The sequence below is a fragment of the Nocardiopsis tropica genome (genome assembly GCF_042660575.1).
GTDB classification, from domain to species: Bacteria; Actinomycetota; Actinomycetes; order Streptosporangiales; family Streptosporangiaceae; genus Nocardiopsis; species Nocardiopsis tropica.
In genome coordinates, this window is sequence record NZ_JBHSUF010000018.1 from 1 (window position 1) to 52,088 (window position 52,088).

Sequence of the window (52,088 nt, forward strand, 5' to 3'; positions counted from 1 at the left end):
TCGAGGAGGTGTTGTTGTCGGTGATGTACGAGGTGCCTTCGCGTGAGGATGTGGGGCAGGTGATCATCAGTCGGGAGACGGTGATCGACAACGTGAATCCCACGATCGTGCCGCGCATCCGCACCGAGCAGAACAGGCGGCGCCGCGACCGCTCGGCCTGACCCCGGCGGTCCCCGCTCCGTGGGGCGGACGGCGGGAGCGTGTCCCGGGGGACACGCGGCCTCCGTGCCGCCCCGAGCGCGCCCCCCGGTGTGAGACTTGCGGGGGAGGTGGGCGCATGGTCGACGGGTCCCCGATCGGTGAGGGCGAGCTCCTGTTCGAGGAGCTGGTCAGGTCCGTGCACGGCTGCGGGCCGATCGAGGTCCTGGAGGCGGCCGAGCGCTACGGCCAGGCCATCGGCCTCACGGCGGTCACCGTCCACGTGGTCGACATCCAGCAGAACCTCCTCTTCCCCCTCACCGGCGGACCCCCGCTCGGCGTCGACTCCACCGAGGCGGGGGAGGCCTACCGCTCCGACACGCTGCGGCTGGACGAGGGGGGCGACGGCGAACTGAGCCTGTGGCTCCCCCTGCGCGACGGCGCCGACCGCATGGGCGTCCTGCACGTCAGGACGGAGTCCCTGGACGAGCCCACCCTGCGCCGCTGCCAGACGCTGGCCTCCCTCCTGGCCCTGGTGGTCACCTCCAAACGCGCCTACAGCGACACCTACGTCCGCCACACCCGCACGCGGCCGGTGCAGCTGCGCACCGAGATGCTGCGCGCCTTCCTGCCGCCGCGCACGCTCGGCACCACGCGGGGGGTGTCCACCGCCGTCCTCGAACCCGCCTACGAGCTCGGCGGCGACGCCTTCGACCACTCGATCACGAAGGACACCCTGCACGCCGTCATCCTCGACGCGATGGGCCACGACCTGGCCTCCGGCCTGACCGCGTCGGTGGCCATGGCCGGGGCCCGCAGCGCCAGGCGCAACGGGGCCGACCTCGCCGAGCTCACCGCGAGTGTGGAGAAGGCCCTGCTCCAGTGGCTTCCCGAACGCTTCTGCACGGGTGTCTTCGCCACCCTGGAGCTGGCCGACGGGATGTTCTCCTGGGCCAACTGCGCCCACCCCACGCCCCTGCTCATCCGGGACCGCCGCCTGGTGCCCGGGGCCCTGGACCGGGAACCGGAGGTGCCCCTCGGCCTCGGCGGCGTCCTGGGCGGGGCCGAGGCGCGCACCGTCCACCGCGTCCGGCTCGAACCCGGAGACCAGGTGCTGCTCTACACCGACGGCGTGACCGAGGCCCACGACAGCGAGGGGCGGATGTTCGGCCTCGAGCAGTTCGCGGACTTCGTCATCCGTGCGGCCTCCGCCGACGAGCCCGCCCCCGAGACCCTGCGGCGCCTCATCCACGCCATCCACGAGCACCAGCGCGGCAGCTTCACCGACGACGCCACCATCATGCTGCTGGAATGGCACCCGGACGGCCGCGGGGCGCCGCGCTCCCGAGGGTGCTGAGGAACCGCCCCGTGGGCCCGGCCGCGCCGCCGCGCCGGGGGCGGCGCGCCGCGGCCGTCGTCACCACAGGGCCAGCACCCTGCTCGGCCCGCCGGAGGCGTCCAGCCCCGGCATCACCCCGATGCTGAGCAGGGCTCCGGTCGGCGGCAGCCGGTCCAGTCCCGTCAGCGACTCCAGCCCCCACCGGTCGGCGCGGCCGAGCACCTCGTGCGCGGCGAAGTCCGTGGAGCGACCCGGGTCGGTGCTCAGCGTGTCGACCCCCACCCCGGCGACCCGCCTCCGGGCGACCAGGAACTCGCACGCCTCCGCGCCGAAGCCGGGGAAGTGCCACGAGCCGTCGGCCGCCACCCCGCGCACCGCCTCGTCCCCCCGTGCCCAGCGGGCGCTCCACCCCGAGTTCATCAGCACCGCCGCCCCGGCCGGGATCTCCCCGTGCGCCCGCTCGAACGCCAGCACGTCGTCCACCGTGACCGTGGTGTCCGGATCCTCCGCGGCGCGGGCCCTGACGTCGATGACGGCGGCGGGCGCGACCAGCTCCTCCGGCCGGATGTCGGGGACCAGGCGGCCGCCGCCGATCACGTGCCCGGGGGCGTCCAGGTGCGTCCCCGTGTGCTCACCGAACGTCCACTGCTGCACGTAGAGGCCGAACTCCCCCTCGGGGGCGGCCTCGGAGACCGTCTCCCGCACGGGTTTCACGTCGTCCCACCCGGCCATCGTCGGCGAGATCACGTGGCTCAGGTCGGCCACCCGGTGGAAGGCCCGGGGCCACGGAAGGGGGCCGGGCGGCGGGGGCGGGGGGCCGGCCGGGGCGGAGTCGGACAGGCCGTTCCGCGCGCGGACGGTCTCACCGGTTCCGTGGAGGCACATGGGGTCCCTTTCGTGTCGTGTCCTCTGCCGTATGCCCGGGCGGGGACCGGGACAACCTGTGCGCGGCCCCCTGTGGACGGGCTCCGACACGCTACCGGGCGCGGCGGTCGGCGGGCGGCGGAACCGCGCGGAGCCCCGCGCGGGCCCCGCGTCAGCTGCCGTCCTCGGCGGCGACGGTGTCGAACACCAGGTCGCCCCAGCTCTCCGGGGCGGTGCCGATGGCGCCGATCTCGGCCATGAACGAGCCGATCCTCTCCAGGCCCTGCGGCGCGGTCGTGTACTCGATGCCGTCCCGGCCCAGGTGCTCCAGGTACTCCTCCGCCGTGACCGCCCCGTTCTCGGCCTCGGACAGGATGCGGGCGGCCGCCTCGGGGTCCCCGGTGATCAGCTCGTTGGCGCGTTCCACGCAGGCGTGCAGGGCCTCGACGACGTCGGGGTTCTCCTCCGCGTAGTCCTCCATGGCGGTGACCACGTTGAAGCCGTGCGGACCGCCGAGGACCTCGTAGCTGTCGAGGAGCACCCGCGCGCCCTCGGCCTCGGCCTGGTACTGGAACGGCGGAGCGGTGACCGCCGCCGCGATCTGTCCGCTGAGCAGGGCCTGGAGTGCGTCGGGGTGGGGCATGGCCACCAGGTTGCCGGTGAACCGGTCCGGGTCTCCGAACTCCTCCCGGGCGGCGTGCGCCAGCACGATCGACTGGATCGAGCCCGGTTGGGGCGAGGAGATGCGGTCGGCGCCGGTGATGTCGGACAGGCTCCGGATGCGGTCGTCCGTGGTGACCATCCACAGCGGCATGTTGTTCAGGCCGGTGACGACCTTCCACGGGACGCCGCTGTCGCGTGCCTGGAGGAAGGGCGCCAGGCCGCCGGTGCCCGCCTGGAGGCTGCCCGCGAGCATGCCGTCCCGGCTCGCCGAGCCCCCGCTCAGCACCTGCCACTCGACGGTGCGGTCGGGCAGCGCCTCCGCCAGCCACCCCCTGGCCTCGACGACGGTCAGCGACGCGTAGCTGAGCCCGTATCCGGTGGCGATCGCCACCGTGCCGGACCCGTCCGAGGCCCCGGAGCCGTCGGAGCACCCCGCGGCGCCCACGACGGCGGCGCCCGCGAGCAGGCCGAGGCCGCCGCGGAGCACGTCGCGGCGTCCGGGGGACCGTGGTGTACGGATGGCGGTCACAGGGCGGCTCCCTCTTTCATGCCCCAGCGGACGACGGTCCGCCGCTCCAGCAGTGTGAACAGCAGGTCCAGCGCGATCCCGATCAGCGCGATGGTCACCAGGCCCGCGAAGACGTCCGGGATGTCCAGGTGGAAGCGGGCCTCGTTGATGAAGAACCCGAGCCCTCCCTGCGCGCCCGCGACCCCGAAGACCAGCTCGGCGGCGATGACGGTGCGCCAGCCGAACGCCCAGCCCGTCCTGACCCCGGCGACGGTGTGCGGCAGGGCCGCGGGCAGGTGCACGTCCCGGATCAGCCGCCACGAGCGCAGGCCGAGGCTGCGGCCGACCATGAGCGTGGTGGCCGGGACGGTGCGGAAGCCCATGCCGATGTTGACCGCCATCGGCCACAGGACGGCGTTGGCCACCACGAACACCAGGGCGGTCTCGTCGAGGCCGAACCACAGCATGGCCAGGGGCAGGATCGCCACCGACGGCAGGGGGTTGACCATCGCGGTGAGCAGCGTCAGCAGGTCGTCGCCGAAGCGCGTGGCGACCGCGAGGGCGGTGAGCACGACGGCCAGCGCCGTGCCGATGAGCATCCCCAGGCCGAGGATCCGCAGGGTGGTGAGGGTGGGTCCCACCAGGGCGCCGCCGCCCCACCCCTCCGCGAACGCGGCGGCCACGTCCCAGGGCCCCGCGAAGACGAGCGGACTGACGCCGGCGGCGACCACGTACAGCTGCCACACCCCGAGCAGCGCCACCAGGAGGACGCTCCTGCGCAGGCCGACGGGAAGCCGCGACCAGGGGCCGTCCGACCGCCGGCCCCCTGCGCCGGCGTCGGCGGGCGGCGCGGTCTCAGTCGAGGACGGCACGGCCGGCCTCCTCCCTGTCGTCGGAGAGCAGCGCGCGCAGGCGGCGGCGCGCCGCGGTGAACCCCTCGGTGTCCGGGCTGTCCAGGCCGGCGACGTCGAGGGTCTCCACGACGGACGAGGGGCGCCCGCCCAGCACCACCACCCGGTCGCCGAGCAGCACGGCCTCGTCGATGCTGTGGGTGACGAAGAGGATGCTCACGCGGGTGCGCCGGGCCAGTCCGGCCAGCTCCGCCTGGAGGCGGCCGCGCGTCTGGGCGTCGAGGGCGCCGAAGGGTTCGTCCATCAGCAGCATGCGGGGTTCCAGGGCGAACGCGCGGGCGATCGCGACGCGCTGCTTCATGCCCCCCGAGAGCTGGTGGGGGTGGCGGTCCAGGGCGTGTCCGAGCCCCATCAGCTCCAGCTGGGCCGTGGCCCGTGCGCGCGCCTCGTCGCGCGGCGTGCCGGTCGCGCGCAGCGCGTAGGCGACGTTGCCGAGGACGGTGCGCCAGGGGAAGAGCTGGTCCAGTTCCTGGAAGACCACGGCCCGGTCCGGGGCGGGGCCCTCCACCTCCGCGCCGTGGAAGGAGATCCGCCCGGCGGAGGGGGCGAGGAAGCCGGCGACGGCCTTGAGGACGGTGGACTTCCCGCAGCCGGAACGGCCGATCAGCATCACGGTCTCGCCGTGGCCGACGGTGAGGTCGGCGCCGGCGACCGCCGGTACGCGGCCGCCCGGGCCCGGGTACCCGATCGCGACCCCGTCGACGGACAGGAGCGGTTCTGCGCCCATCGGGACTCCTCTCTCGTTGCGCGGTGTCGTGGCCGGCGGGTGCGCGGCGCCATCTTCCGACTAAAGCAGTAGGAAATATAGACTATTTGGGCGGGTCCGGCCACCGCGTCGAGGCACGGGGGCTGTAGGGGCGGCGGTGGATCAGGGCCTGTGCAGGTCAGGCGTGGTGTCCGGGCGGCCCGGGGCGGTCGGCGCCGGCTCGGTCGCGGACGGTGTCAGTGCCGCGCCGGGACGGCGCGGAGGTTCCGGACGGGGCGCACCATGAGCAGCACCAGGCCCACCACGAGGGTGGCCGCCCCGCCGACGAGCAGGAGGGGCCGCGCCCCGAAGAGCTCCGCGGCCGGTCCCGCCAGGGCCTGCCCCACGGGCATCATCGCCAGGGAGCCCGCCATCTCGTAGGAGTGGATCCGGCCGAGGACCGGCCGGGGGGTGTGGGTCTGCACGCTGGTGCTCCACATGACGCCCCAGAAGCCCATCATCGCGCCGCTGACCGCCGCACCCAGGGCCAGCGCGGACGCCGGGAGGCCCAGCCCGACGCTGACGGAGAACGCTCCGGCGCCGAACAGCGCGAGCGTGCCCGCCCGGAGGGGGAACCGCGGCCGCACCCGCATCGCCACCAGGCCGCCCAGGGCCGTGCCGCCGCCCAGGGCGGAACTGACGAGTCCGAACGCCTGGGCGCCGTGGCCGGTGATGATCTCACTCGCGGTCAGGGGGACCTGAGGTCCCCACATGCTCACCATCAGCACCATCCACAACAGGATCACCGACCACATCCAGGTGCGGCTGCGGAACTCGCGCCACCCCTCCGCCAGGTCGGCGGCGTAACCGGGCCCCTGGCCCCGCCGTCTGACCGTCCCGGGCAGTCGGACGAGCCCCAGCAGGACCGCCCCCACCGCGTAGGCGCCCGCGTGGACGGCCAGGACGCCGGCGGCGGAGAACAGGGCCACCAGCAGCCCGGCCACGGCCGGGCCCAGCAGCATGGCGAGGGCCTCGGCGGTGCGGATGACCGCGTTCGCCCCGTGCACGTCCCCGGACACCCGCGGGATCACCGAGCCCACGCCCGGCTGGAACGCGCCTGCGGCGATCCCGTTCACGGCGCCGATCACGCAGATCTGCCACAGCACCACGTGCCCGGTCAGGAAGAGGACCGCCACCGTGCCCTGGGTCGCCACGCGCACCAGGTCGGCCGCGATCATCAGCCGGCGCGCCCCCCAGCGGTCGGACAGCACTCCGCCGAAGACCACGAAGGCCACGAAGCACGCGGAGAAGGACGCCATCGCGAGGCCGATCCCGCCGGCCCCGTGTCCGTGCGCGATCAGCCCGGCCGACAGGGCGACGGGCAGCATCCCGTCGCCGAGCTTGGCCACGACGCGGGCGGAGAAGAACAGGGAGAAGTTCCGCGACCACAGCTTCCGTCCGCCGCCCGCCCGCCACGCGCCTTCGACCTGCTCCGACAGTGCGCCGCGCCCCATATTTCCCGCTTTCCTTCGATCGGACACGGTTCGTCCGAGCGGTTCGCCACCCTACCGGTCCAGACCAGTTGGCGGGGATCTTGCGGGAATCGGGAAGAGGATCGAGGAAAACTGTCCCGACCCGGGGCACTCCAGTAACTTGGCTCACACGCGGCCGCGGAGGAGAGGACCCCTATGCCCCTGGAGCAGAGCGCCGACTGGTGGAAGTCCAGCGTCGTCTACCAGATCTATCCGAGCAGCTTCCACGACAGCGACGGCGACGGGGTCGGCGACCTGCCCGGCGTCATCGCCAGGCTCGACTACCTGAAACTCCTGGGCGTCGACGTCGTGTGGCTCTCACCCGTCTACCCCTCGCCGTGGGACGACAACGGGTACGACATCAGCGACTACCGGGACATCCACCCCCGGTTCGGCACCCTGGAGGACTGGGACCGGCTGCGCGACGGGCTGCACGAGCGCGGGATGCGCCTGGTGATGGACCTGGTTGTCAACCACACCAGCGACGAGCACCCGTGGTTCACCGCCTCCCGCGCGGGGGACCCCGACAAGCGCGACTTCTACTTCTGGAGGCCCAGGCGCGACGGCGGGCCGCCCAACAACTGGGGCTCGGTGTTCTCCGGCCCCGCCTGGACCCAGGACGAGGCCACCGGCGAGTACTACCTGCACCTGTTCACCCGGCGCCAGCCCGATCTGAACTGGGAGAACCCACGGGTGCGCGAGGCCGTCCACGACGTGGCGCGCTGGTGGCTGGACCGGGGCGCCGACGGGTTCCGCATGGACGTGATCAACTTCGTCTCCAAGACGCGGCAGATGCCCGACGGCCCGGTCTCGGGGGAGCACGGGCACGGGTCCTTCGCCGAGTACGCCGTGAACGGCCCCCGCCTGCACGAGTTCCTGCACGAGATGCACCGGGAGGTCTTCGCGGGCAGGGACGTGCTCACCGTCGGCGAGATGCCCGGGGTGGACGTGGCGCAGGCCCGCGTGCACACCGACCCCGCCAACCGCGAGCTCGACATGGTGTTCCAGTTCGAGCACGTGGAACTCGACCACGGGCCCGGCGGCAAGTTCGACCCGCGACCCCTGGACCTGCGCGATCTCAAGCGCTCCCTCAACCGCTGGCAGGAGGGCCTGGGCGGGACCGGCTGGAACAGCCTGTACTGGAACAACCACGACCAGCCCCGGGCGGTATCGCGCTTCGGGGACGAGCGGTACCGGGTCGAGTCGGCGACCGCCCTGGCCACGACCCTGCACATGATGAAGGGGACGCCGTACGTCTACCAGGGCGAGGAGCTGGGGATGACCAACGCCCACCTCGCCGACATCGGCGACTACCGGGACGTGGAGACCCTCAACTACCACCGCGCCGCGGTGGAGGGCGGCAGGGTGGACGCGGACGCCGCCATGGCGGGCATCGCCCGGATGAGCCGGGACAACGCGCGCACGCCCATGCAGTGGGACGCCTCGCCCAACGCCGGGTTCACCACCGGTACGCCGTGGATCGGGGTCAACCCCAACCACGTCGAGATCAACGCGGAGGCGGCCGTCGCCGACCGGGGCTCGGTGTTCCACTACTACCGGCGCCTGATCGCGCTGCGCAAGGAGCACCCGGTGATCGTGCACGGCCGGTTCGAGCCCCTGGCGGAGGAGGACCCCGCGGTGTACGCCTACACCCGGACCCTGGACGACCGGGTGCTGACGGTACTGGTGAACTGGGGCGCCGACACGGCTCCGCTGGACCTGGACCCCAAGGTCGCCGGGCGCGATCCCGAACGGCTGATCGGCAACTACCCCGAGGAGGACGGGCTGTTCGCGCCCCTGCGTCCCTGGGAGGCCCGCGTCCACCTGGGGAGGTCCTGACCCTCCCGCCCGCCGGCCCGGGGTCCGGACCCCGGGCCGGGGCGTGCTCCTGCGACGCCTGACCTGGGGCGGAGTCCGTCCGGCGGGTTCAGAATTTTTGAAATCCTTGGGAAGTGAGGTTAGACTAACCTTTGTTCTGTCGGGGTTCTCCCGTTTCGTCCTCCGTGTTTCCCCTCGGGGCCGATAGCCCCTGCGCGGAACGGGCCCGCCGGGTACGACGCGGCCACCCTCATGACGAAGAAAGCAGTGTGAGCATGGCCTCCACCTTCCACCGCGCCAGCGGCATCGGACTCACCGCCCTCCTCGCCCTCGGCCTCACGGCCTGCGGCGGCGCCGAGGAGGACACCGGCGGGAGCGGCGGCGAGAGCGGCGGCACGGCGGGCGGCGCGTTCCCGGTCAGCATCGAGAGCGCCCTCGGCACCGCCGAGATCCCCGAGCGGCCCGAGCGCGTCGTCACCCTCGGGCAGGGCTCGGCGGAGACCGCCATCGCCCTGGGCGTCGTCCCGGTCGGCGTCGAGAGCTACGAGTGGGGCAGCGACGACACCGGGTACCTCCCCTGGATCCACGAGGCCGTCACCGGGTCCGGCGAGGAGCTGCCCGAGCAGTTCGCCGGCGCCGACGACATCGACTTCGAGGCGATCATCGAGCTGGCCCCCGACGTCATCCTCGCCCCCTGGTCCGGCGTCACCCAGGAGCAGTACGACATCCTGAGCGACATCGCCCCCACGGTCGCCTACCCCGAGCTCCCCTGGAGCACCGACTGGGACCAGCAGATCGAGATCATCGGCGAGGCGCTGGGGCAGCCCGAGGAGGCGCAGGGCCTCATCGGGGACATCGAGACCCAGTTCGAGGAGGCGGCCGCGGCCAACGAGCAGTTCGCCGACCTCACCTTCTCCTACGTCTACACCGACGGCCCCGGCACGCTCGGCGTCTTCCTCCCCGACGAGCAGCGCGTCGCCATGGTGCGCGGCCTGGGCCTGACCGTCGACCCCGTCGTCGAGACCTTCCCCGAGACCGAGGGCACCGACTCCGCCATCATCGGCCTGGAGAACGCCGACCAGCTCGCCGACAGCGACCTGCTCTTCACGTTCTACACCGACGACGAGACGCGCGCCGAGATCGAGGCGCAGGACCTCTACGCGGCGATCCCCGCCGTCGAGAGCGGAGCCGTGGTCGCCGCCGAGGACACCTCCTTCGTCACCGCGTCCTCGATCATCAACCCGCTCACCGTCCCCTGGGTCATCGAGCGCTACGTGCCCATGATCGAAGAGGCCGCGGCCAACGCCGACAGCTGATCCCACCGACAGGGCGAACGTGAAGACACTCACGGCTCCGTCCCGCCCGGGCCCCGCCCGCGCCGTGCTCATGCTCGGCGCGGGCGCCGCGGCCCTCGCCGGGGCGGTCCTCCTCAGCCTCGTCATGGGCAGCAAGCCCACCTCCCCCACGGAGGTGTGGCAGGTGCTGACGGGCGGGGCGGACCCCTTCACCACCACCGTGGTGGAGAGCCGCTACCCCCGTACCCTCCTCGGCATCGTCGCCGGGGCGGCCCTCGCCCTGGCGGGCACCCTCATGCAGGGCATCACACGCAACCCCCTCGCCGACCCGGGCCTCCTGGGCGTCAACGCGGGCGCCGCCGCCGCGGTGGTCACCGCCACCGCGCTGCTCGGCCCCACCTCCGTCGCCGGCACGGTCTGGTGGGCGCTGCCCGGCGCCCTCGCCGCCGGACTGGCCGCCTACACCGTGGGCAGCCGGGGCGGCGACGGCGGGCTGGTGCGCCTCGTCCTGGCCGGAGCGGTGGTCTCCGCCGTGCTCAACGCCTACGTCCAGGCGGTGGCGCTGAGCATGCCCGAGACCTTCGACAGCTACCGCTACTGGGTCGTCGGCTCCCTGGGCGGACGCGGCTACGACGTCGTCCTGTCCGTGCTGCCCGTCATCGGCGTCGGCGTCCTGCTGGCGTTCCTCGTCGCGGGCGGCCTCAACGCCCTGGCCCTGGGGGAGGAGGCGGCGATCGCCACCGGGGCGAACACCGTGTGGATCCGCTCGGCGGGGCTGGTCGCGGGCGCCGTGCTCGCCGCGGGGGCCACCGCGGCGGCGGGCCCCATCGCCTTCGTCGGCCTCGCCGTCCCCCACGTGGTGCGGGCCCTGGTCGGCGTGGACTTCCGCGTCCAGGTGCCCTTCGCCCTGCTGGTCGGACCCACCCTGCTGCTGGCCGCCGACGTCGTCGGCCGCACGATCGTCCGCCCCACGGAGCTGATGGTCGGCGTGGTCACCGCGTTCGTCGGCGCCCCCGTCCTGCTGTACGCGGTCAGGAAGATGCGGAGCGCCTCATGACCCGGTCCACCACCCGGACGCGGCGGCCGCGGCCGCCGCGCGGGGCCGCCCCGCCCGTGCTCGCGCTCGGGCCGGTCGCCCTGCCCGTCCACCCGCGCTCCGTGCTGTGCGCGGTCCTCCTCCTGGTGCTCGTGGCCGCCGCCGCGGCGGCCACCCTCGCCATGGGCAGGCTCGGCATCCCCCTCACCCGCCTGCCCGCCGTGGTCACGGGCGCGGGCGAGGCCACCGAGGCGTTCGTCCTCGGACGGCTGCGCGGCCCCCGCCTGGCCGTCGCCGTGGGCACCGGGGCCGCGCTCGGCCTGGCCGGCGCGCTCTTCCAGTCCGTCACCCGCAACCCGCTGGGCAGCCCGGACGTCATCGGCCTCGGGGCGGGGGCCGGGGCGGGGGCCGCCTTCGCCGCCCTCGTCCTGCCCGGCGTCGTCCCCGTGCCGATGGGCGCCCTCGCGGGAGCGGCCCTGGCCATGGCCGTGGTGGCCGCGGCCACCGGAACCGGGCTGCGCCACCCGGGGCGCCTCATCGTCGCCGGGATCGGCGTGGCCGCGATGGCCCAGGCGTTCACGCACTTCGTGGTGTCCGTGATGGCCCGCGACCAGGCCGGTGTCCTCTCCGCCTACGTCAACGGCAGCCTGGGCGCCAGGGCGTGGGAGCACGCCTGGACCATCTGGGCGGTCCTGCTCCTGGCACTGCCGTTCGTGGCGGCGCTGGCGGGCCCCGTCACCGTCAACGAGATGGGCGACGAGCTGGCCGACGCCCTCGGCGCGCGCGCCTCCGCGACCCGGACCGGGGCGGTCGTCCTGTCGGTGGTGCTCTCGGCCGCCGCCGTGAGCGTCGCCGGACCGATCGCGTTCGTGTCCTTGACCGCCCCGCAGATCGCCCGCAGGCTCAGCGGGGCCCCCGGCCCCAACCTCGCGCTGTCGGCCCTGGTCGGCGCGCTCCTGCTGGTGGCGGCCGACCTGGCCGTGCAGCAGTCGCCGGTGGGCGACGGACTGCCGGTCGGGATCTTCACCATGGGGTTCGGGGGCGTCTACCTGGGCTACCTGCTGGTTCGTGAATGGCGAAAGGGTGTGCTGTGAGTCCGGTACTGTCCGCGGAGGGCCTCACGCTGGGGTACGGGGCCGATCCGGTCGTGCGCGACCTGGACCTCGGTGTGGCCGAGGGGGAGTTCACCGTCATCGTCGGCCCCAACGGGTGCGGCAAGTCGACGCTGCTCAAGGCGCTGGGCCGGGTGAACAAGCCGATGTCGGGCCGGGTGCTCCTCAACGGCCAGGACATCCGGGGGCTGCGCGCCAAGGCGGTCGCCCGCCGGATGGCGCTCCTGCCGCAGAGCCCCGTCGCGCCGGAGGGCGTCACCGTGCGTGCCCTCGCCGCTCGCGGGCGCTTCCCCCACCACACGCTGGTGCGGCAGTGGAGCCCCCGGGACGAGACGGCGATCTCCCGGGCACTGGAGCTCACCGGGCTGGCCGGCCTGGCCGACACCCAGGTCGGATCGCTCTCCGGCGGCCAGCGGCAGCGCGCGTGGGTGGCGATGGTCCTGGCGCAGGACACCGGCGTCCTGCTGCTGGACGAGCCGACCACGTTCCTGGACATCGCGCACCAGTACGACCTGCTGGAGCTGTTCGCCGACCTGCACCGCCAGGGGCGCACGATCGTCGCGGTCCTGCACGACCTGGCCCAGGCCGCCCGGTTCGCGACCCGCCTGGTCCTCATGGACGGGGGGAGGGTCGTCGCGGACGGCCCGCCCGGACAGGTCGTGACCGCGGCACTGGTGGAAGAGGTGTTCGGGCTGCCCTGCGACGTGGTGCCCGACCCGCGCACCAGCACGCCGCTGGTCATCCCGCACGAGCGCTCCTGAGGCGGCGCCCTCAGGCGCCTCCCCCGTCCGCCTCCCCCCGGTCCCGCCCGGCCTTGAACTCCTCCCAGTGGGACAGGAGGGTGTCGTGGTAGTCGTCCAGCCAGCTCATGTAGTCGTGCATGTTGCGCAGGCGGTTGCGCGCGGGCGGGCTCAGGGAGGGGAGCCGCTCCAGCGCGGACGCCGCGAGGTCCCTCTGCCGGCGCAGGTAGGAGCGCTCGTTGCGCAGGAACCCGCCCCACACGTCCTCGTCCATGGCGACCAGCCGTGAGCGGCTGTCCGGCGCGCCGACCATCTCGACGAAGCCCATCTCGCGCAGTCGGCGCACGGACTGGGACACCGAGCCCCGGCTGACCCGGGCGCCGTCGGCGATCTCCTCGGCGCTCACCGCCTCGCGGTCGGCGAGGAGCAGGTAGCCCACGATGCGCCCCTCGGTCCTGGGGCGGCCCTGCGACTGCCAGTACTCCGAGAACCCGCGGACGAAGTCGTCCCGGAACCCCTCGTCCCCGTCCGTGTCCGCCGCCCCGGTGCTCTCCGCCATGGCAGCCACGATAGCGCCCGGACGTGCCCGGGCGTCCTCGGAAGCGGTCCGGGTCACGGCGAGCGCAGGGACTCCAGCATCCCCGAGAACGCGGCCCAGACGTCGTCCAGGTCGCCGGGGTCCCCGCTCCCGGCCAGCCACAGCGCGGCCTCGTTCATGGCCCCGGAGAGCAGGTGGGCCAGGGGCGGCACCGGCTGGGGGCGCAGGACCCCCGCCCGGACGAGGCCGGTGAGCGCCTCCCGGAGGTGCCGCGCTGACCCGGCCTCGTCCAGGGAGCGCCAGGTGCTCCACCCGAGCACGGCCGGCCCGTCCACCAGCATGATCCGCCGCACGTCCGGAGCCGTGCTCGCGGTGAGGAAGGCCCGGCAGCCCGCGGTCAGCTGGTCCCACGGGTCCCGCCGGGCGTCCGCGGCGGCCGCCACGGCGTCGGCGACCTCGCCCTGGACCTCCTCCAGGACGGCGCGGAAGAGGTCCGGCTTGCCCTCGAAGTGGTGGTAGAGGGCGCCCTTGGTGACGTCGGCCGCCGCCACGATCCCGCTCAGTCCCACGCCTGCGTACCCGTGCTCGGCGAACAGCCGGCGCCCCTCGCGCAGGAGGGCCCTCCTGGTGCGCTCGCGCTGCCTGGCCCGGCTCCCGGTCTCCGCGGTCATGTTCCCCCACCTGTTGACATACCGAAGGTACGCGAATAGCGTACTTCACATACCAACGGTATGTGAAAGGCGGAGTCATGGAGCTCAGCGGTTTCTACCCGGTCATCGGCACCACCCGGATCCAGGAGGCCAGGGACTTCTACGTGGACCTGTTCGGCTTCGAGGAGACCTTCGCGGCCGACTGGTACGTCAGCCTGCGCCGCCCCGGGCCGCCCGACCGCGAGCTGGCTCTGCTCGACCACCGCCACCCCACCGTCCCGGAGGGCTACCGCCGGCCGGCGCAGGGCGTGCTGCTCAACTTCGAGGTGGCGGACGTCGACGCGGAGTGGGAGCGCCTCGTCGTACGCGGCGGACTCCGCCCCGAGCTGGGGATCCGCACCGAGGACTTCGGGCAGCGGCACTTCATCGTGGCCGACCCCTCCGGGGTGCTCGTCGACGTCATCACGCCCGTCCCGCCCACGGGAGGCTACGAGGAGAACTACACCGACTCCTGACGGGGCTCTCCGCGCGGGAGGGGCCCGGACGGGTCTGGTCGGGCGCCCCTCGCGGGGGTACGGTCGGGTCGGTGGCAATGCCGACGGGACAGGGGGCGCACACCGTGGAGATGACACTGGACCAGGCCTCGCGACTGGCGTGGTCCGTCCACGCCGGGCAGGTGGACCGCGCCGGGCGCCCCTACAGCGAGCACGTGTTCGCGGTCCGCGACCTGCTGGCCCCCCACGGGGTGCACGCCCAGATGGCCGGGGTCCTGCACGACGTCCTGGAGGACACCCCCGTCACCGCCGACGACCTGCGCGGACGCGGCTGTCCCGAGGCGGTCGTCCGGGCGGTGGAGTCGGTGAGCCGGAGACCGGGGGAGTCCTACGGGGACCTGGTCCGACGGGCAGCGGCCGACCCCCTGGGGCGCCTGGTCAAGCTCGCCGACAACCGCCACAACTCCGACGAGGGCCGTCTGGCCGCCCTGCCCGCGGAGCAGGCGGACCGGCTGCGCGCCAAGTACGCACGCGCGCGCGAGATCCTGGAGGGCGGGCTGTCGGCGGTGCCGCCCCTGGGCGGTGCGGCGGGTCCGGCCCCGGGGCCGGACCACAGGCGTCCCACGGGACCGGTGGCCACCCCCAGGTCCACCCTCGTGGTCATCTACACCGACCGCGCGGAGGAGTGCCGGTCCTTCTACACCGCTCTCGGTCTGGGCTTCCTCCGCGAACAGCACGGCCGGGGGGCCGTGCACCACGCGGCCGTGCTGGCCGACGGAGTGGTGTTCGAGATCTACCCGGCGACGGCCGAGCGCTCCACGGGCGCCGTCCGCCTGGGGTTCACCGTGAACGGCCGCCTCGCGACGCCTCCCCTGGAGCCCGGCCGCCACACGCTCACCGACCCCGACGGCCGCGCGGTGGACGTGGTCGCCGTCTGAGGGGCCGGGCGGGGCGCCCCGGCGTGTGCGCAAGGTACCAGCCGGTCGGTATGCTTGGCCGACGGGCGTCCTCAGGACGGCGGGGGCACGAAGTGAGGCAGGACATGGCGCGAGCACAGCAGGCGGTCGATCCGGGAACGGGCACCGGGTCCGTCCCCGAGAGGCTGCTGGGGGCGGCGACCAGGCTGTTCGCCGAGCGGGGCTACGAGGGGACCTCCGTTCAGGAGGTGGTCGTCGCCGCGGGCGTCACCAAGGGGGCGATGTACCACTACTTCGGGTCCAAGGACGACCTCCTCTACGAGGTCTACGCCCGGGTCCTGCGCATGCAGACCGAGCACCTGGTCCGGATCGCCGGGCGGGAGGCTCCGGTGGCCGAACGTGTCCACGCGGCCGCGGCCGACGTCATCGTCACCAGCATCGCCAACCTGGACGACACCGTCATCTTCTTCCGCTCCATGCACCAGCTCAGCGAGGAGAAGCAGCGCGCCGTGCGCGCCGAACGGCGCGGCTACCACGAGGTCTTCCGCGACATGGTGGCCCAGGGGCAGAGCGAGGGCGTCTTCCGCGACGACGTCTCCGCGGACCTGGTGGTCAACTACTTCTTCGGGTCGGTCCACCACCTGAGCACCTGGTACCACCCGGGCGGGCCGCTGACCGGCGAGGACGTCGGCCGCCACTTCGCCGACCTGCTCGTCGCGGGGCTGCGCCCGGCGTCCTGAGGACGCCGGGCCCGGGACCCGGCGACGGGGGAGCCCGCGGCGCCCGCGGGGCGCCGCGGGGCGCCGCGGGCCGTGCTCCTCCGGGCCTCCGCCCCGTGCCCGGGTGTCCGACGGCGCGGGAGCCCCCGGCCGCCGTGCGCGTTCCCGGGGAACGCGGGCACACGCACAGCGACCTCCGGGGCGCCGCGGGCACCCGGGCCGTGCTCGTCCCGGGCCTTCCGTCGCGCTAGCGGTACTTGCGCAGCTCGGCCCGGCCCAGCGAGCGCAGGTGCACCTCGTCGGGGCCGTCGGCCAGCCGCAGGGAGCGCACGCCCGCCATCCAGCCGGCCAGCGGCAGGTCCTGGCTCACCCCGGCGGCCCCGTGCGCCTGGATCGCCTTGTCCATGATCCACTCCACCGTGCGCGGGGTGGCGATCTTGATCGCCTGGATCTCGGTGTGCGCGCCGCGGTTGCCGACCGTGTCCATCAGGTAGGCGGTCTTGAGCACCAGCAGCCGCAGCTGCTCGATCGACACGCGCGCCTCGGCGATCCACTCGCGGACCACGCCCTGCTCCGCCAGGGGCCGCCCGAACGCCACGCGGTCCAGCACGCGCCGGCAGGTGAGCTCCAGGGCCCGCTCGGCCATGCCGATGAGCCGCATGCAGTGGTGGATGCGGCCGGGGCCCAACCGGGCCTGGGCGATGGCGAACCCCTCGCCCTCCCCGCCGACGAGGTTCTCCGCGGGCACCCGCACGTCCTCGAACAGGACCTCGGCGTGGCCGCCGTGGTCGCTGTCGTCGAAGCCGTACACGGACATGCCGCGCCGCAGCGTCAGCCCCGGGGTGTCGCGCGGCACCAGCACCATGCTCTGCTGGCGGTGCCGGTCGGCGTCGGGGTCGGTCTTGCCCATCACGATGAAGACCGCGCACTCGGGGTTGAGCGCGCCGGTGATGAACCACTTGCGCCCGTTGACCACGTACTCGTCACCGTCACGGACAATGCTGGTGGTGATGTTGGTGGCGTCGGAGGAGGCCACCTCCGGCTCGGTCATCGCGAACGCCGAGCGGATGTCCGCGGCCAGCAGGGGCTCCAGCCAGCGCTTCTTCTGCTCGGGGGTGCCGAACATCGTCAGCACCTCCATGTTCCCGGTGTCGGGCGCCGCGCAGTTGAGCGCGGCGGGCGCCAGCCTCGGGCTGCGGCCGGTGATCTCGGCCAGCGGCGCGTACCGGAGGTTGGCCAACCCGCCGTGCTCCGGGTGTCCGGCCAGGAACAGGTTCCACAGCCCCTGTTCGCGCGCCCGAGCCTGGAGCTCGCGCACCACCGGTGCGGTCGACCACCGGTCCTCCCGCGCGGCGAGCTGTTCCTCCAGCACCGCCTCGGCCGGGTAGACGTGTTCGTCCATGAAGGCCAGCAGCCTCTGGCGAAGCTCCTCGGTCCCCTCGTCGTAGGCGAAGTCCATCAGTCCTCCTCGAGCATCGTGTGGGCGCGCTCCACCAGGGGGGCGACCACGTCGCCGATCCGGTCGAAGCCCGCGCCGACGGTCAGTCCCTTGCCGTGCCGGAAGTGGATGCCCTCGGCGATGACGGCGAGCTTGAAGCAGCCCAGGGCCACGTACCACGCGAGCCGGGACACGTCACGGCCGGTCGTGGCCGCGTACATCGCCACCAGCTCCTCCGGCGGGGGGAACCCCTCGGCGGACGTCGCCGGGACCCCGCCGATCCCGACGGGCTGCTGCTGGTACACGAGCATCAGGCCCAGGTCCACGAGCGGGTCGCCGAGCGTGGCCATCTCCCAGTCCAGCACCGCGGTGATGCGCCCCTCCGGGGTCGCCAGCACGTTGTCGAGCCGGTAGTCGCCGTGCACGACGGCGGGGGCCGACGGCTCGGGGAGGGTCGCGGCCAGCTTCGCGCGCAGTTCGTCGATCCCCGGGACGTCCCGGCTGCGCGAGGCCTCCCACTGCTTGCCCCACCTGCGCACCTGGCGTTCCAGGAACCCCTCCGGGCGGCCGAAGCCGCTCAGCCCGACCTCCTCGGGCACCACCGCGTGCAGCACGCCGAGGGTGGCGATGAGCTCCTCGGCGACCCTGCGGGCGGTGCCCGGCCCCAGCGGCGCGATCTCGTCCCGGGTCCGGAAGGGCGTTCCCCCCACGTACTCCATGACGTAGAAGGGCGCGCCCAGCACCTCCGGGTCCTCGCACAGGAGGTGGGTGCGGGGGACCGGTACCCCGGTGTCCCGCAGCGCGGTCATCACCCGGTACTCGCGGGACATGTCGTGGGCGGTCGCCAGCACGTGCCCGAGCGGGGGCCGGCGCACGACCCATTCGCCGGTCCCGTCGCGGACCACGTAGGTCAGGTTGGACCTGCCCCCCGCGACCACCCTTCCGCGCAGCGGTCCCGTGACCAGTCCCGGCCGTGCGGCGTCCAGGTGGGCGCGCAGGCGGTCCAGGTCCAGCCCCGGCAGGCCGGTTCGTTCGTCGCTCATGCGTTCCCCTCGAAGACCTTGGCCTGGAGGCGGCGCATCCCCGCGAGCCAGCGGTCGGTGTCGTTCGCCCTGGCGGCGTAGTGGTCGGCGACCCGGGGGTGGGGCAGGATCAGGAACCGCCCGTCGGCCAGGCCGGCCATCACGGCGTCCGCGACCTCCTCCGGGGTGATGGCCTCCGCCGCCAGGATGGCCTTGCCGGTGTCCCCGGACGCCTCCAGCAGGTTCGTGCGCACCCCGAGCGGGCAGACGCACTGGACGGTGATCCCGCGGTCTCCGTAGGTGGCCGACAGCCATTCGCCGAAGGACAGGGCGGCGTGCTTGGTCACCGAGTACGGCGCGCTGCCCAGCATCGTGAGCAGGCCGGCCGCCGAGACGGTGGACAGGAAGCGTCCGCTGCCCCGCTCCAGCCAGCCGGGCACCAGCTCCCGCGCGGCGCGCACGTGCGCCATGACGTTGACCTGCCAGGCCAGGTCCCAGTCCTGTTCGGAGGCCTCGGGGCCCCCGGCCACCCCCACCCCCGCGTTGGCGGCGTACAGGTCGATGGCGCCCAGGTGGGCCCCGGCCTCGGCGATGAGCGCGGTCACGCCCGCCTCGCTCGCGGCGTCGCCCGGGACCGCGACCCCGCCGATCTCCGCGGCCACGGCCTCGGCCGCGCCCGCGTCGATGTCGTTGACCACCACGCGCGCCCCGGCCCCGGCCAGCCTGCGCGCGATGGCGGCGCCGATGCCGTTGCCCGCGCCGGTGACGACCGCCCCGCTGTCGGTCAGGTCCATGTCACACGCCCCCGGTCAGGGTGACGCCGCCGTCGAGGACGAGCGTGCGGCCGGTGATCCAGGAGGCGTCGTCCGAGAGCAGGAACGCGACCGCGCCCGCGACGTCCTCGGGCACGCCGAGGCGGCCCAGGGGGTACTCGGCGGCGAGCTTCTCCTCGCGTCCCTCGTACAGGGCGGCGGCGAATCTGGTCTTGACCACGGCCGGGGCGACCCCGTTCACGCGGACGCCGGGGCCGAGTTCGACGGCGAGCTCCTCCGTGATGTGCAGGAGCATCGCCTTGGTGGCCCCGTAGAAGCCGATGCCGGGGGCCGGCTTGAGTCCGGCGACCGAGGAGACGTTGACGATCGCCCCTCCGTGCTCGGCCATCCAGGCCTTGTACGCCTTCTGCACCCACGAGATCGCGGACAGGGCGTTGACCTCGAAGATCTTGCGGGCGGCGTCCAGGTCCAGGTCCACCATCCGCCCGTACACCGGGTTGATGCCGGTGTTGTTGACGAACATGTCGACGCTGCCGAAGGCCTCCAGGGTCGCGGCGACGGCCTCGTCCTGGTGACGCGGGTCGTCCGCCCGACCGGGCACGCCGATGGCGTGCCCGGGTCCGCCCAGGGCCTCGACGGCCTCCTGGAGGGGTTGGGGCTTGCGCGCGGTGACGCACACGCGCGCGCCCTCGTCGACGAGTCGCCGGGCGACGGCCAGGCCGATGCCGCGGCTCGCGCCGGTGACGATGGCGGTCCGGCCGCTGAACCGGGAAGTCATCACGTTCTCCTTAAACCGACTGGTCGGTATGCAACGGAGACTCTATGTCCCCGGAGGCGCGTGCCGCAAGGGGCGCGAGCGGCGCGGAAGCGGGACAATGGCGGCGCGGGCCACCGTCCCCCGCCTCCGAGCCACAGACAGAGGACTCCCCATGACAACCGACGTCGCCGACCGACCGGACCAGCGCCGATACGAGATCACCGCCGACGGCGAGACCGCCGGGTACGCCGAGTACATCCTCACCGGCGAGCTGGTCACCTTCACCCACACCGAGATCGACCCCGCCTTCGAGGGGCGGGGGCTGGGCGGCGCCCTGGTTCGCGGCGCGCTGGACGACGTGCGCTCGCGGGGCCTGGCGGTCCTGCCGCTGTGCCCGTTCGTCAAGGGCTGGATCCAGCGGCACCGCGAGTACGCCGACCTGGTCTACCGGTCCCCGTCCGAGTAGGCCGGCCGGGGGCGCGGCCGTCGGCCGCGCCGGCCCCCGCGCCCGGGGGCCGGCGCCGGTCCCGCGGGACCTGTGGCCCCGCGGGTCCCGCCGCGGTGGCGGTCGAACGCGCCGGTCCCGGCCGCACCGGAGAATCTACGACGTAAAGGCCGCGCTCGACCCCTGCCCGACCGGGGGGATCACGCCCGGGGGTCGAGGGTGAGCTTGCCGATCGTGCCCCTGGACCGCAGCGCCTCGTGTGCCCGGCGGGCCTCGGCGAGCGGATAGGTCCCGCCGAGCACCGGCTTCAGGTTCCCTGCTGCCACCAGGGAGAAGAGCTCCGCCATCGCCGTTCCCATGACCTCGCCGGGCAGCCGCCACACGTGGGGCAGCCACATGCCGCCCACCGTGGTGGAGTACTTCATCAGGTTGGCCGGCTGGACCGGGCTGGGCAGCTCCCGGGAGGCCATCCCGTAGAACGCCAGGCGGCCGAACGGGGCGAGGGCCCGCACGCTCTCGTCCGTCACCCGGCCGCCGACCATGTCCAGCACGACGTCCACCCGGCGTCCGCCGTTGGCCTCGATCAGGGCCTCGGTCATGTCCGGCGCCGAGGAGTCCACGACGGCGTCCGCGCCCAGCTGCAGCGCCAGTTCGCGCTTCTCCCCGCTGCTCGCCACCGCGACGACCCGCCCCGCGCCGAACCGCTTGGCGAGCTGGACGGCGAGCGTGCCCACGCCCCCGCCCGCCGCGTGCACCACGACCGACTCGCCGGGGTCCAGCCGCGCCGTCTTGCTCAGCAGGACCCACGCGGTGGCGCCCTGGACGACCAGGGCGAGGGCGTCGTCGTCGGTCACCTCGTCGGGGATCTCGAAGCTCATGCCGGGGGCCGCGGCGGCCCGTTCGGCGTAGCCGCCGCTGGAGGACAGGGCGACGACCCTGTGGCCGTCCGGCGTGAGTCCGGCGATCTCCATGCCGGGCACGAGGGGGAGGGACGCGGGCGACAGGTAGCTGTTCTCCGCCTGGTGGGTGTCGGCGTAGTTGACGCCCGAGCGGGTGACGTCGACGAGCACCTCGCCGGGGCCGGGCTCGGGGTCGGGCAGTTCCGCGAGTTCGAGGACCTCGGGGCCGCCGAACTCGGTGATCTGGATGGCGCGCATGGGGACCCTTCGTTCGTGTGCTCATACCGACCGGGTGGTATGTTACCGGCCGCCGTGCGGGCGGGGCGTCCGGCCCGCCGGAGGCGGAGGGGTGGGGCAGGGGGCTTGCGCGCCTATACCTAACGTTGTTAGGTGGGAGTGTCGTGAACCGAGGGAAGGACGCACGTGGACGCCGAGCACACAGTGAGGACGAGGGCCGGACGGGTCCGGGGCACCGTCTCCCAGCGATCCGAGAACGGCGGGGTCACCGTCCACCGCGGCATCCCCTACGCCGCGGCGCCGTTCGGCGACCTCCGCTTCTCGGCGCCCGCCCCCGCACCCGCCTGGGACGGCGTCCGCGACTGCACCGCCTTCGGCCCGCCGCCCCCGCAGGGCGCCCAGCTCCTCGGCGCCGCGCCCTGGAACGCGCGGATGTCCCCGGACTGCCTCTCGCTCACCGTGTGGTCCGCCGCGCGCGAGGGCGACCGCGCGCCCGTCCTCGTGTGGATCCACGGCGGCGCGTACATCGTCGGGGCCTCCTCCGAGGCCGCCTACGACGGCACCGTACTGGCCGAGAGCGGACTCGTGGTCGTCGGCCTCAACTACCGGGTCGGCTTCGAGGGCTTCGGCCACGTGCCGGGCCGCCCCGACAACCGGGGCCTGCTCGACCAGGCGGCCGCGCTGCGCTGGGTGCGCGACAACGTCGCGGCCTTCGGCGGCGACCCGGACAACGTCACGGTCGCGGGGGAGTCGGCCGGAGCCGGGTCCGTGGTGTGCCTCATGGCCTCCCCCGTCGCCGACGGGCTCTTCCGCCGGGCGATCGCGCACAGCGTCCCCGGAGACATGATCACCCCGGACACCGCCCGCTCGGTCTCGGAGCGCGTGGCCGGGGCCGCCGGGGTGCCCCTGGACGCCGACGCCCTCGCCGCGCTCGCGCCGGAGGCGGTGCTGGAGGCCGTCGACGCCGTGCTCTCCGCCCCGTCCGGCTCCTCCGGCGGCGTGCGAGCCAAGGCCTTCACCTGCTTCGCCCCCGTCGTCGGAGGGCCCGAGCTGCCCCTGCCCCCGCTGGAGGCGGTCGCCGGCGGAGCGGCGGCCGGGGTGGACCTGCTCACCGGCCACAACGCCCACGAGTACCGGCTGTTCACCGAACTGGGGCAGAGCGTGGAGATCGACGACGAGTCGGCCCTCGAGCTGACAGCGGCCCGCCTGGGGCTCGGGGAGGGCGCGGTCGCCGCCTACCGGGCGGCGGACCCCGGGGCCTCCCCGCGCCTGCTGTACGCCGCCATCCAGGGCGACGCCGTGTTCGGCGAGTACACGGTGCGCCTCGCCGAGGCGCACGCCTCCGGCGGGGGACGCGCGCACCTCTTCCGGCTGGCCTTCGAGAGCCCCGCACTGGGCGGCCGGCTGGGGGCCTGCCACGCGCTGGACCTGCCGTTCGCGTTCGGCAACCTGGACACGGACCTCGCGCTGTTCCTCCTCGACGGCAAGCCCACCGAGGCCCACACGGCCCTGTCCGGGCGCATGGTGGCGGCCTGGCGCGACTTCGCCGCCACGGGGGACCCGGGGTGGCCCGCCGTGACCGCCGGCGCCACCGCCGTGAAGGTGTGGGACGTCGAGGACGCGCTCAGCTCCGCGGACGCGGAGCCCCTGCGCGCGCTCTGGTCGGAGGTCCCCCTCACACCCAGGTAGGAGGGCCCGGGCGGCCCCGTGCCCACTGCGACCCTGGCGCTAGCATGAGGCTACGGGGACACGGGGGGTGGCCGATGGTGGGGGACGACGACGTGTCCAAGGCGTTGTCGGAGGCGCGCGACGACGTGGCGCGCTTCCTGATGTCGTACAAGTTCGCCATCGACACCACGATGGCGAAGGTGAACATCCTCAACGAGGAGTTCCGCTACGTCCACGACCACAACCCGATCGAGCACGTCAGCTCACGGCTGAAGTCGCCCGCCAGCATCATGGAGAAGGCGCGCCGCCGGAACTGCTCGCTGGACCTGGGGGACATCCGGGCCACCATCCTGGACATCGCCGGTATCCGCATCACCTGCAGCTTCGTCTCGGACGTGTACACGATCCGGGACATGCTGGCCGGGCACGAGGACATCCGGGTGACGGAGGTCAAGGACTACGTCGAGGCGCCCAAGGCCAACGGCTACCGCAGCCTGCACCTGCTGGTCGAGACGCCGGTGCGGATGTCCGACCGCACCGAGCAGGTCCCGGTGGAGATCCAGATCCGCACGATCGCGATGGACTTCTGGGCGAGCCTGGAGCACAAGATCTACTACAAGTACGCCAAGGACGTGCCCCGGGACCTGCTCGACGAGCTGAGGGAGGCGGCGGAGACCGCCAACCGGCTCGACGTCACGATGGAGCGCCTGCACAACGAGGTCCGCGAGCTCGGGGACGGGACCGAAGACCGCCTTCCCGGCCCGGAGGAGCTGCGGGCGCTCCCGGTGGCCGAGGACCTGCTCCGCGCCCTGAGCGACCGGGTGCGCGGCGCGAGCGGCTGAGCGCCGCCCGGTCCACGGAGGCTCGGCGAGGCCCGGATACCGCCCGTCCGCGGGCGCGACCGGTTCCGGGCCGGACGGGTCGCCCGGCCCGGAACCGGGGCGGAACCGGGTGTGAGGGGGAGGGACCCGCGCGGGTCCCTCCCCCTCCGAACTGCCGGACGGGGCGCCGCCCCCGCGGCGCCGGGGCCTTCCGCTACTTGCCCAGGCCCGCGCGGCGCAGCGCGTCGGCCATCGCCCCCTGGGGCGCGGGGGCGTTGCGGTTGTTCTGGCCGCGACCCCCTCCGCCGCCGCTCCGCCGGCCGCCGTCGGCCTTCGGGGCGCCGCCGCGTTCGCCGTTCCCGCCGCCGCGGCGGCGGTCCCCGCCCCGGCCGCCCCGCTCCTCGCGCCCGCCCGGGGCCGGGGCCGCGTCGTCCAGGCGCATGGTCAGCGAGATGCGCTTGCGCGGGATGTCGACGTCCTGCACCTTGACCTTCACGATGTCGCCCGGCTTGACCACCTCGCGCGGGTCCTCGACGAACTTGTCCGAGAGCGCCGACACGTGGACGAGGCCGTCCTGGTGCACGCCCACGTCCACGAACGCGCCGAAGGCGGCGACGTTGGTGACCACGCCCTCCAGGACCATGCCCTGCTCCAGGTCCGACAGCTTCTCGACGCCCTCCTTGAAGGTCGCGGTGGTGAAGGCCGGGCGCGGGTCGCGTCCCGGCTTCTCCAGCTCGGCGAGGATGTCGGTGACCGTCGGCAGGCCGAAGGTGTCGTCCACGAACTCCTCGGGGCGCACCTTGGACAGGACCGCCTTGTCGCCGATCAGCGTCGGCAGGTCCGTCCCCACGCGGTCCAGGATGCGCCGCACCACCGGGTAGGCCTCGGGGTGCACGGCCGAGGTGTCCAGCGGGTCGTCGCCGCCGGGCACGCGCAGGAAGCCCGCGCACTGCTCGAACGCCTTGGGGCCCAGTCGCGGCACGGACCGCAGGGCGTCCCGGCTCCGGAACGGGCCGTTGGCGTCCCGGTGGGAGACGATGTTGCGCGCCAGGGTCGAGGTCACGCCGGACACGCGGGTGAGCAGCGGCACGGACGCGGTGTTGACGTCCACGCCCACGCCGTTGACGCAGTCCTCGACCACGGCGTCCAGGGAGCGCGACAGCTTGGCCTCGGCCAGGTCGTGCTGGTACTGGCCCACCCCGATCGACTTGGGGTCGATCTTGACCAGCTCCGCCAGGGGGTCCTGGAGGCGGCGGGCGATGGAGGCGGCGCCGCGCAGCGACACGTCCAGGTCGGGCAGCTCCTCGGAGGCGTAGGCGGAGGCCGAGTACACGGACGCCCCGGCCTCCGACACCATCACCTTGGTGAGTCCGAGCTCGGGGTGGAGCCGGAGCAGGTCGGCGGCGAGCTTGTCGGTCTCGCGCGAGGCGGTGCCGTTGCCGATGGCGATCAGCTCGACGGCGTGCGCCGCGCACAGCCTGGCCAGGGAGGCGAGGGAGGCGTCCCAGTCGTGGCGGGGCGCGTGCGGGAAGATCGTGTCGGTGGCGACCACCTTGCCGGTGGCGTCGGTGACCGCGACCTTCACGCCGGTGCGCAGACCGGGGTCCAGCCCCAGGGTGGAGCGGCTGCCGGCCGGGGCGGCGAGCAGGAGGTCGCGCAGGTTGGCGGCGAACACGTTGACGCCGTCGTCCTCGGCCTGCTGCCACAGTCGCATCCGCACGTCGATGTCCAGGCGCACCAGGATGCGTGTGCGCCACGCCCAGCGGACGGTGTCCTGGAGCCACCGGTCGCCGGGGCGGCCCCGGTCCACGATCCCGAAGCGGTGGGCGATGGCGTTCTCGTAGGTGCTGCGGGGCGTCGTGCCGTCGGCGTTCGCGGCCGGGGGCTCCTCGGGCTCCAGGGTGAGGGTGAGCACCTCCTCCTTCTCGCCCCGGTACATGGCCAGGACCCGGTGGGAGGGCAGCTTGGTGAGCGGCTCGGAGAAGTCGAAGTAGTCGGCGAACTTGGCGCCGGCCTCCTCCTTGCCCTCGCGCACGGCCGACCCCAGGCGCCCCTTCTCCCACAGCCGCTCACGCAGGACCCCGGTGAGGTCGGCGTCCTCGGCGAAGCGCTCGACCAGGATGGCGCGGGCGCCGTCCAGCGCGGCCTTGACGTCGGCCACCTCGCGGTCCGGGTCGACGAAGGCGGCGGCGGCCTCCTGGGGGTCCTGCCCCGGGTCGTCCAGCAGCCCCTCGGCCAGGGGTTCGAGCCCCGCCTCGCGTGCGATCTGCGCCTTGGTCCGGCGCTTGGGCTTGTAGGGGAGGTAGATGTCCTCCAGACGGGCCTTGGAGTCGGCCGCGTTGATGCGCGCCTCCAGCTCGTCGTCCAGTTTGCCCTGGCTGCGGATCGACTCCAGGATCGCGGTCCGGCGCTCGGCCAGCTCCCGCAGGTAGCGCAGGCGTTCCTCGAGGGCGCGCAGCTGGGCGTCGTCCAGCGCGCCGGTGGCCTCCTTGCGGTAACGCGCGATGAAGGGCACGGTCGATCCGCTGTCGAGGAGTCCGACGGCGGCGGTGACCTGGTGTGCGCCCACGCCGAGTTCCTCGGCGATGCGCTGGTCGATCGTGGGTGTCACAGGGGTCGTCACTGTCTTAACGTCCACTCTCTGGCTGTTCGGTGCGGGGACATTCTCGTGGCGGGGGAGGACATTGTCATCCCGGTGCGTCCTCGCGTCCCAGGTTCCCGCACTGTGGCGACGGTCGTGTCCCGCGGCGCCGCGGCGCGGGCATGCGCGGTGCGTGTCCGCTCCCGGGGCGGCTCCGCGGGTGTCCGCCGTGTGCGGTCCTGTGCGGTGTGCCGGTTTCCTGCCGGTGCGTTCCCGCCGCGGGCACGGGCGGCTCCGGGCGGCCCGTGCGTCCCGGCGGCGCGGGGCCGGGCCGCCCTGGCGGGGGCGCGGCGCGGGCGGCCGCGGTGCGTCGCGGGCCGGCGCCCGGGGGCGTTCGCCCGACGGGGAGGGTGCGCAGGCCCTGCCGCGGGCGGCGTCTTTGCGGTCGGGGCCGGTTTCGTTCACGGAGGGTGGCGGTGGGTCGGCTCCGCGGGGGAGGGGTCGCCCGGCGGGCCTTGGGGCCGTCGCCGGGGGAACCCGCCCCGCCCCGCCGCCGGGGCGGGGCCGGGCCGGGTCAGCCGTCGGTCCCGTTGAGGTAGTCGGGGGCGTAGTACTCGTCGAGGGGGAGGGGGCCGCGGTACCCCTGGCACATGCACTGGCGGTAGGTGGAGCTGGTCTGCCCCGTCCAGCGGCCGGGGATGACCACCTGGGTCTGGCACCTCTTGGTCTCCTGGTCGTGGAAGACCAGGTGGTGGCCGCAGCCGCAGAGGGGCTGCGGGTTCTGCGGACCGCTCAGGACGCGGGCCTGCTCCTGCCTGCGCTGCTGTTCCAGGGCGGTCCTCGACTGCCTTTGGGTCATCAGGCGGCCGAAGAGGAAACCGCCGAGCGCGATCGTCGCTCCGATGACCATGGAGACCGGTTCCATCCGGCGACATCTCCTCTCCTCGACCCGCCCGTGTACGGGGCACGCGTCCATTGTCGCCCATGGGCGCCGAGGGGACGAGGAGCGGTGGGGGTTCGTTCGTCCGCCGGGGCGGATGCGCTCCGTATCGACAAAGTTTTCTTTGCAGTCTCCTCTTTGCAAAGAAAACTTTGGCTTACGGTGGAGGCACCCCGACCCACAGGAGCCCCCCATGGCCGTCGAAACCTCCCCGCCCGCCGCGGCCCCGAGCGCCCGGTTCGGCGCGGCCTTCCACCGGCTCTGGGCCGCCGGCGCCCTCACCAACCTCGGCGACGGGATGCTCGTCACCGCCCTCCCCCTCGTCGCCGCGACCCTCACCCACGACCCCCTGGCCGTCGCGGGGCTGGCGGCCGCCCGGTTCCTGCCCTGGCTCCTGGTCGCACCCCTTGCCGGAGTGCTGCTGGACAGGGTGGACCGGCTCCGGGCCATGGCCGTGTCCAACGGGATCGCCGCCGCGGCGGTCGCCCTGCTCGCCCTGGTGATCGCCTCGGGCAACGCCGCGGTCGGGTTCCTGTACGCGGCCCTGTTCCTGGTGGTCTGCTGTGAGACCGTCACCGACCCGGCCACCCGGATCACGGTGGCCGGGGTCGTACCCGGGCGGCTCCTCGACCGGGCCAACGGCCGCCTGGAGGGTGCGCGGCTGATCGCGCAGGACTGCGTGGCCAAACCGGTGGCGGGTGTGCTCTTCGCGGTCGCCGCCGTGCTGCCGGTGGCGGGCGTCGCCCTGTCCTACGCCCTGTGCGGTGTCCTCGCCGCGACCGTCGCGGCCCTGCTGCGCCGCGCCGCGACCCCCGTTGCCGCGCACGGCACGGACGCGGGAGGGGCTGAGGCCGGCGGGGGCGCCGACGCCGGCCAGGGGGTCCTGCGCTCGCTCGGGGAGGGGTTCGGCCACGTCCTCGGGCACCGCGTGATGCGCGGACTGATGTTCAACAACGCCGCGACGATGATCGGCATGCAGACGGGCACCGCCGTGATGGTGCTCTACGTCCAGCGCGAACTGGGGGTGGGCGCGGCGCTCTACGGGGTCTTCCTGGGTACCGTCGCGATCGGGGGCGTGGCCGGCTCGCTGGTCGTGACGCGCCTCGCCGCCGCGGTCGGCCGCCGGGCCGTCATGGTGGGCGGGCACGCCGGAATGGGCGTGTGCCTGGTGCTGATGGGCTTGTTTCCCCAGGTGTGGGTCGCCGGGGCGGCCTGGGGGCTGCTGGGGTTCTGCATGACGACCTCCAACATCGCCGGCTCGCTCTTCTTCCAGACCGTGGTCCCCGACCGTCTGCGGGGCCGGGTCTCGGCGGTCTTCCGCACCGTCGGCTGGGGCCTGGCCCCGCTCGGCGCGCTCATGGGCGGGCTCCTCGGCCGGATCGACCTCGTCCTGCCGTGCCTGGTCGGGGGCGCGGTCATGGTGGGCGGGGTCGTGGTCTTCCGGAAGGCGATCGCGGAGGGCGCCCGCCTGTGCGACGAGGCCGTCGCGGGTCTCGCGGCCGAGGCCGCGGCCGAGGCCGCGGGCGGGGTCGGGCCGGAGCGCTCGGGCGGTCGCGCGGACGGGCGGCCCCGCCCGTGACGACCGATGCCGAGAAAACTTTGCAGAACCCTCTTTGCAAAGGGAAATTTGTTTTAGGGTGGGGGCATGACGGACAGCGACGACCACGAGCACCCGCCGGCCCCCGGGACCCCGCCGTCGATGCAGATCGACGCGCAGGCCCTGCGCGGCCTGGCCCACCCGCTGCGCGCGCGCCTCCTCGACGAGCTCAAGTTCGAGGGACCGGCCACCGCCACCATCCTCGGCCGGCGGCTGGGGGAGAGCAGCGGATCGACCAGCTACCACCTGCGGCAGCTGTCCCGGTACGGGTTCATCGAGGCCGCCCCCGGCCGCTCCGGGGGCCGCGAGCGCTGGTGGCGGATCCGGCCCGGGGGCTGGAGGATGCGCGGCCACGAGTTCCTCGGCAACCCCGAGACCCGCACGGTCGCGGAGACGGTCCTCGGCCGCTACTACCAGGAGAGGGAGGCGCGGTTCCGGGAATGGACCGCGAGCGTCTGGCGGACCGAGCAGTCGGCCGACGTGCGCCGGTGGAAGGACGCGGCCTTCGACTCGGTCACCACCGTGCGGATGACCCCGGAGGAGAGTCACGAGTTCGGTCGGGCCCTCACGGACTTCCTCAGGACGTCCGCGGCGCGGTACCAGGGACGCACGTCCGAGAGCCATCCGGACACCGAGAACGTCGAGCTCCAGACGAACCTCTTCCCCCGCCTGCCGGGCGGCGGGCGCCCGGAGTCCCCCGAGGAATCCGCCGGGCCCCGGGACCCGGCGGAGGAGGCCCCCCGGGAGTCCTGACCCGGGAGCCGGCCCCGCACCCTCCGTACCCCCCGAGCTGGAGGAACCCCGTGACCACGCCGCCCGAGCCACAGCGCGGGGAGACCGTGCCCGCCGTCCCCTCCGGGGACCCCGCCTCCGCGGGGCCCGCGACCCCCGCTCCCCCCGGCGGGGCGCCCGAGCCCGCCGCCCCCGCTCCGACCGGCGGCGGAGCGGCCGCCTCCCCCCGCCGCCCCGCCCCCCTGGGCGGGCCCTTCCACCGCTTCTGGGCCGCCACCGTCGCCACCAACCTCGGCGACGGCGTGCTGGCCACCGTCCTGCCGCTCGTCGCCGCCACCCTCACCCACGACCCGCTCGCCGTGTCGGGGCTCCTCGTCGCCCGCTACCTGCCCTGGCTGCTCCTGGGCCCCTTCTCCGGGGTGCTGCTCGACCGGGTCGACCGGCTGCGCGCCATGGCCGTGTCCACCGCCGTCTCGGCCGTGACCATCGCCGGCCTCGCCGTCGCGGTCGCGGCGGGACAGGCCACCCTCTGGGTGCTGTACGCGGCGATGTTCCTGGTCATGAGCTGCGAGACGGTGACCGACCCCGCGAGCCGCCTGCTGGTCACCCGTGTGGTCGCCAGGGACCGGCTCGACCGCGCCAACGGCAGGATGGAGGGCGGCCGCCTCGTCGTCCAGGACTGCCTGGGGTCCCCCGTGGGCGGCCTGCTGTTCGCCGTCGCCGCCGTGGCCCCGGTGGCCGGGGCGGCGGGGGCCTACGCGCTGTGCGCCGTCCTCGTGCTGGGCCTGGTGCCGCGCCTGCGCAGGAGCGGGCCGGTGCCCGGGGCGGAGGACGCCGGCGCCGGGCCGGGGGACGGGGCGCCGCGGCGGAGCGCGGTGGAGGAACTGGTCGGAGGGTTCCGCTACGTCTTCGGCCACGGCGTGCTGCGCAGGCTCATGGTCGCCAACGCCGGGATGATGATCGGCATCCAGATGGGCATGGCCGTCCTGGTCCTGTTCGCGCGGGACGAACTCGGCGTCCCGGCGGCGCTGTACGGCCTGTTCGTCGGCGGGATAGCGGTCGGCGGGCTCCTCGGGTCCGCGCTGACCGCTCGGCTGGTCACCGCCCTGGGCCGCCGGGCCGTGATGATGGCGGGCTACCTGGGGGTGGCGGCCGCCGCGGTCGCCATGGGCCTGTCACCGCACGCCCTCGTGGCCCTGCCCGCCTGGGCGTTCCTGGGGTTCTGCCTGGCCGTGAGCAACATCGCGGGGTCCCCCTACTTCCAGGTGGTCGTCCCCGCCCACGTGCGCGGGCGCGCGTCCACGGTCTTTCGCACCGTGGGCTGGGGCCTGTCCCCGGTGGGCGCGTTCCTGGGCGGGCTCCTGGGACGGATCGACCTGGCGCTGCCGTTCGTGGCCGGCGGCCTGGTGATGGCCGTCGCGGTCCTCCACGCGCGCCATGCCGTCGCCGACGCCGCACGCGCGTGCGACGAGGCGGCGTAGGCCGACGGATCCGGGAACGGCGGGACGAACCCGCGCGCGGGAGGAACCGGCCCGGAACCGGGGGCCGGCGCCGGGGGAGGCGTCAGGCCCCCTCGCGCAGTTTCTTCAGCGTGGCCACGTCGGCGGCGTGCGGGCCGGCGGGACCGGGGGTCTCCAGGACGAGCGGGACGCCCGCGGTGACCGGGTGCCGGAACAGCTCCCCGAACGGCTCGGCACCGATGTGTCCGGCGCCGATGTTCTCGTGCCGGTCCTTGTTGCTCCCGCAGGGCGCCTTGGAGTCGTTGCAGTGCACGACCTTCAGGCGGTCGGCGCCGACGACCTCGCCGAAGCGGTCCAGCGCCGCGCGCATGCCCTCCACCGTCGATATGTCGTGCCCGGCCGCGAACAGGTGCGCCGTGTCCAGGCACACGCCCACCCGCGGGTGCCACTCCAGGGCCTCGAAGTAGGCCGCGAGGTCGTCGACGGTGGCGCACAGCACCTGGCCCTGGCCGGCCATCGGCTCCAGCAGGACCGGGGGGACGTCCTCGCCGACCCTCTCCAGCAGCGGCATCAGCCGTTCCCGGGTGCGGGCCAGGCCCGCCTCGCGTCCGCCGGACACCGCCGAGCCGGTGTGCACCACCACGCCCAGGGCGCCGATCTGCGCGGAGCGTCGCAGCGCGTGCTCCAGGGAGGCGACCGACTTCCCGGCCGTCTCGTCGCCGGGGGTGCCCAGGTTGATCAGGTAGGGGGCGTGCACGAACTTCGGCAGGTCGGTGCGCTCGCGCATCCGGGCGTCCTGTCCGGGGTCGCCGCCGTTGGTCGCCCACCCGCGGGGATTGGACACGAACACCTGGACCGTCTCGGCGCCGATCTGCTCGGCGTAGGCCAGTCCCTTGTCGGCCATGCCGCCGGCCACCGGGACGTGGGCTCCGACCGGGGACGCGGGCCGCCGCTGCTCACTGTTGCTCATCGCCGGTCAAGCCTACGGGGCGCCGGGCGCGGACCGTCCGTGCCGGTGCTCACACCGGGCCCGGGGGATCCGGCCGGATCCCCCGGGCCCGGTGTGCCGTCCCGCGGTGGTCCCGTCCCTCCGGCGGGGACCGGCCGTGGGTGCGCGTTCGCCGCGGGCAGGGGTCCACGCGCCACACCGGCGACGCCCCCGGAGGGCCCGTCAGCCGCGCGGCGGGATCGGGCGGTTGGAGTGGAACACCCCGTCCGGGTCGAACGCTGCCTTCACCCGGGTCAGCCTCGCGTAGGCCCCGGGGTCGAACACCTCGCGCACCGCCGCCCCGTCCATCGGTCCGAAGCCCAGGGTGGACGAGCGCCCCACCGCCCTGTCGGAGACCAGCCCCGCCGCCCGCTCGCGCAGGGCCTCCGACGCCCCGGTGTCCTCCCCGTCGGCGAACGTCAGCACCGTCAGGGCGTAGGCGGCGTCCCTGTGCCCCACCGCGTTCGCGCTCCCCGGCTCGCGGGCCAGGGCGCCGCCCAGGTGCCGCAGCCAGATCACGCACATCGACGGGGCCGTCCCGACCAGCCGGGTCAGGGCGCCCAGCGACTCCGCGTCCAGCCCGTCGACCAGGACGCTGCGGCCCCGGTACCCGGCCGGGTCGTCGTGCTCGTCGAAGACGGAGCCCGAATCGGCGTACGGGAGCTCCCCCAGGGTGTCGGCCAGCACCGGGCCGGCCGAGCGCAGGGGCTCCACCAGGGCGGGCCCCTCCTCGGGCGGGCCCGACCAGGCCACCGACACCTGGACGACCAGGCGGTCCCGCATCGCCTCCGGGACGCCCGGGAAGTCGGGGTACGCCAGCATCGAGGCCCCCGACGTCAGCTCCTCCGGGGTCGTCTCCGCCCACCGCCGCCACGCGTCCAGGACACCCGGCTCGGCGGTCGCGTCGAAGTACAGGCTGCCCCCGTAGAGCCGCGCGACCGGGAACAGGCCGATCTCCATCCCGGTGACCACGCCGAACGCGCCGCCTCCGCCGCGCACGGCCCAGAACAGCTCGGGTTCGGCCTCCTCCGTCACCTCGCGCAGCCGTCCGTCGGCCGTCACCATGTCGAGCCGCGCCACGTGGTCGGCGGCGAACCCGTACCGGCGGGCCAGCAGTCCCACGCCCCCGCCCAGCGTGTACGACACCGCGCCCACCCCCGGGGCGCTGCCCGACAGGGGCGCCAGCCCGTACGGCGCGGCGGCGTCGATGACGTCCTGCCACGTGGATCCCGCGCCGACCCATGCCGTCGCCCGGCCGGGGTCCACCCGCACACCGCGCAGGCGGCCGGTGGCGATGAGGACGCCGGCCGGCGGCCGGTCGCCCCCCGCCCCGGCGGCGCCCTCCTGCCGCCGCTCCGTCCCGCCTTCCCCGTCGCCGGCCACGGTCTCCCCGCCACCGAGACCCGAGCCGAGACCGTGCCCGGTCAGCTGGGCCGCGACCCGCAGGCCCCGCCCGGCGGCCCAGGCCACGGCCGCCCGCACGTCCCCGGCGTCCTGCGCCTCCACCACGGCGACCGGGAGGTGGCGGTCCAGCAGCTGCATCCCCGTGCGGGCCGTCTCGTAGCCCTCCGACCCGGGCGCGTGCACCGGCCCGGCGACGAGGGCCGCCAGGGACTCCGCCGCCCGTGGCGTGCCGCCCCCGGTACCGGCCGGGCCCCGGTCCTTCCCCGCGTTCTGGATCTCCGACATGTCCGCGCTCCCCTTCGTCTCGTTCACAGCGCCACCGTAGGAACCGATGCGGTCACAACGTGACCGCGATGTCCGGCAGACTGGATCCATGAGCGAATCGGTCCGCAAGGGGATGCCCCAACGGCTGCTGCGCCTGCTGTCCCTGCTGCAGGCCAGGCGGGAGTGGAGCGGCGCGGAGCTCACCGGGCGCCTCGGCGTCAGCGCGCGCACCCTGCGCCGGGACGTCGAGCGGCTCCGCGACCTCGACTACCAGGTGGAGGGGACCCCGGGCATCGCGGGAGGCTACCGCCTGGCCTCGGGGAACGACCTCCCGCCCCTGCTCCTGGACGACGACGAGGCCGTCGCCATCGCCCTCGGCCTGGTCACCGTCACCGGGGTCCAGGAGAGCGCGCTGCGGGCCCTGGCCAAACTCGAACGCGTCCTGCCGGCCCGGCTGCGCCCGCGCCTGGCCGCCGTCCGGGACACCACGTCCGCGGTGGCCCACCCCGCGGCGCCCGCGAGCGCGGACCCGTCGGTGCTCGGCATGCTCGCCGCCCACCGCCGCGACCGCGTGGTCACCGACTTCGACTACCGGGACCGGTCGGGCGCGGTCCGCTCCCGCCGGGTGGAACCCCACCACCTGGTCTCCCACGGCGGGCACTGGTACCTCATCGCGCACGACACCGCCCGCGACGACTGGCGCACCTTCCGGACCGACCGCATCATCGGGCCCCGGGCCACCCACGGGCGGTTCACCCCCCGGGAGCTGCCCGCGCCCGACCCGGCCGCCCACCTGGTGCGGACGTTCGCCGCGGCGACCTACCTGCACACCACCCGGATCACCGTCCGGATGCCGGCCGCAGACCTGCGCGCCCGCGTCCACGGCCCCTTCCCCGGCTGGATCGAACCCCTGGGGCCGGACACGTGCCTGGTCAGGATCAGCACCGACTCCGTCGACCTGGCCTGCCAGTACGCGCTGGCCGTGCTGGCCCTCGGCGCCGAGTTCGACCTCGACGCCCCTCCCGGGGTGGCCGACCGGCTGCGCGCGCTCGGCGCCCGCCTCGGACACGGCGCCGACCGCTTCGCCGGTCGGCGGGGAGAGCGCTAGTCTCATGGCCGTGAGCTCCTCGACCCCGCACCCCAGCCTGTCCGACGTGATCTCCGCCTTCGAGGAGGTCTATCCGCCCCACTGGGCGGCCTCCTGGGACGCGGTCGGACTCGTGGCCGGCGACCCGGCGCAGGACGTCGCGAAGGTCCTGTTCGCCGTCGACCCGGTCGACGCGGTCGTCGACGAGGCCCTCACCTGGGGCGCGGACCTGATCATCACCCACCATCCGCTGATGCTGCGCGGCGTCACCAGCGTGGCGGCCGACACCCCCAAGGGGCGGATCGTCCACCGCCTGATCCGCTCGGGAACGGCCCTGTACACGGCGCACACCAACGCGGACACCGCCTCGCCCGGGGTCTCCGACGCGCTCGCCCGCGCCGTCGGCGTCACCGGGCCGCTGCGCCCCCTCGACCCCGACACCACCGACCCCGAGGGCCACCGGGGCATCGGCCGGATCGGCGCCCTCGACCGCCCGGTCGTCCTGCGCGACTTCGCCGCCCAGGTGGCCCGCGCCCTGCCCGCCACGGCCGCCGGGGTCCGCGTCGCCGGCGACCTGGACCGCGTCGTGGGCACCGTCGCCGTGTCCGGGGGAGCGGGGGACTCCCTGCTCGGCGCCGCCCGCGCCGCCGGGGTCGACGTGTTCGTCACCTCCGACCTGCGCCACCACCCCGCCTCGGAGTTCGTGGAGAACCCGGGCGGCCCGGCCCTGATCGACACCGCCCACTTCGCCAGTGAGTGGCCCTGGCTCGCGGACGGGGCGGCCCGTCTCGTGGACGCACTCGGGCGCGCGGGGCAGCCCGGGGGGACTAACGTGGAGACACGCGTCTCGACGACGGTGACGGACGCCTGGTCACAGGCCTTGCCGCACGTCTGAGAGCACACCGCCCCGCGAGGGGCGGCCCCGACACCAATTGCACAGAGCCGCACAGAGTAGGGCGCGGGCGGCGTTCTCGCCTTCCCCAGCCACCCCAGGAGACGTGTACAAGTGAAAGCCGAACCCGCCGCACAGGCCAGACTGCTCCACCTCCAGGAACTGGACTCCGAGCTCCAGCTCCTGGCCCACCGGGCCCGCACCCTGCCGGAGATCGCCGAGGCGGCCGGGCTCAAGGAACGCGCCGACCGGCTCGAGACCGACCTGATCGCCGCGCAGACGAAGGTCTCCGACGTCGAACGCCAGCAGCGCAAGGCCGAGAGCGACGTGGACCAGGTGCGCAGCCGCGCCGACCGGGACGCCAAGCGCCTGGAGTCGGGCCAGATCACCAACGCCAAGGAGCTGCAGAACCTCCAGTCCGAGATCGCCTCGCTGGGCCGCCGCCAGGCCGAGCTGGAGGAGGTCGTCCTGGAGGTGATGGAGCGGGCGGAGGCGCTGGACGCCACGGTGGCCCGACTGACCGCCGAGCGCGAGGAGGCCGTCGCCGAGCACACCGCGGTGGTCGCCCGCCGCGACACCGCCGCCGCCGAGATCCAGTGGGACCGCACCCGCGTCGCCCAGGACCGCGAGCGCGTGGCGGGGGAGATCCCCGCCGACCTGCTGGCCCTCTACGACAAGCTGCGCGCCCAGTACGACGGGATCGGCGCCGCGCCGCTGCGCTACGGTCGCTGCGGCGGCTGCAAGCTCGCCCTGAGCACGGTCGAGCTCAACGAGATCCGCGCCCACGCCGCCGACGAGGTCGTGCGCTGCGAGGACTGCCGCCGCATCCTGGTGCGGACCGAGGAATCCGGTCTGGGGGGCCGGACCGAGCAGTGAGCACCGGCTGGGGAGCCCCCGACACCGCCCCGACCCGGCTCGTCCTGCTCCGACACGGGCAGACGCCCCTGTCGGTGGAGGGGCGCTTCGCGGGCCGGGGCGACATCCCCCTCACCGAGGAGGGCCGCGCGCAGGCCGGGGCGGCCGCGCGCCGCCTGGCCGCGCGGCCGATCGACGCCGTGGTGTCCTCGCCCCTGCTGCGCGCCAGGGACACGGCGGCCCGCGCCGCGGAGGAGCTCGGACTGCCGGTCGAGGTGGACGAGGGGTTCGTGGAGACCGACTTCGGCGCGTGGGAGGGACTGACGTTCGCCGAGGCCCGTGAGCGCGCGCCCGAGGCGGTCGACCGCTGGCTGGCCGACCCCGAGGTCGGGCCGCCGGGCGGGGAGAGCTTCGCGGCGGTCGCCCGCCGGGTCGCGAAGGCCCGCGACGCGCTGGTCGAACGCCACCGCGGGCGCACCGTCCTCGTGGTCACGCACGTGACCCCCATCAAGCTGACGGTGCAGCAGGCCGTCCTGGCGCCGCTGGCCGCGCTGTACCGGATGCACCTGGACACGGCCTGCCTGACCGAGGTGGACGTCTTCTCCGACGGGCCGATGCTCGTGCGCTCCCTCAACGACACCGCCCACCTGGCCCCCGTCCGGGACGGGGCGGGTCGGGAAGGACCGGAACGGGCGTAGAATGCGGGGCGAGGGGAGTCGGCCAGACGGTCGCGGACCGCGCCAGGTGCGCGGGTTCGAGGAAAGTCCGGACTCCACAGGGCAGGGTGGTCGGTAACACCGACCCGGGGCGACCCGCGGGACAGTGCCACAGAAAACAGACCGCCACCGCTCGCGGTGGTAAGGGTGAAACGGTGGTGTAAGAGACCACCAGCGCCCGGAGTGATCCGGGCGGCTTGGTAAACCCCACCCGGAGCAAGGTCAAAAAGGGAGCCTCCGGGCTCCTGCGCGGATGTTCGAGGGCGGCCCGCCCGAGTCCGCGGGTAGACCGCACCGAGGCCGTCGGCAACGGCGGCCCCAGATGGATGACCGTCCGGTCCCTCCGGGGACCGACAGAATCCGGCTTACCGGCCGACTCCCCCCTCCACACCTTCCTGACCTGCGCCGCAGCGCGGGGGAGCCGACCGTGTTTGCTCTCTGTTTGCTCCGGTCGATCAGCGGGTCCGCAGGAGCAGGTCTATCGCCCCGCGTCCCAGCTCCTCATGCTCCGGGAACAGGTGGCCGTAGGTATCGAAGGTCTCCGTGATCGAGGCGTGCCCCATCCGGTGCTGGATGGCCTTCGGGTTCACCCCGGCGGCGATGAGTGCCGAGGCGTAGAAGTGCCTCAGGTCGTGGAAGCGCGTTCCCGCGGGAAGACCTGCCTTGGTGACAGCCTTGGACCAGGCCGAGTTGAACGCCGAGGGTTTGGCGACGGCCTGCCACGTGTTGCTGATCAGCACGTTCCCCGGGGCGGGTTCGTAGAGGCCCATGTGTCGACGCACCTCTTCGAGCACCAGGTCGTCGACGGGCACGATACGCCGGGAGTACTTCGTCTTGAGCTCAACGAGCTTCCCCTTCTGGGCCTGTACCCGCACGTCCACATGGCGTTTGGCGAAGTCGATCCTCGGGATCGTGAGTCCGAGCGCTTCACCGCGTCGGAGCCCGGCGCCGGCACCGAGGAAGACCGCCACGCGGTAGCGCGGACTGATCTCGTCCGCCAGGGCGAGGATCGCATCCGACGGAAGCGGGTCGATCACCCTGCCCTCGATGCGGGGCAACTTCACCCGTGAGCACGGGTTGGCGGTGATGATCTCGTCGTCCACGGCGGCCTGCATCATGATGCGCAGCGTCGCGAACGCCGTGTGCACCGTACTCGCCGACAGGTTGGGGTCACCCGCCATCCGCGCCACGAAGGCCTTGGCGTCAGCGCGGGCCACACTCCCGATCTCGCGTCCTCCGAACGCCGGGTAGATCCGGTGCCGGAGATGCCGATCGTACGTCTCCCGGGTGTTCTCGACCACGTGGACGAGCTGGGGGAGCCATCGGGTCTCGGCGTACTCCCGGACCGTCACCCGACCGGCCTGCGGGTCCACATAGACACCGCGGAGACGATCGGCCTCCATCACCGAGACGTGCTTCTCTGCGTCCACCTTGCGTCGGAACAGCTCGGTAGCCCGTTCCCCGCTGGGGTCCTTCCACACTGCGAGGTACCGCTTGCCCGTTCCATGACGAGCGGTCTTCCTGCCGTCCCGCGTCTTCCACAGATCCTGTACGTGTCCCATCAGAGCACCTCAGTCCTGGTCCAGGACCCAGGCGCGAACCTCGGTCGGGTCGTAGCGAACATGGCGGCCCACCCGGTGCGACGGGGGACCGGTGCGCAGGTAGCGCCACTGGTAGAGGGTCTTGGGGGGCACCCCGAGATAGACCGCTGCTTCGTCCAGGGTCCAGAGGCGGTCGAGGGTCTTCACAGGGACGTCTCCTTACCGGTGGAGCGGCCTATCCCGGCGACCATCGACGCCAACGCCAGCTCCCCGAGCGTGAGCCCCTGTCCGAGGTAGTGCCAGGTCTTCAGTGTCAGCGTGGACTCCTCCTCCTGGACCACGAGGGGAGTGAAGGTCTCGGCATCCCACGGGCGCCCGGCGGCATAGTCGGCACGGACCTGGCGGAGCTTGCCCAACGTGGTGGAGTAGCGCCGGGACTTGGTCGAGAAGTGGCCCCGGAAGCCCAGCATGTGTGCCCAGGTCCTCAGCTTGAGGTCTTCCAGCTGGGGGTACAGACGCGCGTTGCCCAGCCGCCAGCACGTGTAGATAAGCCGTCCCGCGTGGGGGCGCACCTGCGACATGTCCACGTGGTCGATGTCATGGATGCGCTGGTCGAGGGTGCCGGTGTCCTCAGCGGCCTTGGTGGCGTACTTGGCGATGTAGCCCGCCACCGCAGTGTCGGTGAGTGCCTGGTCGGGGCCGAAGGACTCGATCGGACGCACGTCCACCTGCCTGCCCCACACCAGCTCCCAGGTTCGTCCGTTGACCTCGGGAGAGGTGACCGAGACGGCCCGAGCGGCGGAGCCCACAGCCGCGGTGAGCATGTCCACGCTGGCCCAGACCGGAGGAGGGGGCCACCCGGAAGGGTCCTTGGTGTAGCCGTCCAGGCGCACGACCGCGTGGAAGTGGACTGCTCCCCGAGCTTGGAACTCGGCCACCTTGGCGTAGGACACCCGGACCCGCTTGGAGAACTCCGTGCGGGAAAGGCCGGCGGCCGAGGCGAGGTGGTTGCGCAGGTACAGGGTGAACCGTCGCCACAGTTCTCCGGTGTGGGCGTGCCACAGGACGTGGCCGATGTAGTCGTAGACGCTGGGATCGAGCGGCTGACCGACCAGGGGGTCTTCGGCCCGGTGGTGCTTGAAGCAGGACGAGCCGTTCCTACGGGGATGACAGACGCGCGTGCGACCGTCCTTCCCCGGACCCCGGTGGACCGCCCCGAAGGAGGGAGCGGTGAGGGTGACGAACGCCCGGGGATGCACACCCACAGAAGTCGGGACGCCCTTGTCTCCGCCGACGACACCGGCCTTGACGAGGTGGTAGGTGTCGGCCCGGTACTCCTCAGAGCAGGAGGGGCAACGGGAGGCACGCCGGTTCTTGCAGCGCACCAGCAGTTCGTTCGCCGGTTCGGAGGCGGTGGAGTACTGCGAGATCAGTTCGCCCGTGGTGGCGTCCACACGGGTGGTTTCGCCGGTCAGACGGACGGGGCAGGAGCAGCCGCGGAGCGAGCGGGCACGGTCGATCCAACGGTCCAGGTGGTTCTCGTCCCTCGCGGTGATCCGCGCCAGGACGGGACCGATCAGACCGCCGAGGTGTTCGGGTTCGGGCATGACGAAGCAGGGCCTTTCATGGACAGGTGAGGCCCCGGCGCGGCGGGTGTGTGGAAGCAGCGCCGTCGCCGGGGCGGTCGAGCGGGTCAGGTCACCAGGTGGTTTCGCAGTCCCGGCACTCGTAACCGGTGACGGTCTTGCCGCCGTCGTAGCTGTACTCGGTGATGTCGTCGCCGTGGCAACTCGGGCAGGTCACGGGCGGTCACCACCCGACGTGGCGATGAGCGCGGCGAGGAAGAGCGCGGTGTGGTGCATGGCCTGGTCGACGTGCGGAGCCCCACCGGCCTCGTAGAAGGCGGAGGCGCGAGTGCGGGTCATCCACCAGCGCACCGGCCACCGGCGGTCGATGATGCTGTGCGACACCCAGGACACGGTCACACCGGCGGCCAGACGCCCCGGGGAGAGCCGCAGTCCGAGGGCCCGCGAGGCGATGCCGACCGCGGCGAGCTGGGCGAGGTGGTAGCTGGCCACGTGCGCCTGGTTCGCGGCCCAGGAGTCGGCCTTGTTCTGTGCCTGGTGATCGGTCTGCGTGAGGTAGTCGCCCACGTGGTGCGCGGCGGTCATCGCGGCGAGCACCGTGGCGAAGGCGTTCGATGCCATAGGCTGGTCGGGCCCCTTTCGTTCCTTGCATTCGCGTGTTGGGTTCGTTGGGTAGGTGAACCGGGGTGCGGTAGGTGTGTGGAAGCAGCGCCGCACCCCGGGCTTGGAGTCAGGCTTTGGGGCACTTGTTCGGGTGATAGTCAGACCTCCCGTCGCTGTAGACCAGGTCACCGCAGTTGCTACAGATTTCCAGCTGTCCCATAAAGCGCCTCCTGCTCCTTTCAGACGGACCCGGTTGGTCCCCACACCGCCCCGTAGGGCGGCATGGCCATCGACCGGATGGCCGTTCTCTTCTACTTGGGGCAGCCGAAGCAGCGTTCGGGGACGGTGCCGAGCGGTCCGCTGTAGCTGACCGTCTCTCCGCAGTTGCGGCAGGTCTCGTTGCGCCTCATCGGTCCTTCCTCCCCCCGAGCGTCGTAGCGGTGGTCTTGGCGGGGTTCTCCCAGCAGTTCACGAGGCCCTCTCCTTCGTTCGTATTCGCGTGTTGGGTTGGTTGGTCAGGCGGTTCTGCGGCGGACGGCCGGTGTGTGGAAGCAGGACCGGTCCGCTGCGGTCAGGTAGCGGTGATGCCGTAACCGGAGCAGTCTCGACAGGTGTCTCCCTCACCGAGGACCCCGTGGCCGTTGCAGGTCGAGCACAGGCGGCTGTTCACGGTCGGCACAGCACCGTCACCTTTCCGGTGCCCCCGCAGGTGGAGCAGGCCGTGTAGCGGCGGGCGAAGAGTCCGATCTTCTCGGACACGACGCGGCCGGTACCGGCGCAGTCGAGGCAGTTCACCTTCTTGGTCGGCATGGTGTTGTCCTTTCTGTTAGCTGGTGATCTGTTCGCGCAGGGAGGCGGCGACCGTTTCCGAGACACCGAGTCGGGAGCGCAGCGCGGTCACGGTGATCTCATGGCCGTGGGTGATGCGGTAGTCCTGTGCCAGCTGCGCAGCGAACGGCGCCAACGGGTGGCCCTGTTCCACGGCGGCCGGAGCGGGTTCGGGCGGTGAGGACACCGGGACCGGAGGAGGTTCCGGAGCGGGCACGGTCTCGGTCTGCTGCCAGCGGACCTCGGTCACCCGGAACTCGTCCCGCTCCTCCGAGGGCTCCGGGGATTCGACCGTGTCCGGGTTCTGGTCGGGGGCCGGCACCCGGTGCGCCGCGCGGCGTTCGAGCATCGACATCGCGACCAGGAACGCAGCCGCGGGAACCGCCGCCATGATCCAGCCCCACACGGTCGGTTGCGCTGTCGCCAGGTTCGCGGCCAGGGTCAGGATCACTGCCCCGAACAGGACCACGGTCGGCCAGGTCAGCACACCCTCAGCGGTCTTGCGAGTCGCGTCCCTCTGCCGTTCCCGAGCAGCCATCACACAGGTCAGGTCGATCGATACCGCGATGGCCCACGCCATCCACCCGTGCTGCCCCGATTTCTCCGCCAGGTCCCGGATATGGGTGAAGCTTCCCGCGGCAGCGATTCCGGCCAGGACCAGGATCGGCCCCCAGTCGGCGGAGGCCGACAGTGCGCGTCGCATCTCACGCCCCCTCGATCTTCCGGTAGTGCTCCTCACAGACCCACTCGTCCGTGCTTGTGGTCTTGGTCCATGCGGGCTTGGTGCAGTAGGTGCACCAGTACGAGAGAGTCATCAGGACATCTCCTTCTCCAAGAGCTCCCAGTCCAGGTCTCCGGGAGCCGGGGCCGTCGAGTTCGCGTTACCGGCAACCAGGTCGTCCCAGTCCGGAGCCATGTGGGCGTACTCCTGCGAGGCGTCTTCCGCCATCTCCTCCGTGGTCAGGTCCGAGCGGACCCGGTACCAGCGCCCGTCCGCACCCACCGTCACAGCCACACCCGGCATCTCCGCGGGAATCTGCATCGCGGCCGACAGCGAGTCGGGGGCCAGGTCGCCGAGCGCCATCTTGGCCGTCTCCCCGTCGTTGACCCGGTGGCAGATCCGACCCGTGATCTGGGCACGCAAGGCCGTCACCCCGGGACCGAGATCGGACCCCACCCGTTGGCCAGCGATCACCAGGTGGATACCGAACGCCCGCCCGAGCTGGGCGTTGCGCAGCAGCAGAGTCGAGGTCCGAGCGATCTCGTCCTTCTCGGCCTTGTCCGTCATCAGGTACAGCTCAGCGACCTCATCGACCACGATCACCACCGGTGTCGGACGGGTTACCTCAGGGAGCTGCCAGATGTTGCGGACACCGGCTTCCCTGCACTGACTCATCCGGTCGGTCAGCATCACCATCACGTCATCGAGCAGGCCCATGCACTCGGACCGAGTCGTGGCCAGCTTCGACATCCGCTTGGTGTACGGGGTCAGCTCCACCCCGCCCTTGAGATCCAGCCCCGCCAGAGCCACCGGCTGAGGAGCCAGCTGGTACACCAGGGCGTTGAGGTCGGTGGACTTGCCCGACTGCGTCGCGCCCATGATCAGCCAGTGGGGGACCGCCCGGAAGTCGATCACCCACGGGTCACCGGTCTCCAGCGTGCCCATCCGGACCTTGAGCAGGTCCCAGCCCTCACCCAGTGGAGCCGCTTCGGTGACGGTGCCCAGGGGGTCACGGCGCGATGCCGCCAACTCCACCCAGCCCGGACCCGAGGTGCGCAGCCGGACCGAGTCCACCCGCCAGGCGTGCGCCAACCGGGTCAGAGCGTCCTTGTAGTCGTCGGGGGTCTGCCCGTCGTGGAGCCGAGCACGGACCCGGAACCCGAACGGGGTGGGCCGGAAGCGGCGAAGCTTCGGCTTCTTCTCCACCGTCACCCGGCGCACACCGCCCTTGACCTTGGTCTGGCGACGGGTGTGCGAGAGCCCGCATCCCTGCGACACGTGCTCCCAGGTCAGGTAGACCCGCAGAGCCGAACCGACCAGGCCGGGCCCGTAGGACCAGGTGTTCGGTGACCAGTGGTGCCAGGCGGCAGCCGAGAGCGGCACCGCAGCGGCGGCCGGGGGGACCGCCCACAGAATCTCGGGGAACATCGTCATCCCTTCCTTAAGAGGTTTCGCCCTTGCCCTTGCAGGTCGGGCACAGAGCAAGTCGGTAGTCGGGCATGTGTCGGACCTCTCCGGTGCCCGTGCATGTCGAGCAGCTGGGCATTACTCCGTGGCCTTGCGCAGGTCCATGGGCGCGACCGTGGCGGCACCGAAGGCCACGCCGTGACGGCCGTTGGTCTCCCACGGGATCGCGACCAGGCCCTGAACGGTGAGCGGGGTCCCCAGTCGGGCGGTGATGGCGTGCGTCGCAGGGAAGCTGACCAGCAGCGTCTCCGCGTCGTTGTCCTCGACCTGCGCCAGCACCTTGAGCTGCCACATCGGGGAGCCGTCGGCGTTGTACTTGATCTCGCCGGTGGTGCGGTCCTTGACCTTGGGACGCGGGGATCCGGCCGCGATGAAGACCATCTGGGACGTGTCCACGGGAATACTGCGCATCTTGAACTCCTTCTAGTAGCTAGAACCTAGTTGCTAGGAACAAGGCCAACAGTACAGCCCTAGTAACTAGGAGGCAAGCAGGAGATGTGGATCTAACCGAAAGGTAAGGTCCGACGCCCGGTAAGTCCGTTTTTCGCTTCGTTACCACTAGGGGTAACGTGAACCTCCGAGCTAGGGGGAAGGAGCTAGGTATGAGCCTTGAGTCGCCACGACACCGGTACCAGCAGGTCGCAGACCACATCCGGGCAGCTATCGCGAGCGGGGAGTACAGCCCGGGGTCGAAGTTGCCGAGTCAGCCGAAGCTTGCGGAAGAGTTCGGGATCACTCAGCGGACCGTGGGCAACGCGATCGCTGTGCTTCGTCGGGAGGGGTTGGTGCGAGTGGTGGACAACGTAGGCGCGTACGTCCGTGACGTTCCGCCGATTCCCCGGTTCGCCAACAAGCGCTACGCGAAGTCCAACCGGGAGGCCGGCAGCGCTCGGGGTGCCTTCGACAGCGAGCTGAGGGAACGAGGTCACGAGACCACGACCACCCTGGTTCAGCACGGACAGACCGAAGCTCCGAAGCATGCGGCTCAGGCTCTAGGGATCGAGGAGGGCGCGCCCGTCGCGATTCGCAAGCGCCACATGCTTGCGGACGAGACTCCTGTTCAGGTTGCGACGTCGTATGTTCCTTGGGCCTTGGCCGAAGGCACCGCCATCGTCGAGGAGGACACCGGTCCCGGTGGGACCTACTCCCGGTTGGCCGAGAAGGGGTTCGGTCCTGCGCGCTTCACCGAGGCCATCAGGATTCGTACCGTCACCCCGGAGGAGGCGGACTTCCTGAAGTCCGACCCGGAGCAGCAGGTGTTCGAGATCCTTCACACGGCGTGGGACGAGAACGACCGGGCGGTAGAGATCTGTGTGCATGTCATGCCCACCTACCAGTGGGAGCTCCACTACGAGTGGCCCGCCAACTAGACGACGCCAGGAGATGCCCGGCCACCGCGAGGTGAGCCGGGTTTCTTCATGCCCGGGGTCAGGGTGATGAGAAGTTTCCTTACGTCTTCAAGCCCGCACCTGCGGTGCGGGGCAGCCTGCGGCTGGGCGGTCGGGTGCGGGACGCGGCCGGAGGGCGGATGGCCGGGCGCGTTGCTGGCGGCTGCGGCCCCGCGGTTCCCCCGGTGAGAACACAGCCTCCGGCGGGGACTCGGGGATCCAGGAAGCGGGGGCAACCGCGCACGGCTGGGGTCTGCTGTGGCGGTGCGCCCCTCTTCCCTTTCACCCTTCGTCCAGTCAGGGACCTACCACACCGCCCAGGGGCCACAAGGTCGTTCGGACAGTGGGGCGCTCCACCTTGTGGCCCCTGGGCGGCGCGGTCGCGCGGTGCGTGGACGAAGGGTGACGGGAAGAGGGACGGGGTCGGAGCGTGGTGGGGAAGGGGGAGGCGGGGGTGGGCCTGGTTCCTTTGCTGGTTCGACCAAGGGGGGTCGAGGCGCGGAACGGGAGAGGCGGGCCGGTTCGGGTGTGGGAGGACCAAGCCGCGGGCGGGGTGCGCGGAAAAGGGCCGGCGGGGTGTGGGGGCGGAGAGCGCGCGGGGCCAGGGCGCCGAGGAAGTCGCGGGCACATCTCTACCCGGGGGCATCCTCAGGGGAGGGCGAGTGCGAAGCGTGTTGATGTACGCGGCAACCAGGAGTGCGCAAGCGCGGTTGCGGACACCCGGGGGTGTCCGGCGGTAGGCGCGCCGCGTCCGCGCTCGCCTGCGTCCCGCGCGGCGCGTCCTCGCGCGCCCCGCCGAGCCCAGTGGGCACGGCGATTCTTCACAGAGTGGGCGAACCAGGGGCAGCAACAGTCCAGGGACACAGGGGTGTGGTCGACCGACAGGGCGGACGGGGGCGGACGGGCGCGAGGCCCGCAGACTTCCAGGCCAAGAGCTTTCCCACGAGAAGCGCAGAAAGGTCAGCATGGAGAGCGAGAATGCGCGGGGGCAACAGGTAACGATAACGAAAGGAAATGATTATTCATTTCCTCTGGGGGATGGTTATCTGTTCCTCCGAATTTGCCTGGCAGGGGGAAGGGACTCCGCCTTGTTTATGAGTTGACGACCGTAGGGCCAGGTCGTGTCCCCTTTCTCGGAGTCGAGAATCCCCATAAATTCTTGGGCTTTCGGTGCAATTTTTCGAAGGGAAGTCTCCCAGAGGTCCAGAATCTCCGACTCCTTCACGTACTTTTTCTTGCAGTAGTACCCTAGGATGTCGATCATGGACAGTGCCTTATTCACGGCGACCCGGTCGTCTTTGGCTATGTTTTTCGCGTTTATTCCCATTCTTGCGTAGTCGATAAGGATCTTCCGCCCTTGTTGATGTTCAGTGCTCGCCATCTCTTGATGCAACTTGAGAAGTAAATCTACTTTTCTTATGTGGCGAGCATAAAAAAATCCTATTGTGAATGTGATCAGCAATGCGACTGGGGTAATTAGGGAAAGGTAGACTGTCAAGATTGATCCTAGCTTTATGAGTGCGACATACTTATTAGAATTATAGTGCGATTAAGGTGAATGGAGAAACCTAGCTTTGGTAAATATCTCTCCTCTGTGGCGATAAAAGCTAGTTCTTGACCTCTAGTGCGCTCTGGGGTGGGTCGGGTTGAAAAAATTAGCGAGAACCGGCGATCGGGCGAAGCCGTAGATCGTCGACTCTTGGCTGCTCATTTGGGCTGCCCGTGGGCGCCGATCCACTTCCATCCCCAGTGGTCTTATGTTTGCTCTGTGCTTGCTCGGAGGGTAGGGAGCACCGGGGAACAGCGAGAAGCCGCGAGACCTGTCATCGCAGGTGACGCGGCTTCTGTGGGTATCGACCGAGGTCAGCGGAACGGGCGTGGTGGAATCCGGCTTACCGGCCGACTCCCCCCCTCCACACCTTCCTGACCTGAGAATACCCGGAAATTCGCTCGCGGGTCCGCCCCCACCGACACCCCTGTTCATCTGCGGATGCCTTGCCCTGTCCGGGCTTGACCCGGGACGGACGCGGGATGGATCGCGGGGCCTGCGGCAGACCGGGAAAGCAGGTGGCGAGGTAGCGGCAGGTCTTCCCGCACCTTGGATCCGGACGGGCGGGCTCAGCCCGAGGCGTGCAGGTCTTCCGCCCCGCGCCCCTCCGGTTCCCGGGTGGGGGTCACCGGTACTCCTTCCGGCTGCCGATGCGGTGGACCATCACCACCGCCCACACCGTCACCGCGGCCAGGACCCCCCACCACGCCCACAGCGCCCACATCAGCCAGTGGCCGCCCACCGTCGTCGTGCCCAGACCGAGGGCCGCCAACGACATCGAGGTGGAGACCACCAGGCATCCGACCACACGGCGGATTCGTGTCATCTCGTCCATGAGCCTTCTCCTTGCTCGGGGGTGGGAGCGGGACCCGGGACATCCTTTCTACAGCAGGCCTTCCCCCTCCACGTTCTCTGTCGGCCTGCCCGGCACCGGGGCCGGCGCTCCGGCCCGAGGCCCTCGCGGAGCCCCCCGCGGGGAGCGCACGGCCGCACCGACGGCGCGGGGGCCGCGACGAACGGCGGTGCGCTGTCCGGACCGGGCCGCGGATGGTGGGGCGGCGGCCGCGATCGGCCCGCCGCCGCCCCCGCCCGGAGCCCTGCCGGGCCCCGGGCGGGGGTGCGACGCGCGCGGCGCGTGGGAACCCTGGGGCGCGGGAAGTCCTATGGGTACAGGCATACAGCCTGCCGGTGATGGCCTGCCGCCCATGCGCACCGATAGATTGGCCCTTGCGCTCCATACCCCGGGCCGAGTGCCGGAGCGCGTGCGCCCGTGGGCCGACGTCCGGGGTCGACGGCCCGACGGGCATCCGCGTTCACGGGAATGGGTGACTCTTGTTCGACTCCACCGTCTTCTGGGTGGTCCTCTTCGGCCTGCCGGTCCTGGCCATCGTGGCGATCGTCATGCTCGCCTCCTACCAGGCCTCAGGCGTTCAGCAGGACGAGCGTGACGACGCGCCCGGCGACGACTCCTCCAACAGCTGATCCCCGTCCGCACCCGGTCGGGGGTGCGGAACGGGATCGCCCACGCCCTGCACAGGACGGAACTCCCCGGTCGCGGTGTCCAGCAGGTGGACCCTCGCCGTCTCCAGGTCGTAGTACATCCCCGACAGCTCCAGGTCGCCCGACTCCACGCGTTCGCGCACCACCGGGTATCCCATGAGGTTGCCGAGCTGCTCCTCCACGTTGGCCTGGGCGAGCCGCCGCAGCGCCTCCGCGGCGGGCAGGCCGGCCAGGGCCCCGGACACCTCCCCCGCCCGCACCAGGCTCTCGTGCCCGTTCGCCAGCCAGCGGCACATGTGCGAGGTCTGCGCGTCCCCGGGCTCCTGGTGGGCCTTCTCCAGGAGCGCCTTCATGGCGCCGCAGTGCGAGTGTCCGCACACCACGATCGACGGCACCCGCAGGACGTTCACCGCGTACTCGACCGCCGCACCCACCGACACGTCGCCGGGGGTTCCCCGCCTGGGCACCAGGTTGCCGACGTTGCGGACGGTGAACAGGTCGCCGGGGCCGCTCGAGGTGATCAGGTTCGGCACCACCCGCGAGTCGGCGCAGGTGATGAACAGCGCGGTCGGGTGCTGTCCGTGGGACAGCCGGCCCATCAGCGACCGCATCCGGTCGGCGGTGCTGGAGTGGTACTCGCGGGCGCCGGCCGTGAGCAGGCCCAGGGGGTTGACCTCACGCGCGGTCTCCTCGGGGACACGGCGCATGCCCCACGGCGCCCACCAGCGCGCCAGGCCGCCGGGCGCGGTCTTGGAGGCGGGGGCGGAACTGGTGGAGCTGCGCGCGTACCACCTCTCGTGCACCTCGTCGATGTCGACGGCGCCCCCGGTGCGCTCGTGGTCCACGCGCCAGGCGTGGATGGCCTCGAACGCGGCGTGGTCCATGAAGTCCACGTGCAGGTCCAGGTCGACCTGGGCGCCCTCGGGGACGGTGCGCAGCACGTGGGCGAGCCGGGGCACCCCGAGGAAGGTGAGCGAGCCGTGCACCGTGACGTGGACGCGGTTGTCGCGCTCCTCCGTGGTAACGGTCAGCTTGGTGAGCCTGCGCAGGGACACGATCATGGCCAGGGCGAAACCGATGAACACCCCCTCCATGAGGCCCAGGAGCACCACGCCGAACAGGGTCACCAGGTACACGCTGGCCTCGTGGTGGCGCCGCAGGTTGCGCAGGTGGGCGATCGAGACCATCTGGACGCCGATGAACACCAGGAGCGCGGCCAGCGCGGCCATCGGGATCAGCTCGACCACGTGGGCGAAGAAGGCGACGAACAGAAGGATCCACACACCGTGCAGGATGGTGGACCGGGGCGTGTGCGCCCCTGCGCGCACGTTGGCGGTGCTGCGCACGATCACGCCCGCGACGGGCAGGCCGCCCAGGGCGCCGCTGACGGTGTTGGCCGCGCCCTGGCCGAAGAGCTCCCGGTTGAGCATGATCCGGCGGCCGTTGTGCAGGCGGTCCACGGCGATCCCGGCGAGGAGGGACTCGACGCTGGCGACCAGGGCGACCGTGGCGACGCCGACGGCGATGCCGTGCCACTGCCCGGCCGCGGGGAGCACCGGTCCGTTCCAGGCGTCCGCCAGGGAGTCCGGGAGGGAGACGGTCTCGACCCTCCAGCCCCCGACGGTCGCGATGGCGGTCGCGGTGCCCACCGCGACCAGCGCGGCCGGGACCACCGCCGGGCGCAGCCTCCCGAAGGACGGCAGCTTGTTCCAGGTGAACATGATCGCGATGGTGATGACCCCGACGGCGACGGCGGCGGAGTGGTTGTGCGCGATCTGGTGGGGGAGGTCGGCGATGTTGGCCACCGCCGAGCTCTGCGGGGCCCCGCCCAGGACCACGTGCAGCTGGGCCAGGGCGATGGTGACGCCCACCCCGGCCAGCATGCCGTGCACGACGGCGGGGGAGACGGCCAGGGCCGCGCGGGCGATGCGCACGGCCCCGAGGACGAGCTGGACCAGACCGGCGAGCAGGGTGATGAGGCAGGTCACCCGCCAGCCGTAGGTCGCGATGAGGTCGGCGACGATGATCGTCAGCCCGGCGGCCGGGCCGCTGACCTGCACCATCGAACCGCCGACGAGTCCGGCGACGATACCGCCGACGACGGCGGCGATGATTCCTGCGATGAGCGGGGCGCCTGAGGCGACGGCGATCCCGAGTGACAGTGGGACGGCGACCAGGAAGACCACCAGGGAGGCGCCGACGTCGGCGGCGACCCCCTTGCGGTCCTTGTGGCTGCCCGGTGGCGCCGCGGTTGCGGGCGGTGCGTCGGGCTGTACTCCCTGGGCGTCGTTGCGCATGGTTGCTCCGTTCGGGTTGGACCAGGCAAATGAGGCGTAGGCGCACGGGGACGACGGTGTCCGGATCGGGGGGTGTGCGGGTGAACGCGTGAACACGACGGAACCCCGAAGGGTCGCCTGTCAATCACCAACTGTAGTCAACTTTCGTAGCTCAGGGTTACCATCTGTTGTGGTTTCCGTGGCTGTTTTCCCGGCTTCACAAGGCGTGGGGACAAATCAGGACAGAAAAAACACCGAGGTGACGGGGTTGTCCCGTGCACCTCGGTGATGTGAAGCGGTGGGGCCGGACGGGGTCCGGCGGCGCGGGCCGGTCACGGCGCGTCAGTGCCGTCCGGACCGCACCGGTTCAGCGGAAGCGGCCGTCCTCGTACCCGCCCTCGTAACGCTCCTGGCCGTACCCCCGCTGGTCGTAGGGCTGCTCGGGCGGGTAGGGGCCCGGCGCCCCGGGACCGTCCGGCCGTCCCTCGTCGCCGTGCTGTTGCCACCCGTCCAGCGGCGGGTAGCCGCCGTAGTCGGGCTGCGACTGCTGCGGCTGCTGGGCCGGGTAGGAGCCGCCCAGCATCTCGGAGTAGCCGCTGCCCGGGCCGCCGGGGCCGGACGGCCGCCCGAACCGGTCCCCCTGGTCCTGGTAGCCGCCGTAGCCCTGCGGGACCTCGCCGCGCAGCTGCTCGGCGGGATAGCCGCCCGTGGGCGGGAGCGGGGGGTAGCCCTGCGGGCCGCCCGGGTACGGAGTGCCGTCCTGTCCGCCCGGGTGTCCGGGGTGGCCGACGGGCCCGCCGTTGAAGGGGGAGGGCACGCCGGGCGCCGGAGCCTCCCGCTCGGGTCCGGCATGGGAGCCGGGCGCCGCCGGTCCGCCGGCGGATCCGGGGCCTCCCGGCAGCCCGGGGCCGCCGCCCTGCGCGCCGGGAACGGTGGGCGCGCTCGGGGAGCCGAACGTGCCGCCGCTCTCACCCCACAGGGGGGTGTTGCCGTCGGGGTAGGAGGGCCGCGTGTGGGTGCCCGTGTCGTAGCCGGGGAGCCCGGTGCCCGGGTGGTCCCCCCGTGTGTGGGTGCCGGTGTCGTAGCCGGAGCGG

At 72.7% G+C, this 52,088-nt stretch carries 48 protein-coding genes, 1 other RNA gene and 2 pseudogenes; 23 read left to right on the forward strand and 28 right to left on the reverse strand.

Going from position 1 to position 52,088, the window contains the following annotated elements; genetic code table 11:
• A pseudogene (locus ACFQBR_RS25120) lies at positions 1-161 on the forward strand (ATP-dependent Clp protease ATP-binding subunit ClpX); the annotation flags it as partial.
• A gap of 116 nt (positions 162-277) precedes the next feature.
• Entirely contained in the window at positions 278-1,495 is a 1,218-nt protein-coding gene (locus tag ACFQBR_RS25125; protein WP_344184087.1) for a PP2C family protein-serine/threonine phosphatase, read from the forward strand.
• Positions 1,496-1,555: 60 nt separating this feature from the next.
• Here the strand turns inward: ACFQBR_RS25125 and ACFQBR_RS25130 are convergent, their stop codons facing one another.
• The 5 genes from ACFQBR_RS25130 to ACFQBR_RS25150 form a co-directional block, all read right to left on the reverse strand.
• Positions 1,556-2,362 (reverse strand): cyclase family protein, encoded by an 807-nt coding sequence (locus tag ACFQBR_RS25130; RefSeq protein ID WP_267949079.1) that lies wholly within the window; start codon positions 2,360-2,362, stop codon positions 1,556-1,558.
• A gap of 151 nt (positions 2,363-2,513) precedes the next feature.
• Positions 2,514-3,533 carry an ABC transporter substrate-binding protein gene (locus ACFQBR_RS25135; RefSeq protein WP_267949080.1) on the reverse strand — a complete coding sequence of 340 codons (1,020 nt, stop codon included), beginning with the start codon at positions 3,531-3,533 and terminating at the stop codon, positions 2,514-2,516.
• Positions 3,530-4,384, reverse strand: a complete 855-nt coding sequence (locus tag ACFQBR_RS25140; RefSeq protein WP_344184086.1) for an ABC transporter permease — start codon at positions 4,382-4,384, stop codon at positions 3,530-3,532. Before ACFQBR_RS25140 ends, ACFQBR_RS25135 begins: the two co-directional genes overlap by 4 nt.
• Positions 4,368-5,150 carry an ABC transporter ATP-binding protein gene (locus ACFQBR_RS25145; RefSeq protein WP_344184085.1) on the reverse strand — a complete coding sequence of 261 codons (783 nt, stop codon included), beginning with the start codon at positions 5,148-5,150 and terminating at the stop codon, positions 4,368-4,370. Before ACFQBR_RS25145 ends, ACFQBR_RS25140 begins: the two co-directional genes overlap by 17 nt.
• A gap of 215 nt (positions 5,151-5,365) precedes the next feature.
• Positions 5,366-6,622, reverse strand: a complete 1,257-nt coding sequence (locus ACFQBR_RS25150) for an MFS transporter (protein WP_267949083.1) — start codon at positions 6,620-6,622, stop codon at positions 5,366-5,368.
• Between the two features lie 174 nt (positions 6,623-6,796).
• Here ACFQBR_RS25150 and ACFQBR_RS25155 point away from each other — a divergent pair, with 174 nt between their 5' ends.
• The 5 genes from ACFQBR_RS25155 to ACFQBR_RS25175 all read left to right on the forward strand — a co-directional run bounded on the left by ACFQBR_RS25155 (position 6,797) and on the right by ACFQBR_RS25175 (position 12,662).
• On the forward strand, positions 6,797-8,479 hold the full coding sequence (locus ACFQBR_RS25155; protein WP_344184084.1) for a glycoside hydrolase family 13 protein: 1,683 nt from the start codon (positions 6,797-6,799) through the stop codon (positions 8,477-8,479).
• Positions 8,480-8,733: 254 nt separating this feature from the next.
• Positions 8,734-9,774: an iron-siderophore ABC transporter substrate-binding protein gene (locus tag ACFQBR_RS25160; RefSeq protein ID WP_344184090.1), complete on the forward strand. Its 1,041-nt coding sequence runs from the start codon at positions 8,734-8,736 to the stop codon at positions 9,772-9,774.
• A gap of 70 nt (positions 9,775-9,844) precedes the next feature.
• On the forward strand, positions 9,845-10,810 hold the full coding sequence (locus ACFQBR_RS25165; RefSeq protein WP_344184089.1) for a FecCD family ABC transporter permease: 966 nt from the start codon (positions 9,845-9,847) through the stop codon (positions 10,808-10,810).
• Positions 10,807-11,883 (forward strand): FecCD family ABC transporter permease, encoded by a 1,077-nt coding sequence (locus ACFQBR_RS25170; protein ID WP_267949085.1) that lies wholly within the window; start codon positions 10,807-10,809, stop codon positions 11,881-11,883. The genes ACFQBR_RS25165 and ACFQBR_RS25170 overlap by 4 nt, the downstream gene beginning before the upstream one ends.
• On the forward strand, positions 11,880-12,662 hold the full coding sequence (locus ACFQBR_RS25175) for an ABC transporter ATP-binding protein (protein ID WP_344184082.1): 783 nt from the start codon (positions 11,880-11,882) through the stop codon (positions 12,660-12,662). Before ACFQBR_RS25170 ends, ACFQBR_RS25175 begins: the two co-directional genes overlap by 4 nt.
• Positions 12,663-12,672: 10 nt before the next feature.
• Here the strand turns inward: ACFQBR_RS25175 and ACFQBR_RS25180 are convergent, their stop codons facing one another.
• Positions 12,673-13,200 carry a GbsR/MarR family transcriptional regulator gene (locus ACFQBR_RS25180; protein ID WP_267949087.1) on the reverse strand — a complete coding sequence of 176 codons (528 nt, stop codon included), beginning with the start codon at positions 13,198-13,200 and terminating at the stop codon, positions 12,673-12,675.
• Positions 13,201-13,253: 53 nt separating this feature from the next.
• Complete coding sequence (locus ACFQBR_RS25185; RefSeq protein WP_267949088.1) at positions 13,254-13,850, reverse strand: TetR/AcrR family transcriptional regulator; 597 nt, start codon at positions 13,848-13,850, stop codon at positions 13,254-13,256.
• 77 nt (positions 13,851-13,927) lie between these two features.
• Here ACFQBR_RS25185 and ACFQBR_RS25190 point away from each other — a divergent pair, with 77 nt between their 5' ends.
• The 3 genes from ACFQBR_RS25190 (at position 13,928) to ACFQBR_RS25200 (ending at position 15,980) form a co-directional block, all read left to right on the forward strand.
• Positions 13,928-14,344, forward strand: coding sequence for a VOC family protein (locus ACFQBR_RS25190; protein ID WP_267949089.1), 417 nt, complete (start codon positions 13,928-13,930; stop codon positions 14,342-14,344).
• A 77-nt stretch (positions 14,345-14,421) separates the two neighbouring features.
• Entirely contained in the window at positions 14,422-15,261 is an 840-nt protein-coding gene (locus ACFQBR_RS25195) for a VOC family protein (protein ID WP_344184088.1), read from the forward strand.
• A gap of 104 nt (positions 15,262-15,365) precedes the next feature.
• Positions 15,366-15,980 (forward strand): TetR/AcrR family transcriptional regulator, encoded by a 615-nt coding sequence (locus ACFQBR_RS25200; protein ID WP_267949090.1) that lies wholly within the window; start codon positions 15,366-15,368, stop codon positions 15,978-15,980.
• A gap of 226 nt (positions 15,981-16,206) precedes the next feature.
• Here ACFQBR_RS25200 and ACFQBR_RS25205 read toward each other — a convergent pair whose 3' ends face one another.
• From ACFQBR_RS25205 to ACFQBR_RS25220, 4 genes are read right to left on the reverse strand one after another with little or no spacing between them, the layout of a single operon-like run.
• A complete protein-coding gene (locus ACFQBR_RS25205; protein WP_344184080.1) occupies positions 16,207-17,418 on the reverse strand; it encodes an acyl-CoA dehydrogenase family protein in 1,212 nt (403 codons plus the stop codon).
• Complete coding sequence (locus ACFQBR_RS25210) at positions 17,418-18,440, reverse strand: phosphotransferase family protein (RefSeq protein ID WP_267949092.1); 1,023 nt, start codon at positions 18,438-18,440, stop codon at positions 17,418-17,420. Before ACFQBR_RS25210 ends, ACFQBR_RS25205 begins: the two co-directional genes overlap by 1 nt.
• Entirely contained in the window at positions 18,437-19,213 is a 777-nt protein-coding gene (locus ACFQBR_RS25215; protein WP_344184079.1) for an SDR family oxidoreductase, read from the reverse strand. The genes ACFQBR_RS25210 and ACFQBR_RS25215 overlap by 4 nt, the downstream gene beginning before the upstream one ends.
• 1 nt (position 19,214) lies before the next feature.
• Positions 19,215-19,970: an SDR family oxidoreductase gene (locus ACFQBR_RS25220; RefSeq protein ID WP_267949094.1), complete on the reverse strand. Its 756-nt coding sequence runs from the start codon at positions 19,968-19,970 to the stop codon at positions 19,215-19,217.
• A 151-nt stretch (positions 19,971-20,121) separates the two neighbouring features.
• Between ACFQBR_RS25220 and ACFQBR_RS25225 the strand changes: the two genes are divergently transcribed.
• Complete coding sequence (locus tag ACFQBR_RS25225; protein WP_267949095.1) at positions 20,122-20,415, forward strand: GNAT family N-acetyltransferase; 294 nt, start codon at positions 20,122-20,124, stop codon at positions 20,413-20,415.
• 179 nt (positions 20,416-20,594) lie between these two features.
• On the opposite strand, the gene ACFQBR_RS25230 is transcribed toward ACFQBR_RS25225, so the two are convergent.
• Positions 20,595-21,551, reverse strand: coding sequence for a quinone oxidoreductase family protein (locus ACFQBR_RS25230; protein WP_344184078.1), 957 nt, complete (start codon positions 21,549-21,551; stop codon positions 20,595-20,597).
• 165 nt (positions 21,552-21,716) lie between these two features.
• Here ACFQBR_RS25230 and ACFQBR_RS25235 point away from each other — a divergent pair, with 165 nt between their 5' ends.
• Together ACFQBR_RS25235 and ACFQBR_RS25240 are read left to right on the forward strand one after the other, a co-directional pair.
• Positions 21,717-23,219 carry a carboxylesterase/lipase family protein gene (locus tag ACFQBR_RS25235; protein WP_344184077.1) on the forward strand — a complete coding sequence of 501 codons (1,503 nt, stop codon included), beginning with the start codon at positions 21,717-21,719 and terminating at the stop codon, positions 23,217-23,219.
• Between the two features lie 74 nt (positions 23,220-23,293).
• Positions 23,294-24,040 (forward strand): GTP pyrophosphokinase, encoded by a 747-nt coding sequence (locus tag ACFQBR_RS25240; RefSeq protein ID WP_267949098.1) that lies wholly within the window; start codon positions 23,294-23,296, stop codon positions 24,038-24,040.
• Positions 24,041-24,233: 193 nt separating this feature from the next.
• Here ACFQBR_RS25240 and ACFQBR_RS25245 read toward each other — a convergent pair whose 3' ends face one another.
• Both ACFQBR_RS25245 and ACFQBR_RS25250 read right to left on the reverse strand, forming a co-directional pair.
• Complete coding sequence (locus ACFQBR_RS25245; RefSeq protein ID WP_378554588.1) at positions 24,234-26,630, reverse strand: Tex family protein; 2,397 nt, start codon at positions 26,628-26,630, stop codon at positions 24,234-24,236.
• Positions 26,631-27,174: 544 nt separating this feature from the next.
• Positions 27,175-27,525 (reverse strand): hypothetical protein, encoded by a 351-nt coding sequence (locus ACFQBR_RS25250; RefSeq protein ID WP_267949102.1) that lies wholly within the window; start codon positions 27,523-27,525, stop codon positions 27,175-27,177.
• 208 nt (positions 27,526-27,733) lie between these two features.
• Between ACFQBR_RS25250 and ACFQBR_RS25255 the strand changes: the two genes are divergently transcribed.
• The 3 genes from ACFQBR_RS25255 to ACFQBR_RS25265 all read left to right on the forward strand — a co-directional run bounded on the left by ACFQBR_RS25255 (position 27,734) and on the right by ACFQBR_RS25265 (position 31,350).
• Complete coding sequence (locus tag ACFQBR_RS25255; protein ID WP_344184452.1) at positions 27,734-29,119, forward strand: MFS transporter; 1,386 nt, start codon at positions 27,734-27,736, stop codon at positions 29,117-29,119.
• Between the two features lie 66 nt (positions 29,120-29,185).
• A complete protein-coding gene (locus tag ACFQBR_RS25260; protein WP_344184451.1) occupies positions 29,186-29,890 on the forward strand; it encodes an ArsR/SmtB family transcription factor in 705 nt (234 codons plus the stop codon).
• 50 nt (positions 29,891-29,940) lie between these two features.
• Complete coding sequence (locus ACFQBR_RS25265; protein ID WP_378554591.1) at positions 29,941-31,350, forward strand: MFS transporter; 1,410 nt, start codon at positions 29,941-29,943, stop codon at positions 31,348-31,350.
• Between the two features lie 82 nt (positions 31,351-31,432).
• On the opposite strand, the gene ACFQBR_RS25270 is transcribed toward ACFQBR_RS25265, so the two are convergent.
• Positions 31,433-32,299 carry a deoxyribonuclease IV gene (locus ACFQBR_RS25270; protein WP_344184449.1) on the reverse strand — a complete coding sequence of 289 codons (867 nt, stop codon included), beginning with the start codon at positions 32,297-32,299 and terminating at the stop codon, positions 31,433-31,435.
• A 201-nt stretch (positions 32,300-32,500) separates the two neighbouring features.
• Positions 32,501-34,096, reverse strand: coding sequence for an FAD-binding oxidoreductase (locus ACFQBR_RS25275; RefSeq protein WP_344184448.1), 1,596 nt, complete (start codon positions 34,094-34,096; stop codon positions 32,501-32,503).
• On the opposite strand from ACFQBR_RS25275, the gene ACFQBR_RS25280 reads away from it, so the two are divergent.
• The 5 genes from ACFQBR_RS25280 to rnpB all read left to right on the forward strand — a co-directional run bounded on the left by ACFQBR_RS25280 (position 34,095) and on the right by rnpB (position 37,919).
• Complete coding sequence (locus ACFQBR_RS25280) at positions 34,095-35,093, forward strand: helix-turn-helix transcriptional regulator (RefSeq protein WP_344184447.1); 999 nt, start codon at positions 34,095-34,097, stop codon at positions 35,091-35,093. The genes ACFQBR_RS25275 and ACFQBR_RS25280 overlap by 2 nt on opposite strands.
• A gap of 4 nt (positions 35,094-35,097) precedes the next feature.
• Positions 35,098-35,967: a Nif3-like dinuclear metal center hexameric protein gene (locus ACFQBR_RS25285; protein ID WP_344184446.1), complete on the forward strand. Its 870-nt coding sequence runs from the start codon at positions 35,098-35,100 to the stop codon at positions 35,965-35,967.
• A 111-nt stretch (positions 35,968-36,078) separates the two neighbouring features.
• On the forward strand, positions 36,079-36,840 hold the full coding sequence (locus ACFQBR_RS25290; protein WP_344184445.1) for a zinc ribbon domain-containing protein: 762 nt from the start codon (positions 36,079-36,081) through the stop codon (positions 36,838-36,840).
• A complete protein-coding gene (locus ACFQBR_RS25295; RefSeq protein ID WP_267949111.1) occupies positions 36,837-37,517 on the forward strand; it encodes a histidine phosphatase family protein in 681 nt (226 codons plus the stop codon). The genes ACFQBR_RS25290 and ACFQBR_RS25295 overlap by 4 nt, the downstream gene beginning before the upstream one ends.
• A gap of 14 nt (positions 37,518-37,531) precedes the next feature.
• Positions 37,532-37,919: RNase P RNA component class A (gene rnpB, locus ACFQBR_RS25300), an RNA gene on the forward strand.
• 71 nt (positions 37,920-37,990) lie between these two features.
• Here rnpB and ACFQBR_RS25305 read toward each other — a convergent pair.
• From ACFQBR_RS25305 to ACFQBR_RS25340, 8 genes are all read right to left on the reverse strand, one after another.
• A complete protein-coding gene (locus ACFQBR_RS25305) occupies positions 37,991-39,097 on the reverse strand; it encodes a tyrosine-type recombinase/integrase (protein ID WP_344184444.1) in 1,107 nt (368 codons plus the stop codon).
• A 9-nt stretch (positions 39,098-39,106) separates the two neighbouring features.
• Positions 39,107-39,283: a helix-turn-helix transcriptional regulator gene (locus ACFQBR_RS25310; RefSeq protein WP_344184443.1), complete on the reverse strand. Its 177-nt coding sequence runs from the start codon at positions 39,281-39,283 to the stop codon at positions 39,107-39,109.
• A complete protein-coding gene (locus ACFQBR_RS25315) occupies positions 39,280-40,683 on the reverse strand; it encodes a replication initiator (protein WP_344184442.1) in 1,404 nt (467 codons plus the stop codon). Before ACFQBR_RS25315 ends, ACFQBR_RS25310 begins: the two co-directional genes overlap by 4 nt.
• Positions 40,684-40,875: 192 nt before the next feature.
• Positions 40,876-41,283 (reverse strand): DUF3307 domain-containing protein, encoded by a 408-nt coding sequence (locus ACFQBR_RS25320; RefSeq protein ID WP_344184441.1) that lies wholly within the window; start codon positions 41,281-41,283, stop codon positions 40,876-40,878.
• 648 nt (positions 41,284-41,931) lie between these two features.
• Positions 41,932-42,075 carry a molecular chaperone DnaJ gene (locus tag ACFQBR_RS25325; RefSeq protein ID WP_344184440.1) on the reverse strand — a complete coding sequence of 48 codons (144 nt, stop codon included), beginning with the start codon at positions 42,073-42,075 and terminating at the stop codon, positions 41,932-41,934.
• 16 nt (positions 42,076-42,091) lie between these two features.
• Entirely contained in the window at positions 42,092-42,796 is a 705-nt protein-coding gene (locus ACFQBR_RS25330) for a DUF2637 domain-containing protein (RefSeq protein WP_344184439.1), read from the reverse strand.
• Between the two features lie 111 nt (positions 42,797-42,907).
• Positions 42,908-44,242 (reverse strand): FtsK/SpoIIIE domain-containing protein, encoded by a 1,335-nt coding sequence (locus ACFQBR_RS25335; protein WP_344184438.1) that lies wholly within the window; start codon positions 44,240-44,242, stop codon positions 42,908-42,910.
• Positions 44,243-44,359: 117 nt separating this feature from the next.
• On the reverse strand, positions 44,360-44,692 hold the full coding sequence (locus tag ACFQBR_RS25340) for an SCO3933 family regulatory protein (RefSeq protein ID WP_344184436.1): 333 nt from the start codon (positions 44,690-44,692) through the stop codon (positions 44,360-44,362).
• A 191-nt stretch (positions 44,693-44,883) separates the two neighbouring features.
• Here ACFQBR_RS25340 and ACFQBR_RS25345 point away from each other — a divergent pair, with 191 nt between their 5' ends.
• On the forward strand, positions 44,884-45,651 hold the full coding sequence (locus tag ACFQBR_RS25345) for a GntR family transcriptional regulator (RefSeq protein WP_344184435.1): 768 nt from the start codon (positions 44,884-44,886) through the stop codon (positions 45,649-45,651).
• A 1,060-nt stretch (positions 45,652-46,711) separates the two neighbouring features.
• On the opposite strand, the gene ACFQBR_RS25350 is transcribed toward ACFQBR_RS25345, so the two are convergent.
• Positions 46,712-47,167: a hypothetical protein gene (locus ACFQBR_RS25350; protein WP_344184434.1), complete on the reverse strand. Its 456-nt coding sequence runs from the start codon at positions 47,165-47,167 to the stop codon at positions 46,712-46,714.
• A 676-nt stretch (positions 47,168-47,843) separates the two neighbouring features.
• Positions 47,844-48,053 carry a hypothetical protein gene (locus ACFQBR_RS25355; RefSeq protein ID WP_267949112.1) on the reverse strand — a complete coding sequence of 70 codons (210 nt, stop codon included), beginning with the start codon at positions 48,051-48,053 and terminating at the stop codon, positions 47,844-47,846.
• Positions 48,054-48,550: 497 nt separating this feature from the next.
• Here ACFQBR_RS25355 and ACFQBR_RS25360 point away from each other — a divergent pair, with 497 nt between their 5' ends.
• A complete protein-coding gene (locus tag ACFQBR_RS25360) occupies positions 48,551-48,700 on the forward strand; it encodes a hypothetical protein (RefSeq protein WP_267949113.1) in 150 nt (49 codons plus the stop codon).
• Here the strand turns inward: ACFQBR_RS25360 and ACFQBR_RS25365 are convergent.
• Positions 48,649-51,015 (reverse strand): bifunctional SulP family inorganic anion transporter/carbonic anhydrase, encoded by a 2,367-nt coding sequence (locus ACFQBR_RS25365; RefSeq protein ID WP_344185139.1) that lies wholly within the window; start codon positions 51,013-51,015, stop codon positions 48,649-48,651. The two genes, ACFQBR_RS25360 and ACFQBR_RS25365, sit on opposite strands and share 52 nt — an antisense overlap.
• 346 nt (positions 51,016-51,361) lie before the next feature.
• Positions 51,362-52,088 (reverse strand): annotated as a pseudogene (locus ACFQBR_RS25370) (hypothetical protein); the annotation flags it as partial.

What these genes read in the sequence shown, in the direction of transcription:
- ACFQBR_RS25330 (WP_344184439.1), bottom strand. Translation starts at nt 42,796, where the DNA reads ATGCGACGCGCACTGTCGGCCTCCGCCGACTGGGGGCCGATCCTGGTC.
- ACFQBR_RS25220 (WP_267949094.1), bottom strand. Translation starts at nt 19,970, where the DNA reads ATGACTTCCCGGTTCAGCGGCCGGACCGCCATCGTCACCGGCGCGAGC.
- ACFQBR_RS25280 (WP_344184447.1), top strand. Translation starts at nt 34,095, where the DNA reads ATGAGCGAATCGGTCCGCAAGGGGATGCCCCAACGGCTGCTGCGCCTG.
- ACFQBR_RS25200 (WP_267949090.1), top strand. Translation starts at nt 15,366, where the DNA reads ATGGCGCGAGCACAGCAGGCGGTCGATCCGGGAACGGGCACCGGGTCC.
- ACFQBR_RS25170 (WP_267949085.1), top strand. Translation starts at nt 10,807, where the DNA reads ATGACCCGGTCCACCACCCGGACGCGGCGGCCGCGGCCGCCGCGCGGG.
- ACFQBR_RS25305 (WP_344184444.1), bottom strand. Translation starts at nt 39,097, where the DNA reads ATGGGACACGTACAGGATCTGTGGAAGACGCGGGACGGCAGGAAGACC.
- ACFQBR_RS25150 (WP_267949083.1), bottom strand. Translation starts at nt 6,622, where the DNA reads ATGGGGCGCGGCGCACTGTCGGAGCAGGTCGAAGGCGCGTGGCGGGCG.
- ACFQBR_RS25260 (WP_344184451.1), top strand. Translation starts at nt 29,186, where the DNA reads ATGACGGACAGCGACGACCACGAGCACCCGCCGGCCCCCGGGACCCCG.
- ACFQBR_RS25270 (WP_344184449.1), bottom strand. Translation starts at nt 32,299, where the DNA reads ATGAGCAACAGTGAGCAGCGGCGGCCCGCGTCCCCGGTCGGAGCCCAC.
- ACFQBR_RS25225 (WP_267949095.1), top strand. Translation starts at nt 20,122, where the DNA reads ATGACAACCGACGTCGCCGACCGACCGGACCAGCGCCGATACGAGATC.
- ACFQBR_RS25255 (WP_344184452.1), top strand. Translation starts at nt 27,734, where the DNA reads ATGGCCGTCGAAACCTCCCCGCCCGCCGCGGCCCCGAGCGCCCGGTTC.
- ACFQBR_RS25165 (WP_344184089.1), top strand. Translation starts at nt 9,845, where the DNA reads ATGCTCGGCGCGGGCGCCGCGGCCCTCGCCGGGGCGGTCCTCCTCAGC.
- ACFQBR_RS25325 (WP_344184440.1), bottom strand. Translation starts at nt 42,075, where the DNA reads ATGCCGACCAAGAAGGTGAACTGCCTCGACTGCGCCGGTACCGGCCGC.
- ACFQBR_RS25365 (WP_344185139.1), bottom strand. Translation starts at nt 51,015, where the DNA reads ATGCGCAACGACGCCCAGGGAGTACAGCCCGACGCACCGCCCGCAACC.
- ACFQBR_RS25160 (WP_344184090.1), top strand. Translation starts at nt 8,734, where the DNA reads ATGGCCTCCACCTTCCACCGCGCCAGCGGCATCGGACTCACCGCCCTC.
- ACFQBR_RS25340 (WP_344184436.1), bottom strand. Translation starts at nt 44,692, where the DNA reads ATGCGCAGTATTCCCGTGGACACGTCCCAGATGGTCTTCATCGCGGCC.
- ACFQBR_RS25190 (WP_267949089.1), top strand. Translation starts at nt 13,928, where the DNA reads ATGGAGCTCAGCGGTTTCTACCCGGTCATCGGCACCACCCGGATCCAG.
- ACFQBR_RS25275 (WP_344184448.1), bottom strand. Translation starts at nt 34,096, where the DNA reads ATGGATCCAGTCTGCCGGACATCGCGGTCACGTTGTGACCGCATCGGT.
- ACFQBR_RS25285 (WP_344184446.1), top strand. Translation starts at nt 35,098, where the DNA reads ATGGCCGTGAGCTCCTCGACCCCGCACCCCAGCCTGTCCGACGTGATC.
- ACFQBR_RS25215 (WP_344184079.1), bottom strand. Translation starts at nt 19,213, where the DNA reads ATGGACCTGACCGACAGCGGGGCGGTCGTCACCGGCGCGGGCAACGGC.
- ACFQBR_RS25355 (WP_267949112.1), bottom strand. Translation starts at nt 48,053, where the DNA reads ATGGACGAGATGACACGAATCCGCCGTGTGGTCGGATGCCTGGTGGTC.
- ACFQBR_RS25315 (WP_344184442.1), bottom strand. Translation starts at nt 40,683, where the DNA reads ATGCCCGAACCCGAACACCTCGGCGGTCTGATCGGTCCCGTCCTGGCG.
- ACFQBR_RS25155 (WP_344184084.1), top strand. Translation starts at nt 6,797, where the DNA reads ATGCCCCTGGAGCAGAGCGCCGACTGGTGGAAGTCCAGCGTCGTCTAC.
- ACFQBR_RS25345 (WP_344184435.1), top strand. Translation starts at nt 44,884, where the DNA reads ATGAGCCTTGAGTCGCCACGACACCGGTACCAGCAGGTCGCAGACCAC.
- ACFQBR_RS25335 (WP_344184438.1), bottom strand. Translation starts at nt 44,242, where the DNA reads ATGTTCCCCGAGATTCTGTGGGCGGTCCCCCCGGCCGCCGCTGCGGTG.
- ACFQBR_RS25130 (WP_267949079.1), bottom strand. Translation starts at nt 2,362, where the DNA reads ATGTGCCTCCACGGAACCGGTGAGACCGTCCGCGCGCGGAACGGCCTG.
- ACFQBR_RS25195 (WP_344184088.1), top strand. Translation starts at nt 14,422, where the DNA reads ATGCCGACGGGACAGGGGGCGCACACCGTGGAGATGACACTGGACCAG.
- ACFQBR_RS25205 (WP_344184080.1), bottom strand. Translation starts at nt 17,418, where the DNA reads ATGGACTTCGCCTACGACGAGGGGACCGAGGAGCTTCGCCAGAGGCTG.
- ACFQBR_RS25240 (WP_267949098.1), top strand. Translation starts at nt 23,294, where the DNA reads ATGGTGGGGGACGACGACGTGTCCAAGGCGTTGTCGGAGGCGCGCGAC.
- ACFQBR_RS25320 (WP_344184441.1), bottom strand. Translation starts at nt 41,283, where the DNA reads ATGGCATCGAACGCCTTCGCCACGGTGCTCGCCGCGATGACCGCCGCG.
- ACFQBR_RS25230 (WP_344184078.1), bottom strand. Translation starts at nt 21,551, where the DNA reads ATGCGCGCCATCCAGATCACCGAGTTCGGCGGCCCCGAGGTCCTCGAA.
- ACFQBR_RS25180 (WP_267949087.1), bottom strand. Translation starts at nt 13,200, where the DNA reads ATGGCGGAGAGCACCGGGGCGGCGGACACGGACGGGGACGAGGGGTTC.
- ACFQBR_RS25185 (WP_267949088.1), bottom strand. Translation starts at nt 13,850, where the DNA reads ATGACCGCGGAGACCGGGAGCCGGGCCAGGCAGCGCGAGCGCACCAGG.
- ACFQBR_RS25250 (WP_267949102.1), bottom strand. Translation starts at nt 27,525, where the DNA reads ATGGAACCGGTCTCCATGGTCATCGGAGCGACGATCGCGCTCGGCGGT.
- ACFQBR_RS25210 (WP_267949092.1), bottom strand. Translation starts at nt 18,440, where the DNA reads ATGAGCGACGAACGAACCGGCCTGCCGGGGCTGGACCTGGACCGCCTG.
- ACFQBR_RS25145 (WP_344184085.1), bottom strand. Translation starts at nt 5,150, where the DNA reads ATGGGCGCAGAACCGCTCCTGTCCGTCGACGGGGTCGCGATCGGGTAC.
- ACFQBR_RS25125 (WP_344184087.1), top strand. Translation starts at nt 278, where the DNA reads ATGGTCGACGGGTCCCCGATCGGTGAGGGCGAGCTCCTGTTCGAGGAG.